Origin of the sequence: Uliginosibacterium sp. H1, assembly GCF_036017065.1 — a bacterium.
In the GTDB taxonomy this organism is placed as follows: domain Bacteria; phylum Pseudomonadota; class Gammaproteobacteria; order Burkholderiales; family Rhodocyclaceae; genus Uliginosibacterium.
Window position 1 is genome coordinate 1,478,286 of record NZ_JAYXHR010000002.1, and the last position, 57,671, is coordinate 1,535,956.

At 65.6% G+C, this 57,671-nt stretch carries 48 protein-coding genes (1 of these 48 only partly in view); 37 read left to right on the top strand and 11 right to left on the bottom strand.

Translation table 11 applies throughout. The features are described from left to right. Window positions 1–38 precede the first annotated feature (38 nt). The 31 genes from rpsG to rplQ all read left to right on the top strand — a co-directional run bounded on the left by rpsG (window position 39) and on the right by rplQ (window position 17,519). Window positions 39–509 carry a 30S ribosomal protein S7 gene (gene rpsG / locus VVD47_RS16385; protein ID WP_327604558.1) on the top strand — a complete coding sequence of 157 codons (471 nt, stop codon included), beginning with the start codon at window positions 39–41 and terminating at the stop codon, window positions 507–509. 131 nt (window positions 510–640) lie between these two features. Next, the gene (fusA, locus tag VVD47_RS16390) at window positions 641–2,737 is read left to right on the top strand and encodes an elongation factor G (RefSeq protein ID WP_327604559.1); all 2,097 of its coding nucleotides are present in this window, start codon (window positions 641–643) and stop codon (window positions 2,735–2,737) included. A 26-nt stretch (window positions 2,738–2,763) separates the two neighbouring features. Further along, on the top strand, window positions 2,764–3,954 hold the full coding sequence (tuf, locus tag VVD47_RS16395; RefSeq protein WP_327604549.1) for an elongation factor Tu: 1,191 nt from the start codon (window positions 2,764–2,766) through the stop codon (window positions 3,952–3,954). 77 nt (window positions 3,955–4,031) lie between these two features. Next, window positions 4,032–4,343, top strand: coding sequence for a 30S ribosomal protein S10 (gene rpsJ / locus VVD47_RS16400; RefSeq protein ID WP_327604560.1), 312 nt, complete (start codon window positions 4,032–4,034; stop codon window positions 4,341–4,343). A gap of 145 nt (window positions 4,344–4,488) precedes the next feature. Continuing rightward, window positions 4,489–5,127 carry a 50S ribosomal protein L3 gene (gene rplC / locus VVD47_RS16405; RefSeq protein WP_327604561.1) on the top strand — a complete coding sequence of 213 codons (639 nt, stop codon included), beginning with the start codon at window positions 4,489–4,491 and terminating at the stop codon, window positions 5,125–5,127. A 10-nt stretch (window positions 5,128–5,137) separates the two neighbouring features. Next, the gene (gene rplD, locus VVD47_RS16410; RefSeq protein ID WP_327604562.1) at window positions 5,138–5,758 is read left to right on the top strand and encodes a 50S ribosomal protein L4; all 621 of its coding nucleotides are present in this window, start codon (window positions 5,138–5,140) and stop codon (window positions 5,756–5,758) included. Beyond that, window positions 5,755–6,063 carry a 50S ribosomal protein L23 gene (gene rplW / locus VVD47_RS16415; protein WP_443080994.1) on the top strand — a complete coding sequence of 103 codons (309 nt, stop codon included), beginning with the start codon at window positions 5,755–5,757 and terminating at the stop codon, window positions 6,061–6,063. The genes rplD and rplW overlap by 4 nt, the downstream gene beginning before the upstream one ends. Then, window positions 6,064–6,888: a 50S ribosomal protein L2 gene (gene rplB, locus VVD47_RS16420; protein ID WP_327604563.1), complete on the top strand. Its 825-nt coding sequence runs from the start codon at window positions 6,064–6,066 to the stop codon at window positions 6,886–6,888. Between the two features lie 10 nt (window positions 6,889–6,898). Beyond that, window positions 6,899–7,174, top strand: a complete 276-nt coding sequence (rpsS, locus tag VVD47_RS16425) for a 30S ribosomal protein S19 (protein WP_327604564.1) — start codon at window positions 6,899–6,901, stop codon at window positions 7,172–7,174. Between the two features lie 9 nt (window positions 7,175–7,183). Next, entirely contained in the window at window positions 7,184–7,513 is a 330-nt protein-coding gene (gene rplV, locus VVD47_RS16430; protein ID WP_327604565.1) for a 50S ribosomal protein L22, read from the top strand. A gap of 8 nt (window positions 7,514–7,521) precedes the next feature. Then, on the top strand, window positions 7,522–8,307 hold the full coding sequence (rpsC, locus tag VVD47_RS16435) for a 30S ribosomal protein S3 (RefSeq protein ID WP_327604566.1): 786 nt from the start codon (window positions 7,522–7,524) through the stop codon (window positions 8,305–8,307). After that, a complete protein-coding gene (gene rplP / locus VVD47_RS16440; RefSeq protein WP_327604567.1) occupies window positions 8,291–8,704 on the top strand; it encodes a 50S ribosomal protein L16 in 414 nt (137 codons plus the stop codon). The genes rpsC and rplP overlap by 17 nt, the downstream gene beginning before the upstream one ends. A 5-nt stretch (window positions 8,705–8,709) precedes the next feature. After that, window positions 8,710–8,901 carry a 50S ribosomal protein L29 gene (rpmC, locus tag VVD47_RS16445; RefSeq protein ID WP_327604568.1) on the top strand — a complete coding sequence of 64 codons (192 nt, stop codon included), beginning with the start codon at window positions 8,710–8,712 and terminating at the stop codon, window positions 8,899–8,901. After that, complete coding sequence (gene rpsQ, locus VVD47_RS16450; protein ID WP_327604569.1) at window positions 8,901–9,170, top strand: 30S ribosomal protein S17; 270 nt, start codon at window positions 8,901–8,903, stop codon at window positions 9,168–9,170. The genes rpmC and rpsQ overlap by 1 nt, the downstream gene beginning before the upstream one ends. Before the next feature lie 156 nt (window positions 9,171–9,326). Further along, window positions 9,327–9,695, top strand: a complete 369-nt coding sequence (rplN, locus tag VVD47_RS16455; protein WP_327604570.1) for a 50S ribosomal protein L14 — start codon at window positions 9,327–9,329, stop codon at window positions 9,693–9,695. A gap of 9 nt (window positions 9,696–9,704) precedes the next feature. After that, window positions 9,705–10,022, top strand: a complete 318-nt coding sequence (gene rplX, locus VVD47_RS16460; RefSeq protein WP_327604571.1) for a 50S ribosomal protein L24 — start codon at window positions 9,705–9,707, stop codon at window positions 10,020–10,022. A gap of 9 nt (window positions 10,023–10,031) precedes the next feature. Next, entirely contained in the window at window positions 10,032–10,571 is a 540-nt protein-coding gene (rplE, locus tag VVD47_RS16465) for a 50S ribosomal protein L5 (protein WP_327604572.1), read from the top strand. 7 nt (window positions 10,572–10,578) lie between these two features. Further along, on the top strand, window positions 10,579–10,884 hold the full coding sequence (gene rpsN / locus VVD47_RS16470; protein ID WP_327604573.1) for a 30S ribosomal protein S14: 306 nt from the start codon (window positions 10,579–10,581) through the stop codon (window positions 10,882–10,884). 14 nt (window positions 10,885–10,898) lie between these two features. Then, a complete protein-coding gene (gene rpsH, locus VVD47_RS16475) occupies window positions 10,899–11,294 on the top strand; it encodes a 30S ribosomal protein S8 (RefSeq protein ID WP_327604574.1) in 396 nt (131 codons plus the stop codon). A gap of 12 nt (window positions 11,295–11,306) precedes the next feature. After that, window positions 11,307–11,840 (top strand): 50S ribosomal protein L6, encoded by a 534-nt coding sequence (rplF, locus tag VVD47_RS16480; RefSeq protein WP_327604575.1) that lies wholly within the window; start codon window positions 11,307–11,309, stop codon window positions 11,838–11,840. An 11-nt stretch (window positions 11,841–11,851) separates the two neighbouring features. Then, complete coding sequence (rplR, locus tag VVD47_RS16485; protein ID WP_327604576.1) at window positions 11,852–12,205, top strand: 50S ribosomal protein L18; 354 nt, start codon at window positions 11,852–11,854, stop codon at window positions 12,203–12,205. An 11-nt stretch (window positions 12,206–12,216) separates the two neighbouring features. Beyond that, entirely contained in the window at window positions 12,217–12,741 is a 525-nt protein-coding gene (gene rpsE / locus VVD47_RS16490) for a 30S ribosomal protein S5 (protein WP_327604577.1), read from the top strand. Window positions 12,742–12,743: 2 nt separating this feature from the next. Beyond that, complete coding sequence (gene rpmD, locus VVD47_RS16495; RefSeq protein WP_327604578.1) at window positions 12,744–12,926, top strand: 50S ribosomal protein L30; 183 nt, start codon at window positions 12,744–12,746, stop codon at window positions 12,924–12,926. A gap of 2 nt (window positions 12,927–12,928) precedes the next feature. Beyond that, the gene (gene rplO, locus VVD47_RS16500; RefSeq protein WP_327604579.1) at window positions 12,929–13,363 is read left to right on the top strand and encodes a 50S ribosomal protein L15; all 435 of its coding nucleotides are present in this window, start codon (window positions 12,929–12,931) and stop codon (window positions 13,361–13,363) included. Between the two features lie 26 nt (window positions 13,364–13,389). Next, entirely contained in the window at window positions 13,390–14,718 is a 1,329-nt protein-coding gene (gene secY, locus VVD47_RS16505; RefSeq protein ID WP_327604580.1) for a preprotein translocase subunit SecY, read from the top strand. A 9-nt stretch (window positions 14,719–14,727) separates the two neighbouring features. Continuing rightward, a complete protein-coding gene (gene infA, locus VVD47_RS16510) occupies window positions 14,728–14,949 on the top strand; it encodes a translation initiation factor IF-1 (RefSeq protein WP_327604581.1) in 222 nt (73 codons plus the stop codon). A 29-nt stretch (window positions 14,950–14,978) separates the two neighbouring features. Beyond that, window positions 14,979–15,092, top strand: a complete 114-nt coding sequence (rpmJ, locus tag VVD47_RS16515; RefSeq protein WP_095524554.1) for a 50S ribosomal protein L36 — start codon at window positions 14,979–14,981, stop codon at window positions 15,090–15,092. A gap of 72 nt (window positions 15,093–15,164) precedes the next feature. Continuing rightward, window positions 15,165–15,530, top strand: coding sequence for a 30S ribosomal protein S13 (rpsM, locus tag VVD47_RS16520; protein ID WP_327604582.1), 366 nt, complete (start codon window positions 15,165–15,167; stop codon window positions 15,528–15,530). A gap of 8 nt (window positions 15,531–15,538) precedes the next feature. Next, window positions 15,539–15,928, top strand: a complete 390-nt coding sequence (gene rpsK / locus VVD47_RS16525; RefSeq protein ID WP_327604583.1) for a 30S ribosomal protein S11 — start codon at window positions 15,539–15,541, stop codon at window positions 15,926–15,928. Window positions 15,929–16,128: 200 nt separating this feature from the next. Next, window positions 16,129–17,109 carry a DNA-directed RNA polymerase subunit alpha gene (locus VVD47_RS16530; protein ID WP_327604584.1) on the top strand — a complete coding sequence of 327 codons (981 nt, stop codon included), beginning with the start codon at window positions 16,129–16,131 and terminating at the stop codon, window positions 17,107–17,109. Between the two features lie 26 nt (window positions 17,110–17,135). Next, complete coding sequence (rplQ, locus tag VVD47_RS16535; RefSeq protein WP_327604585.1) at window positions 17,136–17,519, top strand: 50S ribosomal protein L17; 384 nt, start codon at window positions 17,136–17,138, stop codon at window positions 17,517–17,519. 128 nt (window positions 17,520–17,647) lie between these two features. Here rplQ and uvrA read toward each other — a convergent pair whose 3' ends face one another. Then, the gene (gene uvrA, locus VVD47_RS16540) at window positions 17,648–20,485 is read right to left on the bottom strand and encodes an excinuclease ABC subunit UvrA (RefSeq protein ID WP_327604586.1); all 2,838 of its coding nucleotides are present in this window, start codon (window positions 20,483–20,485) and stop codon (window positions 17,648–17,650) included. Between the two features lie 187 nt (window positions 20,486–20,672). Here uvrA and VVD47_RS16545 point away from each other — a divergent pair, with 187 nt between their 5' ends. From VVD47_RS16545 to VVD47_RS16555, 3 genes are read left to right on the top strand one after another with little or no spacing between them, the layout of a single operon-like run. Continuing rightward, window positions 20,673–22,016 (top strand): MFS transporter, encoded by a 1,344-nt coding sequence (locus tag VVD47_RS16545; protein WP_327604587.1) that lies wholly within the window; start codon window positions 20,673–20,675, stop codon window positions 22,014–22,016. Beyond that, the gene (gene ssb / locus VVD47_RS16550) at window positions 22,017–22,505 is read left to right on the top strand and encodes a single-stranded DNA-binding protein (RefSeq protein ID WP_327604588.1); all 489 of its coding nucleotides are present in this window, start codon (window positions 22,017–22,019) and stop codon (window positions 22,503–22,505) included. A 13-nt stretch (window positions 22,506–22,518) separates the two neighbouring features. Then, window positions 22,519–23,139 carry a response regulator gene (locus VVD47_RS16555; RefSeq protein WP_327604589.1) on the top strand — a complete coding sequence of 207 codons (621 nt, stop codon included), beginning with the start codon at window positions 22,519–22,521 and terminating at the stop codon, window positions 23,137–23,139. Between the two features lie 57 nt (window positions 23,140–23,196). Here the strand turns inward: VVD47_RS16555 and VVD47_RS16560 are convergent, their stop codons facing one another. The 5 genes from VVD47_RS16560 to fabA all read right to left on the bottom strand — a co-directional run bounded on the left by VVD47_RS16560 (window position 23,197) and on the right by fabA (window position 27,706). Beyond that, complete coding sequence (locus VVD47_RS16560) at window positions 23,197–24,360, bottom strand: MalY/PatB family protein (RefSeq protein ID WP_327604590.1); 1,164 nt, start codon at window positions 24,358–24,360, stop codon at window positions 23,197–23,199. After that, entirely contained in the window at window positions 24,357–25,289 is a 933-nt protein-coding gene (gene cysK / locus VVD47_RS16565) for a cysteine synthase A (protein WP_327604591.1), read from the bottom strand. Before cysK ends, VVD47_RS16560 begins: the two co-directional genes overlap by 4 nt. A gap of 166 nt (window positions 25,290–25,455) precedes the next feature. Next, window positions 25,456–25,944, bottom strand: a complete 489-nt coding sequence (locus VVD47_RS16570; protein ID WP_327604592.1) for an adenylyltransferase/cytidyltransferase family protein — start codon at window positions 25,942–25,944, stop codon at window positions 25,456–25,458. 15 nt (window positions 25,945–25,959) lie between these two features. Further along, the gene (fabB, locus tag VVD47_RS16575) at window positions 25,960–27,174 is read right to left on the bottom strand and encodes a beta-ketoacyl-ACP synthase I (RefSeq protein ID WP_327604593.1); all 1,215 of its coding nucleotides are present in this window, start codon (window positions 27,172–27,174) and stop codon (window positions 25,960–25,962) included. 16 nt (window positions 27,175–27,190) lie between these two features. Continuing rightward, entirely contained in the window at window positions 27,191–27,706 is a 516-nt protein-coding gene (fabA, locus tag VVD47_RS16580) for a 3-hydroxyacyl-[acyl-carrier-protein] dehydratase FabA (RefSeq protein ID WP_327604594.1), read from the bottom strand. A gap of 487 nt (window positions 27,707–28,193) precedes the next feature. Between fabA and VVD47_RS16585 the strand changes: the two genes are divergently transcribed. Together VVD47_RS16585 and VVD47_RS16590 are read left to right on the top strand one after the other, a co-directional pair. Beyond that, complete coding sequence (locus VVD47_RS16585; RefSeq protein WP_327604595.1) at window positions 28,194–28,838, top strand: response regulator transcription factor; 645 nt, start codon at window positions 28,194–28,196, stop codon at window positions 28,836–28,838. Window positions 28,839–28,847: 9 nt separating this feature from the next. Further along, entirely contained in the window at window positions 28,848–29,726 is an 879-nt protein-coding gene (locus VVD47_RS16590) for a sensor histidine kinase (protein ID WP_327604596.1), read from the top strand. A gap of 124 nt (window positions 29,727–29,850) precedes the next feature. Here the strand turns inward: VVD47_RS16590 and VVD47_RS16595 are convergent, their stop codons facing one another. The 4 genes from VVD47_RS16595 to VVD47_RS16610 all read right to left on the bottom strand — a co-directional run bounded on the left by VVD47_RS16595 (window position 29,851) and on the right by VVD47_RS16610 (window position 56,774). Next, on the bottom strand, window positions 29,851–30,537 hold the full coding sequence (locus VVD47_RS16595) for a BON domain-containing protein (RefSeq protein WP_327604597.1): 687 nt from the start codon (window positions 30,535–30,537) through the stop codon (window positions 29,851–29,853). Continuing rightward, entirely contained in the window at window positions 30,534–31,127 is a 594-nt protein-coding gene (locus VVD47_RS16600; protein ID WP_327604598.1) for an SIS domain-containing protein, read from the bottom strand. Before VVD47_RS16600 ends, VVD47_RS16595 begins: the two co-directional genes overlap by 4 nt. Window positions 31,128–31,215: 88 nt before the next feature. Further along, window positions 31,216–54,489, bottom strand: a complete 23,274-nt coding sequence (locus tag VVD47_RS16605; RefSeq protein WP_327604599.1) for an immunoglobulin-like domain-containing protein — start codon at window positions 54,487–54,489, stop codon at window positions 31,216–31,218. A 215-nt stretch (window positions 54,490–54,704) separates the two neighbouring features. Then, entirely contained in the window at window positions 54,705–56,774 is a 2,070-nt protein-coding gene (locus tag VVD47_RS16610; RefSeq protein ID WP_327604600.1) for a thioredoxin domain-containing protein, read from the bottom strand. Between the two features lie 242 nt (window positions 56,775–57,016). On the opposite strand from VVD47_RS16610, the gene VVD47_RS16615 reads away from it, so the two are divergent. After that, complete coding sequence (locus VVD47_RS16615; RefSeq protein ID WP_327604601.1) at window positions 57,017–57,466, top strand: BON domain-containing protein; 450 nt, start codon at window positions 57,017–57,019, stop codon at window positions 57,464–57,466. A gap of 120 nt (window positions 57,467–57,586) precedes the next feature. Here VVD47_RS16615 and VVD47_RS16620 read toward each other — a convergent pair whose 3' ends face one another. Then, window positions 57,587–57,671 carry the 3' portion of a methyl-accepting chemotaxis protein gene (locus VVD47_RS16620; protein WP_327604602.1) on the bottom strand. The gene runs 1,529 nt beyond the window's last position, so the window shows 85 of its 1,614 coding nt (coding positions 1,530–1,614); its start codon lies off the right edge, out of view — the gene reads right to left on this strand; its stop codon occupies window positions 57,587–57,589.

Here is a 57,671-nt window from a genome sequence, read left to right on the forward strand (position 1 = left end):
AAGTCCTGATCGTTGGCATTCACTGAGTAGAGGTCACCATGCCCCGTCGTCGCGAAGTACCCAAACGGGAAATCCTGCCCGATCCGAAGTTCGGTAGCCAGGATGTTTCCAAGTTCATCAATGTCCTCATGATCGGTGGCAAGAAGGCCGTCGCCGAGCGCATCATCTATGGCGCGCTGGAGGGTATCGCCACCAAGTCCGGCAAGGATCCGCTGGAAGTGTTCCAGCAAGCCATTGCCAACGTGAAGCCGGCGGTGGAAGTGAAGAGCCGCCGCGTCGGTGGTGCGAACTACCAGGTTCCGGTCGAGGTGCGCCCGTCCCGTCGTATGGCCCTGTCCATGCGCTGGATCCGCGAGGCTGCCCGCAAGCGTTCCGAGAAGTCGATGGCCCAGCGTCTGGCTGGTGAGCTGATCGAGGCTGCTGAAGGCCGCGGCTCTGCGATGAAGAAGCGCGAGGAAGTCCACCGTATGGCGGACGCCAACAAGGCGTTCTCGCACTTCAGGTTCTGATCGCGGTTGTGACAAGTCCACGTCGGGCCCTGCAAAGGGCTCGATTGCTTTTGACGAAGCCTTGTCTCACTGCCTGAGCGGTTTGCAGATTCTGTTCCGGCTGTATTCCATCCAGATAAAAGGCAATCCACGTGTCACGCAAGACCCCCATCGAGCGCTACCGTAATATTGGTATCTCGGCGCATATTGACGCCGGCAAGACCACTACGACCGAGCGCATCCTGTTCTACACCGGTGTGAACCACAAGATCGGTGAAGTGCACGATGGCGCGGCGACGATGGACTGGATGGAGCAGGAGCAGGAACGCGGCATCACGATTACCTCGGCGGCGACCACCTGCTTCTGGAAAGGCATGGCGGGCAATTTCGACGAGCATCGCATCAACATCATCGACACCCCGGGGCACGTCGACTTCACCATCGAGGTGGAGCGCTCCATGCGTGTGTTGGATGGCGCCTGCATGGTGTATTGCGCCGTGGGCGGCGTGCAGCCGCAGTCGGAAACGGTCTGGCGCCAGGCGAACAAGTATGGCGTGCCGCGCCTGGCCTTCGTGAACAAGATGGACCGCCAGGGTGCGGACTTCTTCAAGGTCTACAACCAGATGCGCACGCGTCTGAGTGCCAACCCGATCCCCATCCAGGTGCCGATCGGTGCTGAGGAAAACTTCGCCGGCGTCATCGATCTGGTGAAGATGAAGGCGGTGATCTGGGACGAGGCGTCCCAGGGCACCAAGTTCAACTACGAAGGCATTCCGGCCAACTTGGCGGCGACAGCCAAGGAATGGCGCGAGAAGATGGTCGAGGCGGCCGCCGAGGCGTCCGAAGACCTGATGAACAAGTATCTCGAAGAGGGTGACCTCTCCGAAGAAGACATCAAGAACGCCCTGCGTGATCGCACCATCAAGGGCGAAATCGTCCCCATGATGTGCGGCACTGCCTTCAAGAACAAAGGCGTGCAGGCCATGCTGGACGCCGTGGTCGAACTGCTGCCCTCGCCGGTGGACATCCCGCCGGTCAAGGGCGTCGATGAAGACGAGAAGGAAGTCGAGCGCGAGGCCGACGACAGCGCGCCGTTCTCGGCGCTGGCCTTCAAGCTGATGACCGACAAGTACGTCGGCCAGCTGACCTTCATCCGCGTGTATTCCGGCGTGCTGAAGTCGGGCGATAGCGTCTACAACCCGATCAAGGGCAAGAAGGAGCGCATCGGCCGTCTGGTGCAGATGCACGCCAACAACCGCGAAGAGATCGACGAAGTGCGCGCCGGCGACATCGCCGCGTGTATCGGTCTGTCGTCGGTGACGACCGGTGAAACCCTGTGTCCGCCCGACAATGTCGTGACGCTGGAGCGCATGGAGTTTCCCGAGCCGGTGATCCACGTGGCTGTCGAGCCGAAGACTAAGGGTGATCAGGAGAAGATGGGCATCGCGCTGGGGCGTCTGGCCCAGGAAGACCCGTCCTTCCGCGTGCGTACCGATGAGGAGTCTGGTCAGACCATCATCTCCGGCATGGGCGAGTTGCACCTCGAGATCATCGTCGATCGCATGAAGCGCGAGTTCGGCGTGGAGGCCAATGTCGGTGCGCCGCAAGTGGCTTACCGCGAAACCATCCGCAAGGCTGTCGAGGATGCCGAAGGCAAGTTCGTGAAGCAGTCCGGTGGTCGTGGCCAGTATGGTCACGTCGTCATCAAGGTCGAGCCGAACGAGCCGGGCAAGGGCTACGAATTCGTCGATGCCATCAAGGGCGGTGTGGTGCCGCGCGAGTACATTCCGGCGGTCGACAAGGGTCTTCAGGACTCGCTGAGCAACGGCGTGCTCGCTGGTTTCCCGGTGGTGGATATCAAGTGCACGCTGCACTTCGGCTCCTACCACGACGTGGATTCGAACGAAAACGCGTTCAAGATGGCCGCTTCGATGGCTTTCAAGGAAGGCTGCCGTCGCGCCAATCCGGTGATCCTCGAGCCGATGATGTCGGTCGAGGTCGAAACGCCGGAAGATTTCATGGGCAATATCATGGGTGACCTGTCTGGTCGTCGTGGTGTAGTGCTGGGCATGGAAGATCTGCCCGGCCAGATCAAGGCGATCAAGGCAGAGGTGCCGCTGGCCGAGATGTTCGGCTACTCGACGACGATGCGCTCGTTGTCTCAGGGCCGCGCCACCTATTCGATGGAGTTCAAGCATTACGCCGAGGCGCCGAAGAACGTCGCCGACGCCATCATCAACAAGAAGTAATCGACTTCAAAATCAGGAACTGAGAAATGGCCAAGGAAAAGTTTGAGCGGACGAAACCGCACGTGAATGTGGGCACGATTGGTCACGTTGACCACGGCAAGACGACGCTGACGGCTGCGATCACCACGGTGCTGGCCTCCAAGTTCGGTGGCTCGGCCAAGGCGTACGACCAGATCGACGCAGCGCCGGAAGAAAAGGCCCGCGGCATCACCATCAACACCGCGCACGTCGAATACGAGACGGCCAACCGCCACTACGCGCACGTTGACTGCCCGGGCCACGCCGACTACGTCAAGAACATGATCACCGGTGCCGCCCAGATGGACGGCGCCATTCTGGTGTGCTCGGCCGCCGACGGCCCCATGCCCCAGACCCGCGAGCACATCCTGCTCGCCCGCCAGGTCGGCGTGCCCTACATCATCGTCTTCCTGAACAAGTGCGACATGGTCGACGACGCCGAACTGCTCGAGCTCGTCGAAATGGAAGTGCGCGAACTGCTCAGCAAGTACGACTTCCCGGGTGACGACGTCCCCATCGTCAAGGGCTCCGCCCTCAAGGCGCTGGAAGGCGACAAGGGTGAGCTTGGCGAAGGCGCCATCATGGCCCTGGCCGACGCCCTGGACAGCTACATCCCCACCCCGGAGCGCGCCATCGACCAGCCGTTCCTGATGCCCATCGAAGACGTCTTCTCCATCTCCGGTCGCGGCACCGTCGTGACCGGTCGCGTCGAGCGCGGCATCGTCAAGGTTGGCGAAGAAATCGAAATCGTCGGCATCAAGCCCACCGTCAAGACCATCTGCACCGGCGTCGAAATGTTCCGCAAGCTGCTCGACCAAGGTCAGGCAGGCGACAACGTCGGCGTGCTGCTGCGCGGCACCAAGCGTGAAGAAGTTGAGCGTGGTCAAGTGCTGGCCAAGCCCGGCTCCATCACCCCGCACACCCACTTCTCCGGTGAAGTGTACGTACTGAGCAAGGACGAAGGTGGTCGTCACACCCCGTTCTTCAACAACTACCGTCCGCAGTTCTACTTCCGCACCACCGACGTCACCGGCTCGATCACGCTGCCGGAAGGCACCGAGATGGTGATGCCGGGCGACAACGTGTCGATCGTCGTCAAGCTGATCGCCCCGATCGCCATGGAAGAAGGTCTGCGTTTCGCCATCCGTGAAGGCGGTCGTACCGTCGGCGCCGGCGTCGTCGCAAAGATCATCGAGTAATTGATGTGCCCGGGAACGCAGCGTATGCTGCGCTCCCTTTGTTCTTTCCGCTCTTTGTCGCTCTTTAAGGAACTGACATGCAGAACCAGAAGATCCGTATCCGCCTGAAGGCTTTCGACTATCGCCTGATCGACCAGTCCGCCCTGGAAATCGTCGATACGGCCAAGCGCACCGGCGCCGTTGTCCGTGGCCCCGTGCCGCTGCCCACCAAGATCGAGCGTTTCAACGTGCTGCGTTCGCCGCACGTGAACAAGACCTCGCGCGACCAGTTCGAGATCCGCACCCATCAACGCCTGATGGACATCATCGACCCGACCGACAAGACGGTCGATGCGCTGATGAAGCTGGATCTGCCTGCCGGCGTGGATGTCGAGATCAAGCTGCAGTAAGACTGAAGAAGAGGGGTTGTTGTCAGCCTCTTGCAATCAGTGAAAATTCCGGTATAGAATGCCGGGCTTCGCGCACCGGGTGTCCGGTGCGTAGGTTTTTTTTGGCTGACCCGGTCAATCGTAACCAGGTCGTTGGAGAACAAACATGAGTCTAGGCCTTGTCGGTCGCAAGGTCGGCATGACTCGCGTCTTCGCTGAGGATGGTGCATCCATCCCGGTGACGGTGCTTGACGTGTCGAACAATCGCGTGACCCAGATCAAGACGCCTGAGGTGGATGGTTATTCCGCCGTTCAGGTGACCTATGGCGTTCGTCGCGCCTCTCGCGTTAACAAGCCGTTGGCCGGTCATCTGGCCAAGGCGGGTGTGGAAGCGGGCAGCGTGCTGCGCGAATTCCGCGTCGAGGGCGAGAAGCTCGGCGGCTACAAGCCGGGCGACGTCATCAGCGTCGAAATCTTTGCTGTCGGCCAGAAGGTCGATGTGACTGGTACCTCGATCGGTAAGGGTTTCGAGGGCACCATCAAGCGTCACAACTTCGGTTCGCAGCGTGCCTCCCACGGTAACTCCCGCAGTCACAACGTGCCGGGTTCGATCGGTATGGCGCAGGATCCGGGTCGCGTTTTCCCGGGCAAGCGCATGTCGGGTCACCTGGGTGACGTGAAGTCCACCGTGCAGAATCTGGAAGTGGTGCGCGTTGATTCCGCCCGCGGCCTGCTGCTGGTGAAGGGTGCTGTTCCGGGCTATGACGGCGGTGACGTCGTTGTGCGTCCGGCAGTGAAGGCTTGAGGGGAGCGCCATGGAACTGAAGCTGATTAACGATCAGGGTCAGGCGTCTGCCAGTCTGCAGGCCTCGGACACCGTTTTTGGTCGCGAGTACAACGAAGCGCTGGTGCACCAGCTGGTGGTGGCCTATCAGGCCAATGCCCGCTCGGCAAACAGCGCCCAGAAGGATCGCGGCGAAGTCAAGCACACCACGAAGAAGCCTTTCCGCCAGAAGGGCACGGGTAATGCGCGTGCTGGTATGAGCTCCTCGCCGCTGTGGCGTGGGGGTGGTCGCATCTTCCCGAACCGTCCCGATCAGAACTACACCCAGAAGCTGAACCGCAAGATGTATCGCGCCGGCATGGCGTCGATCCTGTCGCAGCTGGTGCGTGAAGATCGCCTGTCGGTCGTCGAGAGCCTCAGCCTGGAGGCGCCGAAGACCAAGCTGCTGGCGCAGAAGCTGAAGGGTTTCGGTGTGGAGTCCGTGCTGGTCATCACCGACGAGCTGGATGAAAACCTGTTCCTGTCGTCGCGCAACCTGCCGAACGTGCTGGTGCTCGAAGCCCACGAAGCCGATCCGGTTTCGCTGGTCCGCTTCCAGCGCGTGCTCGTGACGCGTGCCGCGATCGCCAAGATCGAGGAGATGTGGCAATGAGCGTGAGCCAAGAACGTCTGCTGCAGGTGCTGCTCGCACCGCAGATCTCGGAAAAGGCAACCGCGGTTGCCGAGAAGAACGAGCAAGTGATCTTCCGCGTGGCGTCTGACGCTACCAAGCCGGAGATCAAGGCGGCCGTCGAACTGCTGTTCAAGGTGCAGGTCGAGTCCGTGCAAGTGCTGAACGTGAAGGGCAAGACCAAGCGTTTCGGTCGCACCACCGGTCAGCGCAAGGGTTGGAAGAAGGCTTTCGTGTGCCTGAAGCCCGGCCAGGAAATCAACTTCGTCGAAGGGGGGGCTGCCTAAATGCTGGTCAAGGTCAAACCGACTTCCCCTGGTCGTCGCGGGGTTGTAAAGGTCGTCAATCCGAACCTGTACAAGGGTCGTCCGGAAGCGTCGCTGGTTGAAAAGCAGTCGAGCACTGCTGGCCGTAACAACAACGGCCGCATCACCACCCGTCACAAGGGTGGTGGCCACAAGCAGCACTACCGCGTGGTCGACTTCAAGCGCAACAAGGACGGCATTCCGGCCAAGGTCGAGCGTATCGAGTACGACCCGAACCGTACCGCCAACATTGCACTGCTGTGCTACGCCGATGGCGAGCGTCGCTACATCATCGCCCCCAAGGGCGTGACCCCGGGCCAGGAGCTGATCTCCGGTTCCGAGGCGCCGATCAAGCCGGGTAACGCACTGCCGATCCGCAACATCCCGGTCGGTAGCGTGATCCACTGCATCGAGATGCTGCCGGGCAAGGGCGCGCAACTGGCGCGTTCGGCCGGCGCCTCCGTGCAACTGCTGGCTCGTGACGGTGCATATGCCCAGCTGCGTCTGCGCTCCGGCGAAATCCGCCGTGTGCATATCGAGTGCCGCGCCACCATCGGTGAAGTCAGTAACGAAGAGCACAACCTGCGCAAAATCGGCAAGGCCGGTGCCCAGCGCTGGCGCGGCATCCGTCCGACGGTTCGTGGTACGGCCATGAACCCGGTGGATCACCCGCACGGTGGTGGTGAAGGTCGTACGGGCGAAGGCCGCGTGCCGGTCAGCCCGTGGGGCCAGCCGACCAAGGGTTACCGTACCCGCAACAACAAGCGCACGGACGTGATGATCGTCCAGCGCCGTCACAAGCGTTAAGGGGTAGTCAATGGCTCGTTCTGTCAAAAAGGGTCCGTTTGTCGACGCCCACTTGATCAAGAAGGTCGACGCTGCGGTGGGCGGTTCGGACAAGCGCCCGATCAAGACCTGGTCGCGTCGCTCCACGATCCTGCCGGAGTTCGTCGGTCTGACGATCGCCGTGCATAACGGTCGCCAGCACATCCCGGTGTATGTCACCGAGAACATGGTTGGCCACAAGCTCGGCGAATTCGCGCTGACGCGTACCTTCAAGGGTCACGCTGCCAGCAAGAAGGCGAAGAAGTAAGGAATGAACATGGAAACCAATGCCATTCTGCGCGGTGTTCGCCTGTCGGCCCAGAAGGGTCGCCTGGTGGCCGATCTGGTTCGCGGCAAGTCCGTCGAGCAGGCACTCAACATCCTGACGTTCAGCCCCAAGAAGGGGGCTGGCATCGTCAAGAAGGTGATCGAGTCCGCCATCGCCAACGCCGAGCATAACGACGGTGCCGATATCGACAGCCTGAAGGTGAAGACCATCTACGTCGAAAAGGGTGTCGTGCTGAAGCGTTTCACGGCACGTGCGAAGGGTCGCGGCAATCGCATCACCAAGCCGACCTGCCACATTTTTGTGACTGTTGGGGAGTAAGGGAGCGTATGGGACAGAAAATCCATCCGACCGGTTTCCGCCTCGCGGTAACCCGGAACTGGGGCTCTCGCTGGTTCGCCAACAGCCAGGGCTTTTCGAAGATGCTGCTCGAGGACATCAAGGTCCGTGAGCACCTGAAGAAGAAGCTGGCGCACGCCTCCGTGGGCCGTGTGCTGATCGAGCGTCCTGCCAAGAACGCCCGTATCACCGTCTACTCGGCTCGTCCGGGCGTGGTGATCGGCAAAAAGGGTGAGGACATCGAACTGCTCAAGGCCGATCTGCAGAAGATCATGGGCGTGCCGGTGCATGTGAACATCGAAGAAATCCGCAAGCCGGAAGTCGATGCGCAACTGATTGCCGACTCCATCGCCCAGCAGCTCGAAAAGCGCATCATGTTCCGCCGCGCGATGAAGCGCGCGATGCAGAACGCGATGCGTCTGGGCGCCCAGGGCATCAAGATCATGAGTTCGGGTCGTCTGAACGGTGCCGAAATCGCGCGTACCGAGTGGTACCGCGAAGGCCGTGTGCCGCTGCACACGCTGCGCGCCGACATCGACTACGGCTTCTCCGAGGCGAGCACTACCTACGGTCAGATCGGCATCAAGGTCTGGGTGTACAAGGGCGAGATGCTCGGCAAGGGTGAACAGCCCGCCGTCGTCGAAACCCCCGAAGACAACAAGCGTCCCCGTCGTGCCCCCCGTGGTCCCGAAGGTGACAAGCCGGCCGGTCGTCGTACCGTGCGTCGTGGTGCCGGCGTGAAGACAGCAGGAGCGAGCGATGCTGCAGCCGAATAGAAGGAAGTATCGCAAGGAGCAGAAGGGCCGCAACAAGGGTCTCGCGACCCGCGGCGCCAAGGTCAGCTTCGGCGAGTACGGCCTGAAGGCCGTTGCACGTGGCCGTCTGACGGCCCGCCAGATCGAATCGGCACGTCGTGCCATGACCCGCCACATTAAGCGGGGCGGTCGTATCTGGATCCGTATCTTCCCGGACAAGCCGATCTCCAAGAAGCCTGCCGAAGTCCGTATGGGTAACGGTAAGGGCAATCCGGAGTACTGGGTCGCCGAGATCCAGCCGGGCAAGGTGCTGTATGAAATGGACGGTGTGGACGAAGCCCTGGCGCGTGAAGCATTCCGCCTGGCTGCGGCCAAGCTGCCCTTGGAAACCGTGTTCGTGACACGGCAAGTGGGGTAATAGACATGAAGGCTACTGAACTCCGGTCCAAGAGCAACGAGGACCTGCAGAAGGAGCTGATCGAACTGCTCAAAGAGCAGTTCTCTCTGCGCATGCAGCACGCGACCCAGCAGCTGAGCAGCAATGCCCAGCTCGGTCGTGTGCGCCGCGACATCGCGCGCGTGCGCACCATCCTGCGTGAGAAGGCGGTTGCATAATGAGTGAACAGGTCCAACAAAGCGTCAAGCGCACCGTGGTCGGTCGTGTCGTCAGCGACAAGATGGACAAGACGGTGACCGTGCTGGTCGAGCGTCGCGTGAAGCACCCGCTGTATGGCAAGGTGATCGTGCGTTCGAACAAGTACCACGCTCACGTCGACAACGGCGTGGCCGGTGCTGGTGATCTGGTGGAAATCGAAGAGTGCCGCCCGATCTCTAAGACCAAGACCTGGCGCGTGACGCGCGTGGTCGAAAAGGCTCAGGCTTAATTTCTTAAGCCAGGGCTTGCCAAGATTGGAAAGTTCGCGCATAATGCGCGGCTTTCCGTTCTGCCGGATTCTTCTCTGGCAGATCACTTTTCCCGGACGGGATCCAAGACTGGGCGTTGCTACGGTAGCGACCAAGTTGGATGGAGTTGAAAAAACATGATCCAAATGCAGACGATCCTCGACGTCGCCGACAACACTGGCGCGCGCTCGGTCATGTGCATCAAGGTGCTGGGTGGTTCCAAGCGTCGCTATGCCGGCGTGGGTGACATCATCAAGGTCAGCATCAAGGATGCCGCGCCGCGTGGCCGCGTTAAGAAGGGTGACGTTTACAGCGCCGTGGTGGTGCGTACCGCCAAAGGCGTGCGCCGCCCCGACGGTTCCCTGGTCAAGTTCGACAGCAATGCCGCTGTGTTGCTGAACAACAAGCTCGAGCCCATTGGCACTCGTATCTTCGGACCGGTCACGCGCGAGTTGCGTACCGAGCGCTTCATGAAGATCGTGTCGCTGGCCCCGGAAGTGCTGTAAGGAGCCGTCATGGATAAGATCAAAAAAGGGGACGAAGTCATCGTCCTGACCGGCAAGGACAAGGGCAAGCGCGGTACCGTCGCGCGCCGTGTCGATGCCGAGCGTGTGGTCGTGGAAGGTGTCAATCGCGTCAAGAAGCACGTCAAGCCGAACCCCATGAAGGGTGAGGTTGGCGGCATCGTCGAGCGTGAAGCGTCCATCCACATTTCCAACGTCGCGCTGTTCAATCCGGCGACGCAAAAAGCTGACCGCGTCGGTGTCAAGACGCTTGAAGACGGCAAGAAGGTCCGTTTCTTCAAGTCGAACGGCGAACTGGTGAAAGCGTAAGGAATCGCGATGGCTCGTCTTCAAGAAATCTACAAGTCGACCGTGGTGCCGGGTCTGCGCGAGCAGTTCGGTTACAAGTCGGTCATGGAAGTGCCGCGCATCACCAAGATCACCCTGAACATGGGTGTGGGTGAGGCCGTGGGTGACAAGAAAGTGCTGGAACATGCGCTGGGCGACCTGGTGAAGATTGCTGGCCAGAAGCCGGTTACCACCAAGGCCAAGAAGTCCATCGCCGGTTTCAAGATCCGCGAGGGTTACCCGATCGGTTGCATGGTTACCCTGCGTGGTCCGCGCATGTTCGAGTTCCTGGATCGCCTGGTGACCATCGCCATGCCGCGTATCCGCGACTTCCGCGGTATCGCTGCCAAGGGCTTTGACGGTCGCGGCAACTACAACCTCGGTGTGAAAGAGCAGATCATTTTCCCCGAGATCGAGTACGACAAGATCGATGCGCTGCGTGGGCTGAACATCAGCATCACCACCACCGCCAAGACGGACGAAGAGTGCCGCGCGCTGTTGGCCGCATTCAAGTTCCCGTTCAAGAACTGAGGCTGACATGGCAAAACTGGCTTTGATCAATCGCGAAGATAAGCGTGCCAAGACGGTGGCGAAGTTCGCCGCCAAGCGTGCTCAGCTGAGGGCGATCTTTGAAGACGTGAACAAGTCCGACGAAGAGCGTGCGGAAGCGCGTCAGAAGTTCAATGCGCTGCCGCGCAACTCCAGCCCGTCGCGCCAGCGTAACCGCTGCGAGCTGACCGGTCGGCCGCGTGGCGTGTTCCGCAAGTTCGGTCTGTGCCGCAACAAGCTGCGTGAAGTTGCTTTCCGCGGCGAAGTGCCTGGCATGACCAAGGCGAGCTGGTAAGGGGGTATAGAAATATGAGTATGTCCGATCCGATCGCCGACATGCTGACGCGCATCCGCAATGCGCAAGCATCGCAGAAGAGCTCGGTAGTGATGCCGGCGTCCAAGCTGAAGGCTGCCATTGCAGCCGTGCTGAAGGACGAAGGTTATGTGGAAGATTTCGTGGTGCGTGGTGATGGTGCCGAGCGCGTGCTCGACATCGCACTGAAGTACTACGCCGGCCGCCCGGTCATTGACCGCATCGAGCGTGTGAGCACGCCTGGTCTGCGTGTGTACAAGGGCAGCAACGACCTGCCGCGCGTCATGAACGGCCTGGGTGTGGCCATCGTGTCGACGCCGCGTGGCGTGATGACCGATCGTCGTGCGCGTTCGCAGAACGTGGGCGGCGAAGTGCTGTGCATCGTGGCGTAAGGAGAAATCGATATGTCACGCGTAGCTAAAAACCCCGTAGTGCTGCCGGCTGGCGTGGATGCGAACATCGCGTCCGGCGAGCTGACCGTGAAGGGGCCGCTCGGTTCGCTGAAGCAGCGTCTGCACCCGTCCGTGAGCGTCGAGAAGGAAGGCACGAGCCTGGTCTTCAAGGCAGTCGCAGGCGGCGTCAACGGTAACGCGCTGTCGGGCACGACCCGCGCGCTGGTGAACAACATGGTCATCGGCGTCAGCAAGGGTTTCGAGCGCAAATTGAACCTGGTGGGTGTGGGCTATCGTGCCCAGGCCCAAGGCGACAAACTGAATCTCACGCTGGGCTTCTCGCACCCTGTGGTGCACCAGATGCCTGCTGGCGTGAAGGTCGAGACGCCTAGCCAGACCGAGATCATCATCAAGGGCGTGGACAAGCAGCAGGTTGGCCAGGTGGCCGCCGAAGTGCGTGCCTACCGCGCTCCCGAACCCTACAAGGGCAAGGGCGTCCGCTACGCGGATGAGGTGGTGGTCATCAAGGAAACCAAGAAGAAGTAAGGCGGACGGCTATGAACAAGAAGGAATCTCGTCTGCGCCGTGCGCGCAAAACCCGCGCCCGTATCGCGGAGATGAAGACGGTTCGTCTAACCGTGTTCCGTTCGAACCTGCACATCTACGCCCAGGTCATCTCGGCCGACGGTGGCAAGGTGCTGGCGACGGCCTCGACGGTCGAAGCGGATGTCAAGTCGCAAGTCAGCAACGGCGGCAACGTCGGTGCGGCCCAGGTCGTCGGCAAGCTGATTGCCGAACGCGCCAAGGCGGCAGGTGTCGAGACGGTCGCATTCGATCGTGCCGGCTTCCAGTACCACGGTCGCGTGAAGGCGCTGGCGGAAGCCGCGCGTGAAGGCGGGCTCAAGTTCTAAGCGAGTGAGTGATGGCTAAACAGCAAACCAAGAAGGTGCAGGCGTCGGAAGAACGTGACGACGGCTTGCGCGAAAAGATGGTGTCGGTCAACCGCGTCACCAAGGTGGTGAAGGGCGGCCGGATCCTGGGTTTTGCCGCGCTCACCGTGGTCGGTGATGGCGATGGCGCCGTCGGCATGGGCAAGGGCAAGTCCCGTGAAGTGCCGGTGGCGGTGCAGAAGGCGATGGACGAAGCCCGTCGCAAGATGACGAAGGTCGCTCTGCGCAATGGCACCCTGCAGCACACCGTGATCGGCAAGCACGGCGCCGCCGTGGTGCTGATGCAGCCGGCCCCGACTGGTACCGGCATCATCGCCGGTGGTGCGATGCGTGCCGTGTTCGAAGTGATGGGCGTGACCGACGTGATCGCCAAGTGCATCGGATCGACCAACCCGTACAACGTGGTGCGCGCCACGCTGAATGGCCTGTATGCCACCAGCACGCCTGCGCAGATCGCGGCCAAGCGCGGCAAGTCCGTCGAAGAAATCCGGGGTTAATCATGGCTGACAAGAAGATTCGCGTCACGCTCGTCAAGGGCCTGATCGGCACCAAGCAGGACCACCGTGCCACCGTGCGCGGCCTGGGTCTGCGTCGTGTTAACCACACCGTTGAACTGGAAGACACCCCGGCCGTGCGTGGCATGGTCAACAAGGTGGCCTACCTGGTGAAGTGGGAGTCCTGAGCATGGAACTGAACACCATCAAGCCCGGTGAGGGCTCCAAGAAGTCTCGTCGTCGCGTTGGCCGTGGTATCGGCAGCGGCCTGGGGAAGACCTGCGGCCGCGGCCACAAGGGTCAGAAGTCCCGCGCCGGTGGCTTCCACAAGGTTGGTTTCGAAGGCGGTCAGATGCCGCTGCAGCGTCGCCTGCCGAAGCGTGGTTTCGTGTCGCTGACGGCTGCCCGCAACGTGGAAGTTCGCCTGTCGGAAATCCAGCAACTGCCGATCGAGGACATCGATCTGCTGGCGCTGAAGCAGGCCGGTGTCGTTGCCATCGATGCGCTGTCCGCCAAGGTGATCCTGTCGGGTGAGATTTCCCGCAAGGTCGTGCTGCGCGGCATCGGCGCAACCAAGGGCGCTCGCGCTGCCATCGAGGCAGCCGGCGGCTCCGTGGCTGAATAAGCAGTACTGACTGGGGCTGACGCTAAGTGGCGACGCAACCTGGAGTCCTCGGCAAGACCGGGCGATACGATGATCTGAAGCGCCGGCTGTGGTTCCTGCTGGGGGCCTTGATCGTCTATCGCATCGGCGCGCACATTCCTGTGCCGGGTATCGATCCGAACGAGCTGGCCCGTCTCTTCGATTCACAGAAGGGCGGCATCCTCGGCGTGTTCAACCTGTTCTCGGGCGGTGCGCTGTCGCGATTCACGATCTTCGCGCTGGGGATCATGCCGTACATCTCGGCATCGATCATCATGCAGCTGCTGGCGATTGCTTCGCCGCAACTCGAAGCGCTGAAGAAGGAAGGTGAAGCCGGGCGTCGCAAGATCACGCAGTACACGCGTTACGGTACGGTCGTACTGGCCTTGTTCCAGGCGGTGGGTATTTCGATTGCCCTCGAGCAGCAGCCTGGTCTGGTGCTTGATCCGGGCATCATGTTCCGCGCAACGGCTGTCACGACGCTGGTTACCGGGACGATGTTCCTGATGTGGCTGGGTGAACAGATCACCGAGCGCGGTCTGGGCAACGGAATCTCGATCATCATCTTCGCGGGTATTGCTGCTGGTTTGCCGAGTGCGATCGGTGGTCTGCTGGAGCTGGTGCGTACGGGGGCCATCCACCCGCTGTGGGCACTGTTCATCGTGGCGCTGGTATCGCTCGTGACTGCCTTCGTGGTGTTCGTGGAACGTGGCCAGCGCAAGATCCTGGTGAACTATGCGAAGCGTCAGGTCGGCAACAAGGTATATGGTGGGCAGAGCTCGCACCTGCCGCTGAAGCTGAACATGGCAGGCGTGATTCCGCCGATCTTCGCGTCGTCGATCATCCTGTTCCCGGCTACGGCTGCCCAGTGGTTCGGTTCGTCGGAAAGCATGCGTTGGCTGCGGGATATCTCCGCCACGCTGTCGCCGGGGCAACCGATCTACATCCTGCTGTATTCGGCCGCGATCGTGTTCTTCTGCTTCTTCTACACCGCGCTGGTCTTCAACTCGAAGGAAACCGCGGACAACCTGAAGAAGAGCGGGGCGTTCGTGCCGGGTATCCGTCCTGGTGACCAGACGGCGAAGTACATCGACAAGATTTTGATGCGTCTCACCCTGATCGGTGCGGCTTACATCACGGCGGTGTGTCTGATCCCCGAGTTCCTGATCCTGAAGTGGCAGGTGCCCTTCTACTTCGGCGGAACTTCGCTGTTGATCATCGTGGTTGTAACCATGGATTTCATGACGCAGGTGCAGGCCTACATCATGTCCCACCAGTACGAAAGTTTGCTTAAGAAAGCCAACTTCAAAGGCGGCTTCGGGTTACCTGCGAAATAAAGTAAGTCGATGAGCAAGGAAGATGTCATCGAAATGCAGGGCGAAGTGACCGAAAACCTGCCGAACGCGACCTTCAAGGTCAAGCTTGAAAACGGTCACATAGTGTTGGGCCATATTTCCGGGAAGATGCGTATGCACTACATCCGCATCCTTCCGGGCGACAAGGTGACCGTTCAGCTGACACCTTACGATCTCACCAAGGGTCGTATCGTGTTCCGTTCGAAGAACTGAGGTCAGCCAGGTTTTTGAGGAGTGATGAAATGAGAGTGCAAGCTTCCGTGAAGCGGATCTGCCGCAAGTGCAAGGTGATCCGTCGTAAGGGTGTGGTGCGTGTGATCTGTGAAGATCCGCGCCACAAGCAGCGCCAGGGTTGAGGCGCAGTTGCTGTTGTCGTATAATCTAACGTTTCGCTTTTTGCGGCGTTCGTGTAATTAAAGGTTGAGCTCATGGCCCGGATTGCTGGTGTCAACATCCCGAATCACAAGCACGCGGAAGTCGCGCTGACTTCCATCTACGGCATTGGCCGTACCCGTGCCCAGAAGATCTGCGACGCAGCCTCCGTGCCGCGCAGCGCAAAGGTGAAAGACCTGACCGAAGACCAGATGGAACGTCTGCGTGATGAGGTGGGCAAGTTCACGGTCGAGGGTGATCTGCGTCGTGAGATCACCATGAACATCAAGCGTCTGATGGACCTCGGTTGCTACCGCGGTGTCCGTCACCGCCGTGGCCTGCCGGTGCGCGGTCAGCGTACCCGCACCAATGCCCGTACTCGCAAGGGTCCGCGCAAGACTATGGCTGGCAAGAAGGGTTAATTTAGAACATGGCTAAGACTGCTGCGAAGGTCCGCAAAAAGGTCAAGAAGAACGTTGCCGAGGGCATCGCCCACGTGCACGCTTCCTTCAACAACACGATCATCACGATCACCGATCGTCAGGGCAACGCCCTGTCGTGGGCAACCTCGGGTGGCGCAGGCTTCAAGGGCTCGCGCAAGAGCACTCCGTTTGCCGCGCAGGTCGCTGCTGAAGCTGCCGGCAAGGTGGCTCAGGAGTGTGGCGTGAAGAACCTGGAAGTGCGCATCAAGGGCCCGGGCCCGGGTCGTGAGTCGGCTGTGCGCGCGCTGAACGCGCTGGGTCTGAAGATCACTTCGATCACGGACATCACGCCGGTTCCGCACAACGGTTGCCGCCCGCCGAAGCGTCGTCGTATCTGACGCCAGGCAAGAGTCAGGCTCGCGACCTGCATTGCTGGATCGCGAGCCGTGCTTGTTTCCGGAGTCCGGAAACGATGCCTTGGATGGCAAAAGCACACATAGGATTTAACGCATCTAGTTGTCGGCGGCTGCCAAGAAGTTCAAGGTCGAACGACACTGGCGCTAACCTGCGAATCTCGTGCTGAAGAGAGGGATCGTCAATGGCGAGTAGTAATTTGCTGAAACCCCGCATCATCGATGTCCAGAGCATTTCCCCGGTTCACGCCGTGGTGGTGATGGAGCCGTTCGAACGCGGTTTTGGCCATACCCTGGGCAATGCCCTCCGTCGCATCCTGCTGTCGTCGCTGCCCGGCTACGCGCCGACGGAAGTGACGATTGACGGCGTGCTGCACGAGTACTCCACGCTGGATGGCGTGCGGGAAGACGTGGTCGACATCCTGTTGAACCTGAAGGGTGTCGTGCTGAAGCTGCATAACCGCGGCGAGACAGTGCTGCGTCTGTCTAAGAGTGGTGAAGGTGTCGTCCGTGCGGGTGACATCGAAGGCACTCACGATGTCGAGATCATCAACCCGGAACATGTGATCGCTCACCTGGCACCGGGCGGCAAGATCGACATGCAGATCAAGGTCGAGCAAGGCCGTGGCTACGTGCCGGGAAATGTCCGTCCGTTGAACGGTGACAACAAGGTCATCGGCCGCATCGTGCTGGACGCATCGTTCAGCCCGGTTCGCCGTGTGAGCTACCAGGTTGAAAGCGCTCGCGTCGAGCAGCGTACCGACCTGGATCGTCTGGTCATCGATCTGGAAACCAACGGTGCTGTCGATCCGGAAGAAGCGATCCGCTATGCGGCACGCGTGCTGATGGATCAGCTGTCGGTGTTTGCCGACCTGGAAGGCACGCCGGTGGCTCAGGAAGTGCAACGTGCGCCCAGCATCGATCCGATCCTGCTGCGCCCGGTGGACGACCTGGAACTGACGGTGCGCTCGGCCAACTGCCTCAAGGCCGAGAACATCTATTACATCGGTGACCTGATCCAGCGCACCGAGACCGAGCTGCTGAAGACGCCGAACCTCGGCCGCAAGTCGCTCAATGAAATCAAGGACGTTCTCGCTTCGCGTGGCCTGACGCTGGGCATGAAGCTCGAGAACTGGCCGCCGGCTGGCCTGGAAAAAGTCAGCTAAAGCTTGCAAAGAGATAGGAAAGAAAAATGCGTCACGGTAACGGTCTGCGGAAACTGAACCGCACTAGCGCACATCGCTCGGCGATGCTGCGCAACATGGCGAACTCCCTGCTGAAGCACGAGGTCATCAAGACCACGCTGCCGAAGGCCAAGGAGCTGCGTCGTGTCGTCGAACCCCTGATCACGCTGGGCAAGAAGCCCAGCCTGGCGAACCGCCGTCTGGCTTTCGACCGCACCCGCGATCGTGAGATCGTCGGCAAGGTGTTCGAAGTGCTGGGTCCGCGTTACGCCGGTCGTAACGGTGGCTATCTGCGCATCCTGAAGTGCGGCTTCCGCGTCGGTGACAATGCACCGATGGCGTATGTCGAACTGCTGGATCGTCCGGATGCGGACGTTGCCGACGCAGCGTAAGCACGGTCGGGTTGCTGCCGCCAGGCGGTAACCCTGAGAAGTGCGAGTGCCAACAAAAAGCCCGCGGATCGCGGGCTTTTTGTGTTTGTAGTCGGCGCTCGAGCGGCGCAACCTCTTGCGGTGGGAGGTCAGCCGGAAACGGCGGCTCTGGCCGCCAGCATTCGCGCGAGGTAGTGACCGGTGTGGCTGGCCGGGTTCGCCGCCACGGTCTCGGGCGTGCCGGACACGAGGATCTGGCCTCCGCCGGCTCCACCCTGAGGGCCGAGATCGACGATCCAGTCGGCGGTCTTGATGACATCGAGGTTGTGCTCGATGACCACGATGGTGTTGCCGTGATCGCGCAGGCGATGGAGCACGGTCAGCAGCAGTTCGATGTCGTGGAAATGGAGGCCGGTGGTGGGTTCGTCGAGGATGAACAGCGTGCGGCCGGTGTCGCGCTTGGACAGTTCCAGTGCAAGCTTCACCCGCTGGGCTTCGCCGCCTGACAAGGTGGTGGCGCTCTGACCCAGGCGGATGTAGCCGAGGCCGACTTCCATCAGTGTGTCGAGCTTGCGTGCGACTGTCGGCACCGCGTCGAAGAAGCGCTGGGCCTCTTCCACCGTCATGTCCAGCACATCGGCAATCGTCTTGCCCTTGTAGCGGATCTCCAGCGTTTCGCGGTTGTAGCGACGGCCATGGCAGACGTCGCAGGGAACGAACACGTCCGGCAGGAAGTGCATTTCCACCTTGATCATGCCATCGCCCTGGCAGGCCTCGCAGCGGCCACCCTTGACGTTGAAGGAGAAGCGACCGGGGCCGTAACCGCGGCCGCGTGCCTCGGGCACGCCGGCGAACAGTTCACGGATCGGCGTCAGCAGGCCGGTGTAGGTGGCGGGATTCGAGCGCGGCGTGCGGCCGATCGGCGACTGGTCGACGTTGATGACCTTGTCGAAGAACTCCAGGCCGGCGATCTCGTCGTGCGGCGCGGGATCGGTGGCGGAGCCGTACAGATTTCGCGCCGCCATCGCGTACAGCGTGTCATTGACCAGGGTCGACTTGCCGGAGCCCGAAACACCGGTCACGCAGGTGAAAAGCCCCACCGGGATTTCCAGTGTGACGTTCTTGAGGTTGTTGCCGCGCGCACCGGTGATGCGTAGCAGGCGCTCCGGATCCGGCTTGCCGCGCTTGTCCGGGGCCTTGATGGCCTTCCGTCCGGACAGGTAGGCGCCGGTCACGGAGTCGGGGTGATCGATGACCTCCTGCGGTTTCCCGCTGGCGACGACCTGACCGCCATGCTCGCCCGCTGCAGGGCCCATGTCGATGACGTGGTCGGCCATGCGGATGGCATCCTCGTCGTGCTCGACGACGATCACGGTGTTGCCGAGGTCACGCAGGCGCCGGAGCGTGTCGAGGAGGCGGTCGTTGTCGCGCTGGTGCAGGCCGATGGAGGGCTCGTCCAGCACGTACATCACGCCGGTGAGGCCGGAGCCGATCTGCGAGGCCAGGCGGATGCGCTGCGCTTCGCCACCGGACAGTGTGTCAGCGGAACGGTGCAGGCTGAGGTAATCGAGCCCGACGTCGACGAGGAACTGCAGGCGCACCGCGATCTCGCGCACGATCTTGTCGGCGATCTGCGCACGATGGCCGCTCAATTGCAGGCCGCTGAAGAATTGCTGGCAGTCTGCAATGGACAGCGTGCTGATCTCGGGCAGCGAGCGCTCGCCGATGAGCACGAAGCGCGCCTCGCGGCGCAGCCGGCTGCCGACGCAGATCGGGCACGGGCGGGTCGAACGATACTTGGCCAGCTCTTCCCTCACGACGACGGAGTCCGTCTCGCGGTAGCGGCGTTCGAGGTTGGGAATGATGCCCTCGAAGCTGTGTTCCTTCGTGACGGTGCGTCCGGATTCCGACAGGTACTTGAACGCGAGCTTGCGGGCACCGGAACCATGCAGGATGACTTCGCGCGCGTTCTCGTCGAGCGCCTCGAAGGACTGGTCGATGTCGAAGCCGTAGCCGCTCGCCAGGCTCTGCAACATCTGGAAATAGAACTGGTTGCGACGGTCCCAGCCGCGGATGGCGCCGGCGGACAGCGACAGTTCGGGGTGGGCGACGACGCGGGTGGGGTCGAAGAATTCCTGGGTGCCCAGGCCGTCACAGCTCGGACAGGCGCCGACGGGGTTGTTGAACGAGAACAGGCGGGGTTCCAGTTCCTGCACGGCGAAGCCGCAGATCGGGCAGGCATAGCGGGCGGAGAAGACGTGCTCTTTGCCGCCGTCCATCTCCATCGCGATGGCCCGGCCTTCCGCGTGTGCCAGCGCCGTCTCGAAACTCTCCGCCAGACGCTGGCGAGAATCCGGCCGCAGCTTGATGCGGTCCACCACCACGTCGATGCTGTGCTTGCTGTTCTTGGCGAGCGCGGGCAGCGAATCGATCTCGGCGATCTCGCCATTCACGCGCAGACGCACGAAACCCTGTGCGCGCAGTTCGGCAATCAGTTCCTCGTGCGTTCCCTTTCGGTCCGCCACTACCGGCGCGAGGATCATCAGCGCCGTGCCCTCCGGCAAGGCCAGCACATGGTCGACCATCTGCGAAACGGTCTGGGCTTCCAGCGGCAGGCGGTGATCGGGGCAGTGCGGGGTGCCGGCGCGGGCATACAGCAGGCGCAGGTAGTCGTGGATCTCGGTCACCGTGCCCACCGTGGAGCGCGGATTGTGGCTGGTGGCCTTCTGCTCGATGGAGATCGCCGGTGACAGGCCCTCGATCAGGTCGACGTCCGGCTTTTCCATCAGCTGCAGGAACTGGCGGGCGTAGGCCGACAGGCTTTCCACGTAGCGGCGCTGCCCTTCCGCGTACAGCGTGTCGAAGGCCAGCGAACTCTTGCCGGAACCGGACAGGCCGGTGATGACCGTCAGCTGGTTGCGCGGCAGATCGACGCTGATGTTCTTGAGGTTGTGGGTACGAGCCCCGCGAATCCTGATCCAGTCCATGCTAGCGCGCGAGTGTGAGCAACCCGGTACTGTAGCAAGCGCCTGCAACGCGACCAAGCCTGATGTTGCACCGCGTCCGCGGGATTGGCGGATGGTCGGTGGGTGGCTCTGCTAAAATCCGCCGATTGCCCGCCCGTCACGACCCAGTTCCTCCTACATGGCCGATGCCTTTCCTTCGCAAGACCGCATGACCCGCAGCGAATTGCGGGCCGGGGCCGCGCTGGCGTCGGTGTTCGGTTTGCGGATGCTGGGTCTGTTCATGGTGCTGCCGGTGCTGTCGCTGTATGTGCGCGAACTGCCCGGTGGGGACAGCCTGAGCTGGGCCGGTGTCGCGCTGGGCGCCTTCGCGCTGACCCAGGCGCTGTTCCAGATTCCCTACGGCTTGGCGTCGGATCGCTGGGGGCGCAAGCCGGTCATCGTCGCGGGCCTGTTGTTGTTTGCCTTCGGTAGCGGCCTGGCGGCCTGGGCGCCGACCATCGAATGGTTGATCGCCGCCCGCGTACTGCAGGGCGCTGGCGCCATTTCCGCAGCGGTCTCCGCGCTGGCCGCCGACCTGACGCGCGAGCAACATCGCACCAAGGTCATGGCGATGATTGGCGCGTCCATCGGCGTCGTCTTTGCGGTGTCGCTGGTGGCTGCCCCGGCGCTGTATGCATCGGTCGGCATGCCGCTGATGTTCGCGGGCATCGCGGGGCTGGCCCTGCTTGCGATCCTGGTGGTGTGGCGGGTGGTGCCGGATCCGGTCGCTCCCCCCAATGACAGCGGCCCCCTGCCGCTGTGGCCGGTGCTGAGCGATGGACAGCTATGGCGCCTGAATTTCGGCATCTTCGTCAAACACCTGACCCAGATCGCACTGTTCCTCGTCGTCCCCCGCCTGCTGGTCGACCTGCATGGCATGCCGGCCGGTCGGCACTGGCAGCTCTATCTACCCGTCGTACTGGTGAGCTTCGTGCTGATGGCGCCGGTGATCGTCGTGGCGGAAAAGCGCGGCTGGATCCGCCAGGTGCTGCTGTGCTGCATCTGCCTGCTCGCGGTGTCGCAACTCCTGCTCATCGTTGGCTACACCGACTTCTGGCTGCTTGCGGCGGCCTTGCTGGTATTCTTCGTCGCGTTCAACATCCTGGAGGCCAGCCTTCCGGCGCTGGTCTCACGCATGGCGCCTGCAGGCACCCGCGGATTCGCGCTGGGGGCGTTCAACACGGCGCAAGCGCTGGGGGCCGGTTGTGGTGGTGCGCTGGGTGGATGGCTGGCCATGCACCATGGCCCGCGGGCGGTGTTCATCGCGGCGCTGGTACTGATGCTGGTGTGGCTGGTGTGGGCACGCTCGATGCGGGTGCCGCCGCTGTCCGACCAGCGCGAATATGCGCTGCCGCCGGAGGTGGATGTCCGCACCGCCAGGGACGAAATCAGCCGCTTGCCCGGGGTGCGTGAAGTGGCCGTCGAGCCGGAGCGCCGCGTGGCAAGATTGAAGATCAACCCGGAGCGCTGGGACGAGCGTGTCATGCTCCGGTACATAGGAGGAGAAGCCTGAATGGCCTCGGTCAACAAAGTCATCCTGATCGGTAACCTGGGACGGGATCCGGAAACCCGGTACGCCCCGAGCGGCGACGCGATCTGCAACATCACGGTGGCCACCACCGACAGCTGGCGCGACAAATCCAGCGGCGAGAAGAAGGAACAGACCGAATGGCACCGCGTGGTGTTCTTCGGCAAGCTCGCCGAGATTGCCGGCCAGTACCTGAAGAAGGGGCGCCCGATTTACGTCGAGGGCAGCCTGCGCACCCGCAAGTGGCAGGACAAGGACGGCCAGGAGCGTTACACCACGGAAATCCGCGGCGACGTCATGCAGATGCTGGGCAGCCGTGAAGGTATGGGTGGCGGTGATTCCTCACGCGGGGGCGATGACTACGATGCGCCACCGTCGCGTCCTGCCAGCCGGCCGGCGCCCGAGCGTAGCAGCAGCAATTCCAGCCCGGCATCTTCGGGTTTCGGTGATTTCGAGGACGATATTCCTTTCTGAGGATTGAATGCCCATGGCTGACGTGTCGCAGGTCAATACCAAGCCCGAGCGCGAGTACTGCAGCACCAGCGAAGCAGCACAGATGCTGGGAGTCTCCCTCGGAACCGTGCAGCAAATGGTCGAGAACGGTCTGCTCGACGCCTGGAAGACGGCGGGCGGACATCGCCGCATCCGCATCACATCGGTCGAAGCTTTCCTGCGCAAACGCCAGGCCGGCCCGGTCCATGTGGGAGGCGCGGTATCGCTGCGCGTGCTGATCGCCGAGGACGACCGCATCATGCAGGCGCTCTACGAGCGCACGCTGGCGAACTGGGAGCTGCCGATCGAAGTGAAGATCGTGGCCAGCGGTTTCGAAGGCCTCATGGAAATCGGCCGCAATCCACCTGACCTGCTGGTGTCCGATCTGGTGATGCCGGGACTCGACGGTTTCGCGATGATCCGCAAGCTGCGTTCGGAACCCGCGCTGGCGCAGATGGACGTGGTGGTGGTGACCGGCCTGACCCCGGAAGACATCGACGAACAGGGTGGCTTGCCGGACGACGTCATCATCTACGGCAAGCCGATTCCGTTCAAGGAACTGAAGGGTTACGTGCAGGCCAAGCTGGTGTCGCTGCAGAAGCGCTCGCGCGCCTGAGTTTCGCGCCGCGTAGCTGGAACAAGGGCCGCATCGCGGCCCTTGTTGTTTGCAGGCTCAACGCAGCGTGTCGAGCGCGCTGCGCATCCGCTGGAGTGCTTGCGCCAGCAGTTCGGGCGAGCAGCCGAAATTCAGCCGCAGGAAGCCCGGCGCACCGAAATCCCGGCCTTCGGACAGGCCTACGCCATGTTGCTCGAAAAACGCGGCAGGATCGCCGATGCCACGCCCGGCCAGCCCACGGCAGTCCAGCCAGGCAAGGTAGGTGGCCTCCACCGGTGTCGTTGCCAGCAGGGGCATGTCCACGATGGCGTCGTGCACGACACCTGCGTTGTCGCGCAGTTGCGTGATCAGTGCGTCCAGCCAGGCATCGCCTTCGCGATAGGCGGCCTCCATGGCCACCAGGCCCAGCACGTTGAGATGCGGCACCAGGCCCTGCATCGCATGCTGGTAGCGGCGGCGCAGCGTTGCGTCGGGGATGATCGCGAATCCCGCGTACAGCGCCGGGATGTTCCAGGTCTTGGACGGCGCCATCAGCGTGATCGTGCGCCGTGCGATGTCCTCGTCCAGCAAAGCCAGTGGCGTGTAGGGGCGCTGTGGATCGAGGACCAGGCCACAATGGATGTCGTCACTCATCACCACCCAGTCATGCTGCTCGGCCAGGGCGGCGAAGTGCTGCAATTCCTGTCGCGTCCAGCTACGGCCCACCGGGTTATGCGGATTGCACAGCATCAGCATGCGCGCCTGCGGTGCCTGCGCGTGCAGATCCTCCCAGTCCGGGATCCATGACTCGCCGACCTGCAGCAGATCGCTGCGCAGCAGCTTGCGGTCGGCCAGCCCGGGTGAAGAAAGGAAGGGCGGGTAGACCGGTGTCATCGCGAGGATGCCGTCGCCCGGCTCGCCGGCCAGGTGGCTGGCCACGTTGAAGCCGGTCACCACGCCCGGCAGCCATATAAGCCAGTCCGGTTCGATCTGCCAGCCGTGGTGTCGCGCAATACCGTCGACCACGGCTTCCGTCAGCGAAGGCCAGGGATGGGCGTAGCCGAACACACCGTGCGCGATGCGTTGCTGCAGGGCGTCGAGCACCGGCTGCGGCGCAGCGAAATCCATGTCCGCCACCCACAGCGGCAGCACGTCGCGGCCGGCGTAACGCTGCCACTTGATGCTGTCGCTGCCGCGCCGCTCGGGGCTGCGCAGCAGCGAGGAGCCGTCGTCCCGGCTCACACCGACAGGTGTTCGAACAGCACGGTGGACAGGTAGCGCTCACCGAAGCTCGGAATGATCACCACCGTCGTCTTGCCCGCGTTTTCCGGCCGGCTCGCCACATGCAACGCGGCCCACACGGCGGCGCCCGACGAGATGCCGACGAGCAGGCCTTCCTCGGTCGCCAGGCGACGTGCCAGATCGAGTGCATCCGCGTTCTTCACGCGTACCACTTCGTCATACACCTTGGTGTTCAGGACGGAGGGGACGAAGCCTGCGCCGATGCCCTGGATGGGGTGCGGGCCGCGTTGTCCACCGGACAGCACCGGGCTGGCATCCGGTTCCACCGCGAAGACCTTCACGTCCGGCTTGCGGGCCTTCAGCACTTCACCCACGCCGGTGATGGTGCCGCCGGTGCCGATGCCGGCGACGAAGAGGTCGACATTGCCGTCGGTGTCGCGCCAGATCTCCTCCGCGGTCGTGTTGCGATGGACTTCAGGGTTGGCCGGGTTGTCGAACTGCTGCGGGATGAAGTAGCGCGCATCGCTGGCCGCCATGTCCTCCGCGCGCTTGATCGCACCCGGCATGCCTTCCGGTCCGGGCGTCAACACCAGCTCGGCGCCGTAGGCCTTCAGCAGCAGGCGACGCTCGCGGCTCATGGTCTCCGGCATCACGAAGCAGCACTTGTAGCCGCGTGCCGCACAGACCATTGCAAGGCCGATGCCGGTGTTGCCGGAAGTGGGTTCAAGGATGATCGTGTCCGCCGTGATCTTGCCGGCCTTCTCGGCCGCATCGATCATCGCGGCGGCGATGCGGTCCTTCACGCTGTGTGCCGGGTTGTAGAACTCCAGCTTGGCGAGCACGGTGCCCTGCAGGCCGGCCGTGACGCGATTGAGGCGGACCAGCGGTGTATTGCCGATCAGTTCGGTGACGTTGTTGGCGACGCGCATGGCAGACCTCCGTGAATGGACTGGCACCGATTCTAGCGTCCGGCAATCCGGTGCTTCGACCGGCTTTCGACGTCATGCGGCAAGGCAAAGCTGATGCCAGTCAAACTCTGGCCGTTCTTTTGCCCGGGAGTTCAGTGCGTGGCTGCGCGGCGCGCTTGCCACACGATCACGACTGGCGGATGCGTTCGACCAGCGATGTCGTCGAGCGCTGGTGCTCGAAGGGAATGGAGTGCACGCTGCCGCCCCAGCCGCTGACTTCCCTGTAGCCGACGATCTTTTCGACCGCCCAGTCGCCACCCTTCACGAGGATATCCGCATGGCATTCCAGGATGCGCGGCAGCGGATTGCCGTCCTCGAACCAGGTCACGAGGTCGGCGCAGCGCAGCGCGGCGATGACGGCGGCGCGGTCGGTCAGCGTGTTGTAGGGGCGGTCCTCGCCTTTGCCCAGCCGGCGTACCGATTCATCGGTGTCCAGCGCCACGACGAGGCTGGCGCCCAGCGCGCGGGCCTGGGCCAGGTAGGTGACATGGCCGCGGTGCAGGATGTCGAAGCAGCCGTTGGTGAACACCAGCGGTCGCGGCAGCCGGGCGATGGCCTCGGCCAGGGACTCGGGCGCGACGATGCGGGACTCGAATTCCGGCCGGGCGTAGCTCATCGGATGCAGGCGGGCTTAGCCCAGGCGGCGGAAGACCAGCGAGGCGTTGGTGCCGCCGAAGCCGAAGCTGTTGGACATGACGGTATCCAGCTTCACGTTGTCGCGGCGCTCGCGCAGGATCGGCAGGCCTTCGGCCAGCGGGTCCAGCGTGTCGATGTTGATCGACTGGCAGGCGAAGCCGTGGGTCATCATCAGGATGGAGTAGATGGCCTCGTTCACGCCGGCGGCGCCGAGTGCGTGACCCGTCATCGATTTGGTGGAGCTGATCAGCGGTGCCTTGTCGCCGAACACACCACGCACGGCTTCCAGTTCCTTGGTGTCGCCCACCGGGGTGCTGGTGCCATGGGTGTTCAGGTAGTCGATGGGCGTGTCGACGGTGGCGAGTGCCTGCTTCATGCAGCGCACGGCGCCTTCGCCGGACGGTTGCACCATGTCGTAGCCGTCGGAGGTGGCGCCGTAGCCCACCAGTTCGGCATAGATGCGCGCGCCACGTGCCTTGGCGTGTTCCAGTTCTTCCAGCACCAGCACACCGCCACCACCGGAAATCACGAAGCCGTCACGCGCGGCGTCGTAGGCGCGCGAGGCATGCTGCGGGCGGTCGTTGTAGGTGGAGGACAGCGCGCCCATGGCGTCGAACAGCACCGTCATCCACGGATGCACTTCTTCGCCGCCGCCAGCGAACATCACGTCCTGCTTGCCCCACTGGATCATCTCTGCCGCGTTGCCGATGCAGTGCGCGCTGGTCGCGCAGGCGGAGCTGATCGAGTAGTTGACGCCACGGATGCCGAAGGGCGTCGCAAGGCAGGCGGAGGTGGTCGACGACATCGTCTTCGGCACCATGAAGGCGCCAACGCGGCGGATGCCCTTGGCCTTCAGCAGGTCGACGGCGTCGACCTGGTTTTCCGGCGAGCCGCCGCCCGAGCCCATGATGAGACCGGTGCGTTCATGCGAGACCAGCTCCGGCGGCAGGCCGGCATCGGCGATGGCCTGCTGCATCGCGATGTAGTTGAACGCGGCGGCATCGCCCATGAAGCGCAATGCCTTGCGGTCGATCAGCGCTTCCTTGTCGACCTTCACCGGGCCGTGCACATGGCTGCGGAAACCGAGTTCGGCCTGTAGCGGGTTGAACTCGATGCCGCTGCGCCCTTCGCGCAGCGATGCCAGTACTTCGGCCTGGTTGTTGCCGATGCTGGAGACGATGCCCAGACCGGTGACGACGACACGACGCATGATGTTCCGGTATTCCTCAGAAATTGTCGGTGGAGGTGAACAGACCCACCCGCAGGTCGTTGCCTGCATAGATTTCGCGGCCGTCGACTTCCATGACGGCGTCTGCAATGCCCATCACCAGCTTGCGCAGGATCACGCGCTTCAGGTGGATGCGGTACGTAATCTTCTTCGCGGTCGGCAGCACCTGGCCGGTGAACTTCACCTCACCGCAGCCTAGTGCACGACCGCGGCCGGGGCCACCCATCCAGCCCAGGTAGAAGCCGATCAACTGCCACATGGCGTCCAGCCCCAGGCAGCCTGGCATGACGGGGTCGCCTTCGAAGTGGCAGCCGAAGAACCACAGGTCGGGCCGCACATCCAGTTCGGCGATCAGTTCGCCCTTGCCGTAGCGGCCGCCTTCTTCGCTGATGTGGGTGACGCGGTCGATCATCAGCATCGGGGGCAGCGGCAGCTGCGCGTTGCCGGGGCCGAACATCTCGCCACGCCCACAGGCGAGCAGGTCTTCGTAGGAGAAGCTGGAGGGTTTGCTCACGATCGGAATGCCTTCTGGAGGAGGGAGCAGCGCGGGCGGGCAAGCAAGGCCGGCCTGCTGCAGGGGTGGGCGAGTATATCGCAGCTCCCGTTCCTGCCCTTGCTCCAGCGCAGCAATGTCGGCATTCGCAACCGTATGGAACCCCCGTCTGGCACGACGTTTCGTGGATACACCTGGACCTGGCCCAGCCTAACCCTGCTGTGTGACGTCTTTGCAGCGGCGTTGTTCCGGCGTGGTGCTTGCCATCACGCCGGCGGAAGTCCGGAACCGCGCGATGCCGCCCGCGGAATGCCGGGCGAGCCCCGGCCTGCCAAATAGCTAAACGTGCACCTGTGCATGCCGCGCCCCGCCATGAGGGGCTTGCAGCTTGCCGGCCGCCTGCATGAAAACGTTTTTCACACACTTCCGGCGCAGCATCGCTTTGCGGTAACCTTCGCCATCCAGTTTGCCGGGCCATGCGCAGCCCGGCCGCCCCAGGGGGAGTTCAGTGAATCCATTCGCCCGCAACATCCTGTTGGTTGACGACCATGCCCTGCTGCAGCACGCCTTGTCGGCGATGCTGGAGTCGCAGTTGAACGGCGGCGAGATCGTCTGTGCGGCAACCGGACAGGAAGCGGTAAGCGCCTTGCGCAGCGGCCGCAGTTTCCACCTCGTCCTGCTCGATCTCAAATTGCCCGACAGCGACGGCCTGCGTCTGCTGACGCTGCTGCGGCGCGAGGCGCCCGGCGTGCCGGTCGCGGTGTTCTCCGGCCAGGATGCGCCGATCTATCGCCAGCTTGCCCGCGAGGCGGATGTCGATGGCTTCCTCAGCAAGTCGATGGCACCGGCGGCCCTGGTGGAAGGGGTCAAGACCCTTCTTGGCGGCCGGCGCTTCTTCGATGACGCGGGCCAGCGCAATGCCGCCGGCGACAACCGCGTCCGTCCCAAGCTCAGCCCCAAGCAGGAGCGCGTGCTGTGCTGCCTGATGGAAGGCCTGTCGAACAAGGAGATCGCGCAGAAGCTCGATCTCTCCGAACGCACGGTCAAGATGCACCTCACCTCGGTCTACCAGGTGCTGGGCGTGAACACCCGCTCGCAGGCCATCCTGGTTGGCCAGACCCTGAATCTCTCGATGCCGGACGAAGACAGCTAGGACAAGGCCATGCCCATCGAGGCCGCCCGCGCGCGCGTGCTGAACTGGCTGCTCCTGCTGGGCGTGGCCGGCATCGTGGTGGTGGTGGCCGGTCTGGTGGCAGACCTGGACATCCTGGTGTGGCTGGGCCTGATCGGCGCGGCATGCGGCATCGGCCTCGCCTGGTCGGGGCTGCAGACCGACGGCGAGGACGAGACCCCGTCTCCCGCGGTCACGCTGCAGGAGGCCGCCGCCAGCGAGGACGTACGCTTCATCTCCACCGCCGGCCACGACCTGCGCCAGCCCATCCAGGCCATTTCCCTGTTCGCAGCCACGCTGGCGGCGCACCCGCTGCCGGAAAACACCCGCAAGCTGGTCGGCCAGCTCGACGAAGCGGCGGTCGCCTTGTCCGAGCTTTTCGAAGCCGTCATCGCGTATGCCAAGGCCGAGTCCGGCCGCCTGGAACTCGCCGTGCAGTCGATGCCGGTCGGCGACGTGCTGGCCGCCGCGGTGGCCGCGAACCTCGAGGATGCCCATGAGCGCGACCTGCATCTGCGCCAGGTGGCGTCCGGCATGTTGCTGCGCGCCGATCCGGTCCAGCTGCAGCACGCGCTGACGGCGCTCGTTCAGCATGCCCTGCGCACGACTGTGCGCGGCGGCGCGGTGCTCGGTTGCCGTCGTCGTGGCGCATGGGTGGCCATCGAACTGTGGGACAGCGGTAACGGCCTGCAGCCCGAGCAGGTCGGCAAGGCGCTGACGCCCTTTGCCGCATGCTGGCAGTCCCTGGCGGATCGGGGGCTGGGGCTGGCGCGGACTGCGAGGGTGGCGGGCCTGATGGGTGGGGAGATGCAGGTGGCCAGCCGGCCGGGGCGTGGCACCGTGTACCGCATCCTGTTGCCGCGGGCCTGAATGCTTGCGGCTCACGTGCCGCTGGCCCGCTGGCGTGGCGCCCATGCAGTTCGAGACAGCAACGAAAAAGCCCGCATCGATGCGGGCTTTTTCATGGGGGCAGCGGCCAGGCCAGCCGCGGCGACTACATCGTGCCGCCACCATCCTTGCGGCCACCGTCGGTGCCGCTCGCGTCCGGTTTCGGTGGTGGCGGATCGAGCCGCTTCGCCTGCTCCGGCGTGATGACCTCGAAGGCATGCACCACCTTGCTGACCGCGCGGGTGTTGCGGGCGATCTCCACGGCCGAGTCGGCTTCCTTCTGGGTGACCAGGCCCATCAGATACACCACGTTGGATTCGGTCACCACCTTGATGTTGTTGGCGCTGACGTCCTTGCTGTCGATCAGGCGTCCCTTCACCAGCGTGGTGATGGCGGTGTCATTGCCGTACTTCTGCATGGAGCTGTTGACCGGCGGTGCCACCACCACCAGGTCGTTCACCACGTTGCGCACATTGGGAATGCCGCGGATCGCCTGCTCGATGCCACTGCGGGCTTCGTCGCTGTCCACCCGACCGGTCAGCAGCACCCAGCGGTTGAACGAGGTCACCGAGGCACTGGCGCGTGCGCCGTACTTCGACTTGATCTCGCTGGCGCCCTTCACCTCGATCTCGCTGTCCTCCAGCTGTACGCCGTAGCTGCGGCGATCGAGGGATGCCGTCACGCCGGTCGCCGCGCCAGCCACCACGACGGGGAAACATCCTTGCAGCAAGGGCAACACGCACAGCCCGGCCAGCAGGCCGAAGCGTTGCAACGGACTCAGAATTCGACTCAAGACTCTTCTCCCATCAGCAAACAATCGATGCCATCGCACAGGCAGTGCAGTGCGAGGGTCTGCAGTTCCACCGCGCGCGCAAGACGCGTCGCCGGCACCTGTATGTGGACGTCCTGATCCCCGAGGAGTTCGCGGGCGCTTTCGAAGGCCAGGGCGTCGAGCAACACGACGGTGATCTCGCGCTGGTGCGCCGCGTCGATCACCGTGGCGAGTGCGCCGATGTCGCCGGCGCCGCCGATGGCCAGCAGCACGTCGCCGGCGTGCCCCAGCGCGCGCAGCGGCTTGGCGAAGACCTCGTCCGGCGTATAGCGCGCCATGCCGGTAGATAGGGTCGTGGCGTCGCCGGCCAGCAGCAGGGCGGCGAGTTCAGGGCGTTCGCGTTCGAGGTGGCCGGTGAGCAGGGCGCAGCCATACTGCGCCAGCGCCAGGCTGGTGCCCTGGCCGCAGACCAGCAGTTTGCCGTTGCCGAGCAGGCTGCTGACGATCAGTTCTATGGCTGCGGCAATCGGTGCCGCAAGGGGTTCGACGGCAGTCTCGATGCTGCGGGCGCTGGCCTCGAACTGCTGCGCGACGCGTGCGATGAGGTCCATGCGCGATCCGACGTGACACTTCAGATGGCGCGCATGGTAGCACGCGACCCGGATCGCTCCGGGCCGCGTGCACTCAGGCAGCGCTGCATCAATCCGTCTGCAGTTTGTTGTTGTTCAGCAGGTTCTGGATGATGGTGTTGTCGTTCAGCGTACCGCCGCCGGTGAGATCCACGCCCTGCAGCACGATGGTCTGGTCGACCGCGCCAGTGTTGTAGCCGCTGGAGAAGCCGCCACTGCTGCTGATCTGGACGGTGGTGTTGCCGCCACTGGTCTCGAAGTGCAGGTAGTTGCTCAGCGTGCCCGGGTTGGTGCCGGTGTGCTGTTCGCCCTGCAGCAGGTCACGCAGGTCGAGGACATCACCGCCGGCAGCCGGGCTGGCGTTGTTGAAGTCGGTGATCGTGTCGATCGCCGGCGTGCCGGGCGCGCCGCGGTCGGCCAGGGTCCACACGAAGACATCCGATCCGGTGCCACCGGTCAGCGTGTCGTTGCCGGCTCCCCCCACCAGGCGGTCGTTGCCGGCGCCACCGTCCAGCACGTCGTTGCCGGCGCCGCCGAACAGGAAGTCGTTGCCGTCGCCACCGTACAGGGTGTCATTGCCCAGGCCGCCGTCGAGCAGGTCATGGCCGGCCAGTCCGCTCAGCGTGTCGTTGCCGTCCAGGCCGAACAACTGGTCGTTGATCGCCGACCCGGTCAGCGTGTTGCCGGCATCGTCGCCCGCCGTCGCGTTGTTGTAGCTGCGCAGCGTCAGCGTGGAGCTGGAGGTGTCGCCGTCGCTGTCGGTCAGCGTGTAGCCGATCTCGGTCGGCGCGATGACCGTGGTCGAGGCGTCGTCGTTGATGTGCTGGAAGCGCAGGTCGGTGATGCGCGCCTCCGCATCGCTGGACGCCTGCACCTCGATGCGACCGACGTTGCTGTACTGCGAAGGCAGCGTCACCAGCCCTTCCGACTGGCTGACGAAGGTGCCCAGCAGGTGGCCGTCGATGTGGTAGATCGCGTAGGACAGCGAGGTGCTGCCGCCCACGCTGGCCGTGTCGCCGAGGTTGCTGTTGTCGACGTTGACCGTGAAGCTGATGCCTTCCACACCGTGCATGTGGATCGCCGTGCTGAAGGTGAAGATCATCGTCTCCAGCCCGTCGATGCTGCGGTTGTTGGTGTCGCTGTTGCTGCTGGTGGCGGAGCTCGCCACGCCGCGGCCGGTCACGCCGGCGCCGTCGTTGCTGGTGCCGGAGGGGTTGTAGTAGGTGATCGTGGCGGCGTTGCCGTTCTCGTCGCGGCCGCTCACGCTGACCCCGGTGGTGGATACCGGCGCGCTGTTCAGGTTCACCGTGGTGGTGGTGTCGACGCCCGGGTTCGGGCGGCTGGCCGTCGGCGGCGCGTAGTTGTAGTAGCCGTCACGGTTGAACACCAGGCTGCTGCCGTTGCTGGCGTGCGTCCAGGTGAGCTGGCCGTTGCTGACGGTATAGGTGCCACCCAGTGCGCTGGTCGATCCGGCGTTGGTGGTGAGGTTGAAGGTCTGGCCCTGGAACACGATGGAGCTGACGCGCGCGCCATCCACCGCCGTGTCGGCGCCGGGGCCCCTGGACGTGAAGTCCGTGGTCAGCGTGCCTTCGTTCAGGCCGCTGTCAGTGCCCAGGCCGCTGACGACGTTGCCGGAGTACGAAGTGCTGTTCGGCGTCAGGGTGTCGAAGTCCGGACGCGCCACCGGCTTGCCGTCGACGATGCTGAAGTTCAGGTTGGTCGCCGGCGTCACGTCACCGTCACCGTCGCGCGCCACGAAGGACAGCGAGAAGCGGTCGCCTTCGGATGCCGCGCTGCCGGTGTAGTAGGTGTAGTTGCCGGTCGCGAAGTTGAAGTTCAGCGTGCCGTAGGTGAAGCCGCGGGCCGAGGTCAGCGACAGCGTGTCGCCGGTGATCGGCGATCCGCTCGGGTAGCCACCGGTCCAGCTGATCTGGTTGGTGCTGGCGTTGTACGTGAAGGTGACGTTGGCATTCGGCACGCCGTCCGCGTTGGTGTCCAGCTGCAGCGTGACGGACTGGATATAGCCACCGTCCGCGCCCAGCGCGCTGCCTACGCCGCTGCTGGCACTGCCCACCACGTTGCCGCCGTAGGCGACCGGCACCGAGTTGGTCAGCGTCGCCGACAGGTCGTTGAGGTCCGGCACGATGATGGCCGAATCGCGGCTGCCGCTGTTGTCCGCATCCACGTTGTGGATGGTGTTGAGCGCAGCCGAGCTGGCGATGCCGGTACCCACGCCGATGGCATAGGACTTCACGCCGTTCGCACTGGTGAAGCTGTCCCAGCTGCTCACCGCGGTGTTGGTGTTGCCGCTGGTGGGCGCACCGTCGGAGATGAAGTACGAGATGTTCGTCGTGCTGCTGCCCGGCGTACCGAAGGCGGTGCGCGCGGACGCCAGGCCGGCCTCGTAGTTGGTGCCGCCGGTGGAGGACACGTTGATGGCGTTGATGGCGGCGATCAGCGTGGCCTTGTCGGTGTAGGCGCTGCCACCGTTGAGGATGGTGCCGGTCGGGCCGAAGGTGACGATCTTCACCGCCACGCTGGATGCCTGGTCGAAGTACTCCGTTACCAGGTCGATCATGGCCTGCTTGGCGAGGTCCAGGCGCGTGCTGACGCTCGTGCTGCCGTCGGCGTTCTCGTCCTGGATCTGGCCGCCGGCTTCCGCCAGCGTCATGCTGCGGGAGATGTCCAGCACCAGCACCAGGTTGTAGGACGGCATGTTCGACTCGGTGACTTCCACCTCGCGCGTGAAGGCCTGCGGACGGTCATCGACGATGGTGACCTGCAGGCTGGCCGTGCCGAGGTTCGAGGTGTAGCTGATGGCACTGGTCAGGCTGTTGTTGTTGGCCACCGCGCTGTGGTTGGCCGGGTTCAGCAGGGTGTAGGTGTAGTCGCCCACGCCGGCACCGGTCACGTCGACCACCACGTTGCCGACGGTCACACCGCCCACCACATGGTTGTAGCCGACATAGCCGGCGCGCGCGTCGGTGTCGTTGGCCGAGCCATCGGTCACGCCGCCCACGCTGGAGATGGACACGCCACCCACGCCGTCGTTGGACAGCAGGTTGCCGCTGATGACGCGGTTGCCGCCACCGGTGCCGCCGGACAGCGCGCTCTCATGCACCGTGATCAGGTCGTTGTTGGCCTGGTAGGTGGTGATGCTGGCCGTCGCGGTGCTGGTCTGGCCGTTGCTGTCGGTGATGGTGTAGGTGAAGTTGCCGGTGCCGGTGCTGCTCGGCGTGTAGGTCCAGGTGCCGTTGCCATTGTTCACCAGCGTGCCGCCGGAAGCGGTGCTCACGCCGGTGATGGTGGCGCCGTCGTACAGCGTGTCGTTGGCGAGCAACTGGCCGCTGGTGATGGTGATCGGCGTTCCCATCTGGGTGTTGAAGTTGTCGTTGGCGGCCACCGGCGTGCCGGCGCTGTAGACCGTCAGGTTCACCGTGGTGGTGGCCGAGCCGCCGAGGGCCTCGGTGCTGGTCACGCTGGCGGTCAGCGTCATCGATGCGGTGCCGGTCGGCACGTTCATCGTCAGGCCTGCCAGTTGGGCCGGGGTCAGCACCCAGGTGCCGGCGCTGGGCGAGGAGCCGGCGCTGAAGGTCACGCCACTGGCCAGGCCGGTGATGGTGATGCTCGACAGCGTTTCGCTGCCGTCCACGTCGGTCAGCGCCGTAGCCAGGTTGACCGGCCAGGTGTCGTAGACCGTCGTCGTGACCGAGGTGCTGCCGCTGAAGCTCGTGCCGTCACCGAAGATGATGTCCTCGATGTTGTTGGCCACGCCCCAGCTCTTGCCGGTGGCGTTGTCGGTGATCACCACGTTGTCGTAGCCGTTGTAGGCGCCGTTGTGGTCGGTCGCGTAGGTGATGGTGTAGGCGCTGCGTGGCTTCTCCAGCACGATGTAGTCGCGCGCATCGGTCGCCAGCGCGCCGTTGCCGTTCACGCCGTTCACGTTCGACGACTGGGTGAACACGAAGATGTCGCCCAGTGCCGTCGTGCCGTTGGCATTGCCGCCGGAGGATGCGAAATCCGCCGTCTGCCACAGGCGCTGGCCGCTGCTGATCTGCACCACGCCGTCGATGATGGTGAAGCCACCGCTGGTGCCGGAACCGCCGGCGACGGTGATCTGCGTGTGCGTCACCGGTACGCCGGAGGTCATGCTCAGCGTCGGGGCGTCCGCCACCGGCGTGATGTCCACCCGCATGGTCGCGGTGTTGCCGGTGGCGTTGGCGGCGGAGCCGTCGACCGGCGTGTAGGTGAAGCTGGCGTAGTCGGCCTGGCGGTTGCCGGTGCTGCTGCCGCCATAGCCGTCGGCGCCGGATTCGTTGCTGTCCGGCACGAAGCGCAGTCGGCCCGCGGCGATGTCCGCCTGCGAGACGAGCTGGTTCAGCGTGGCGCTGACCCAGGTGCTGCCGTTGTAGTACTGCAGCACGCCGTCGGCCGGCAGGCTGCCGATGCGGATGGCCGGTGCCGGGCCGCTGTCCACGTCGGTGACGTTGAACTGCGCCCACGAGAACACCAGCGGCGAATCCTCGGTGCCGCTCACCGCGCCGCCGGTGGTGGTGGGGGCGTCGTTCACCGCAGTGACCGTGATGTTCAGCGTCGAGGTGTCGCCGCTGGAACCATCGGTCATCGTGTAGGTGATGGTCGGCACCGTGCCGTTGTAGTTCGTGACCGGCGTGAAGGTGTAGTTGCCGTTGGCCGCGATGTTGATCGTGCCCACGCCGCTGATGGTCGCCGTCTGGCCCGCGTTGAACGTGCCGGACACGCCGGCTACCACGAAGCTGGTCACCGTGACCGGGCCATCCACGCTGCTGGTGCCCGTCAGCACGCTGCCGGTGGCAACCGAGTCCTCGGCGATGGTGACGGTCTCGTTGGCGTCGGTGAAGGCGTCGTCCACCGGGGTGACGGTGATGTTCAGCGTGTTGGTGGCGCTGCTGGTGCCATCGGTAGCCGTGTAGGTCACCGTCGGCACGCTGCCGTTGTAGTTGGCCGCCGGGGTGAAGGTGTAGCTGCCGTTGCTGTTCATCACCAGCACGCCCACACCGGCCAGCGTGGCGGTGCCGGAGCCGCCTGCGGCGACCGTGTAGGTCGTGCCATTGACGACGAACTGCGACACACGCAGCGGGCCGTCCGGATCGCTGTCGTTGGTGAGCACGTTGCCGCCACTGGCGCCGGAGTCTTCCGCGATGCTCAGCGTGTCCGCTGCCGTCACGGTGGGGTCGGCCACCGGCGTCACGTTCAGCGTCAGCGTGCTGGTGGTCGTCACCGTGCCATCGGACACGGTGTAGGTTACGACCGGCACGGCGCCGTTGTAGTTGGCGGCCGGCACGAAGCTGTAGCTGCCGTTGCCGTTGAGGGTCAGCGCGCCGACGCCGGAGATGGTCGCCGTCTGGCCTGCGGTGAAAGTGCCTGTCACACCGGCCACGGTGAATTGCGTGACGGTCAGCGTGTTGCCATCGACATCGCTGTCGTTGGCCAGCACGCCGTTGGCGGCGGTCACCGTCAGCGTGGTGTCCTCGGCCGTGGTGTTCGTGTCGGCCTGGGCCACCGGTGCGTCATTCACCGCGGTGACGGTGATGTTCAGCGTGCTGGTGGCGGAGCTGGTGCCATCGGTAGCCGTGTAGGTCACCGTCGGCACGGAGCCGTTGTAGTTCGCGGCCGGCGTGAAGGTGTAGGTGCCGTTGCTGTTCATCACCAGCACGCCGACACCGGCGAGCGTCGCGGTGTTGGAACTGCCCGATGCGACTGCGTAGGTCGTGCCATTGACGACGAACTGCGACACACGCAGCGGGCCATCCGGGTCGCTGTCGTTGCCCAGTACGTTGCCGCTGGTGGTGCCGGAGTCTTCGGCGACGGTCAGCGTGTCCGGTGCCGTCACGGTGGGGTCGGCCACCGGCGTCACGTTCAGCGTCAGCGTGCTGGTGGTGGTGACCGTACCGTCGGACACTGTGTAGGTCACGACCGGTACCGCACCGTTGTAGTTGGCGGCCGGCACGAAGCTGTAGCTGCCGTTGCTGTTGAGGGTCAGGGTGCCGACGCCGGTGATGGTCGCCGTCTGGCCCGCGGTGAAAGTGCCTGCCACGCCGGCCACGGTGAATTGCGTGACGGTCAGCGTGTTGCCATCGACATCGCTGTCGTTGGCCAGCACGCCGTTGGCAGCCGTCACCGTGAGCGTGGTGTCTTCGGCCGTGGTGTTGGTATCGGCCTGGGCCACCGGTGCGTCATTCACCGGTGTCACGGTGATGTTCAGCGTGTTGGTGGCGCTGCTGGTGCCGTCGGTGGCGGTGTAGGTCACCGTCGGCACGCTGCCGTTGTAGTTGGCGACCGGCGTGAAGGTGTAGCTGCCGTCGCTGTTCATCACCAGGGTGCCGACACCTGCGAGAGTGGCGGTGTTGGCGCCGCCCGCGGCGACCGCGTAGGTCGTGCCATTGACGACGAACTGGGACACGCGGATCGGGCCGTCGGCGTCGCTGTCGTTGCCCAGCACGTTGCCGGAACCGGTGCCGGAGTCTTCCGCGATGGTCAGCGTGTCCGGTGCCGTGACGGTGGGATCGGCGACTGCCGTGACGGTGATGCTCAGCGTGTTGGTCGCGGAGCTGGTGCCGTCGGTGGCGGTGTAGGTCACCACCGGCACGCTGCCGTTGTAGTTGGCCGCCGGGGTGAAGCTGTAGCTGCCGTTGCTGTTCATCACCAGTACGCCGACGCCAGCCAGCGTGGCGGTACTGGAGCCACCTGCCGCGACGGTGTAAGTCGTGCCATTGACGACGAACTGGCTCACGCGCAGCGGACCATCCGGGTCGCTGTCATTGCTCAGCACGTTGCCGTTGGTGGTGCCGGAATCTTCGGCAACGGTGAGCGTGTCGGGTGCCGTCACGGTCGGGTCGGCCACCGGCGTCACGTTGATGGTCAGCGTCGAGGTGTCACCGCTGGAACCGTCGGTCATCGTGTAGGTGATGACCGGCACGGCGCCGTTGTAGTTGGCGACCGGCGTGAAGGTGTAGCTGCCGTTGGCGGCGATGTTGATCGTACCCACGCCGGTGATCGTCGCGGTCTGGCCCGCGTTGAACGTGCCGGCGACACCGGCGACGCTGAAGGTGGTGACCGTCACCGGGCCATCGACGCTGCTGGTGCCGGTCAGCACGCTGCCGGTCAGCGTGGCGTCCTCGTTCACGCTGACGCTCTCATCCGCGTCGGTGAAGGCGTCATCCACCGCGGTGACGGTGATGTTCAGCGTGTTGGTCGCCGAGCTGGTGCCATCGGTGGCGGTGTAGGTCACCGTCGGCACGCTGCCGTTGTAGTTGGCCGCCGGGGTGAAGCTGTAGCTGCCGTTGCTGTTCATCACCAGTACGCCGACACCCGCCAGGGTGGCCGTGCTGGAGCCACCGGCGGCGATGGTGTAGGTGCTGCCGTTGACCACGAACTGCGACACCGACAGCGGGCCGTCCGGATCGCTGTCGTTGGTCAGCACGTTGCCGCTGGTGGTGCCGGAGTCTTCCGCCACGGTCAGCGTGTCCGGTGCCGTCACGGTCGGGTCGGCCACCGGCGTCACCGTGATGTTCAGCGTGCTGGTGGCACTGCTGGTGCCATCGGTGGCGGTGTAGGTCACCGTCGGCACGGATCCGTTGTAGTTGGCGGCCGGGGTGAAGGTGTAGGTGCCGTTGCTGTTCATCACCAGCACGCCCACGCCGGCCAGCGTAGCGGTGCTGGCGCCGCCTGCCGCCACCGTGTAGGTGGTGCCATTGACGACGAACTGGCTCACGCGCAGCGGGCCGTCGGCATCGCTGTCGTTGCTCAGCACGTTGCCGGAGCCGGTGCCCGAGTCCTCGGCGATGCTCAGCGTGTCGGCGGCGGTCACGGTCGGATCGGCCACCGGGGTCACGCTGATGTTCAGCGTGCTGGTGGCACTGCTGGTGCCGTCGGTGGCGGTGTAGGTCACCGTCGGCACGGAGCCGTTGTAGTTGGCGGCCGGGGTGAAGGTGTAACTGCCGTTGCTGTTCATCACCAGCACGCCGACGCCGGCCAGCGTGGCCGTTGCCGAGCCACCGGCGGCGACCGTGTAGGTCGTGCCGGAAACCACGAACTGCGACACCGACAGCGGGCCGTCCGGATCCGTGTCGTTGGCCAGCACGTTGCCCGCGGTGGTGCCGGAATCCTCGGCGACCGTCAGCGTGTCGGCGGTGGCGACGGTCGGGTCGGCCACCGGCGTGATGTTCACCACCACGCTGTCGGTGTCGGTCAGCGAGCCGTCGGAGCTGACGATGGAGATCGTCGCGCTGCCGTTGTAGTTGGCGGCCGGCGTGAAGCTCAGGCCGTTCAGCGCGGCGTTGATGGCGGCCTGGCTGCCGCTCACCGTGACCGTGCCGCTACCGTTGCCGGTCACCGTCACGCCCGCGGTGGAGCCCAGGGTCAGCACGCCGTTGGCGACCGACAGGGTGGTGGTCAGGTTCGGGCTGTCGATGTCGGAGACGGTGATCGCATTGCCGTTGGCATTGCTGAACACGCGCGACGTATCTTCGTTGATGGTCTGCGCGCCCGGCACCGCGTTGATCGGCGCGTCGTTCACCGCGGCGACGTTCACCGTGACGGTGGCCGTCTCGGTGGTGCCGCCGGCGGTGACGGTGTAGGTGAAGTTGGTTGCGCCGTTGTAGTTCGCCGTCGGCGTGAAGACGAGCTGGCCGGACGCGTTGAGCGTCACGCTGCCGTTGTCCACCGCCACGGCCGGGCCGCCGGCAGTGATGGCGTTGCCGTTGATGGCGGTGATGCTGCGGCCGCTGTCCTCGAAGCTGTCGTTGGCCAGCGCGTTGATGGTGACCGGGCTGTCCTCGGTGGCCGCCACGGTGTCGTTGGCGATGTCCGCCACCGGCGTGATGGTCAGGTTGATGACGTCGGTGTCGCTGAGGCTGCCGTCGGAGGTCACCACGGTGACCGTGGCCGGGCCGTTGTAGTCCGGGGTCGGTGCCAGCACCGCGCCGTTCAGCGCGTTGTTGATGGCGCTCGGGCTGCCGGTGATCACCACCGTGCCGGTGCCGTTGCCGGTCACCGTGACACCGGCGGTGGAGCCCAGGGTGATGGTGCCGTGCGAGGCGGTCAGCGTGGTGGTCAGCGAGCTGCTGTCCACGTCGGACACGCCGCCCATGGTGGTGTTGAAGACGTAGCTCACGTCCTCGGTCAGGGTGGCATCCGGCGGCAGGAGGTTCACCGGGGCGTCGTTCACCGCCACCACGTTGATGCTGGCGACGGCGGGCGTCGCGTCGGTGGCGCTGTCGTTGTCGCGCGCGGCGTACTGGAAGCTGGTGTTGCCGTTCCAGTTGGTGCTGGGGCGGAAGTACACCGGACCGCTCACCACGTCGCCCGCCGCGATGGCCTGCGTACCGGCGGCGTCACGGTACAGCGTGCCATTGGCCGGGGTGGTGGAGATGACGTAGCCGGTCACCGTGCCATCCACGTCGCTGCCGGACAGGGTCACGGTGATCAGCGTGTCCTCGTTGCCGCTGGCGTTCGCCGCATTGGTTTCCGGCGCATCGTTCACCGGCGTGACGTTGATGGTGGTGGTGGCGGTGTTGCTGTTGTTGAAGCCGTCGGTCAGCGTCACCGTGATGTTGCGCGGCGTGGTGCTGGGCGTGTCGCTGCCGTTGGCGAAGGTGATCGCGCGCAGCGCCGTCTGGTAGTCGGCGGCGGTGGCCGAACCGGACAGCGTGATGGTGATCTGGCCGGCCGTGGTGTTGACGTTGGCGGTGATGCCGCTGGGCAGGCTGCCCAGGTTCAGCACGTCGCCCGCCTGGCGGTTGGTCAGCACGACGGTGGCACCGGCGACGTTGCCGCCGTCCGGATCGGTGATCGCCACGTCGGCATCGGTGATGGACACGCCGGCGGCCTGCTCGGTGTAGCCCACCGTGTAGTTCGCGCCGGTGGCACCGCTGGAGTTGTTGGCGTCCAGGTCGAGCGCGGGCGGGGCGTCGTTGTCGACGATGCTGCCTACGCCGCTGCCGTCGGCGATGGTGGCGTTGCTCGGGTTGCTCAGCGTGACGTTCAGCGTCTCCGTGGCCTCGGTCACCGTGTCGTTGGTGATGGGCACGGTGATGGTCAGCGTGGTCTGGCCGGGCGCGAAGCTCAGCGTGCCGCTGGTGGCGGTGTAGTCGCTGCCGGCCGTGGCGGTGCCGTTGCCGGTGGCGTAGTTCACCGTCACCGTCTGGCCGGACGCGGCCGACAGCGTGACCGTGAAGGTCATGGTGCCGGCGGACTCGTTCACGCTCACGTCGTTGATCGACAGGCTGGGCGTGGCGTCGTCGTCGACGATGGTGCCGGTGCCGGTCTGTCCGCCCACGGTGAGCGGCACGGTCTCGTTGATTTCGTCCAGCGTGTCCTGCGTGGTCGGCAGGGTGACGGTGAAGCTGGTCACGCCGGCCGGCACGGTCAGCACGCCGCCCGCGAGCGTCACGCCGTTGCTGAAGGTCGGCGTGCCGTAGTCGGCGGCCGACGCGCTGCCGCCACCCAGCGAGAAGCTGTGGGTGGTGGCGGTGGACGACGCGTTGCTCAGCGTCACGTTGTAGACGAGGCTGCTGCCCTCGTTGGCGCTCGGGCTGCTCACGCCGCTGATGGTCGGCGCGGCGTCGTTGTCCACGATGGTGGTGGTGACGCTGTTGTTGCTGGGGTGCGCGGCGATGGCTTCGAAGCCGCCGCCGGTGATGCCGCCCAGCGACACGACGATGGTTTCATCCGGTTCGTCGGTGGTGTCGTTGGTGGTCGGCAGCGTGAAGGTGGCGCTGCTGGAACCGGCCGGGATTGTCACAGTGACCACGCCGGTGTAGTCGCTGCCACCGCCGGTGGCGGTGCCGCCGTAGTTCAGCGTCACGGTGACGGCGGTGACCGCGGGCTGGCTCAGCGACACGGTGTAGTTGCCGGTGGTCGCGCCTTCGGTGACCGAGCCCGGGCCGGCGATGCTGACCAGCACCGTGTCCGGCGTCGCTTCGTCGACGATGCTGGTGGTGATGCTGCCGCTGCTGCCGACGGCCAGGTTCTCGAAACCGCCGCCGCTGGTGCCGCCGATGCTGACGGTGAAGCTCTCGCCGCTTTCGGCGAATGCGTCGTCGAGGGTGGCGATGTCGAAGGTCGCGCTGCTGGCGCCGGCCGGGATCGTCACCGTGGCGACACCGGTGTAGTCCGTGCCGTTGGCCGCCGTGCCGCTGTAGGTCAGCGTCACGGTGACGGCGGTCTGCGCGGCGCTCGACAGGGTGAGCGTGTAGGTGCCGCTGTTGCCTTCGGTGATGCTGGCCGGGCCGGCGCTGAGGTTGATCGTCGAGGTGTCGCTGTCGTCGCTCACCACGGTGCTGGGCGAGCCACTGGTGGCGACCGCCTCGTAGTTGCCGCCGGTGGTGCCGGTGATGGTCGTCGTGACCGTCTGGTTGCCCTGGGCATACACGTCGTCCGCGCGCACCGCGAAGGCGGCGCTGTTGGCGGAGCTGGCGCCCACCGGGATGGTGATGGTCTGTCCGTTGGACAGCGTGACCACCAGCGGATTGCCGGCCACCACGTTGTTCACCGTAGCGGTGTAGACGATGCTGCCGCCCTCGGTGACGTTGGCGGAGGAGGCGGTCAGCGTCACGGTGGTGACATCCGCGTCGTCGGTCACCGTGGTGCTGGCCGTGCTGCTGGTGGTCAGCGCTTCGTAGTTGCCACCGCTGGTGCCGGTGATGCTGGTGGTGAGGGTCTGGTTGCCCTGCACCTGGGCGTCATCCGCGCGCACGGCGAAGGCCGCGCTCTGTGCGCTGCTGCTGCCGACCGGGATGGTGATGGTCTGGCCATTGCTCAGTGTGATGACCAGCGGCGTGCCGGTGACGGCGTTGTTCACCGCGGCGGTGTAGATGATGCTGCCGCCTTCCACCACGCTGGCGCTGGACGCGGTCAGCGTGACGGTGGTGGCGTCTGCGTCGTCGGTCACTGTCGTGCTGGCGGTGCTGCTCGTCGTCAGGGCTTCGTAGTTGCCACCGGTGGTGCCGGTGATGCTGGCGGTGACGGTCTGGTTGCCCTGCACGTAGGCGTCGTCACCCCGCACGGCGACGGCGGCGCTCTGCGCGCTGGTCTGGCCGACGGGGATGGTGATGACCTGGCCGTTGTTCAGCGTGATGACCAGCGGCGTGCCGGCCACCGCGTTGCTGACCGTGGCGGTGTAGATGATGCTGCCGCCCTCGGTGACGCTGGCGGCCGAAGCGGTCAGCGTGACGACGGTGGCATCCGCGTCGTCGGTGACGGTGGTGCTGGTCGTGCTGCTGGTGTTCAGCGCTTCGTAGTTGCCACCCGTGGTGCCGGTGATGCTGGCGGTGACGGTCTGGTTGCCCTGCACCTGTGCGTCATCCGCACGTACCGGGTAGGCCGCACTCTGCCCGCTGCTGCTGCCGACGGGGATGGTGATGGTCTGGCCGTTGTTCAGCGTGATGACCAGCGGCGAGCCGGTCACCGCGTTGTTCACCGTGGCGGTGTAGACGATGCTGCTGCCCTCGGTGACGCTGCTGGCGGAAGACGTCAGCGTCACGGTGGTGACATCCGCGTCGTCGCTCACCGTCGTGCTGGCGGTGCTGCTGGTGGTCAGCGCTTCGTAGTTGCCGCCGCTGGTGCTGCCGATGCTCACTGTCAGCGTCTGGTTGCCCTGCACGTAGGCGTCGTCGCCACGCACCGCGAACGGTGTGCTCTGCGCACTGGTGGCGCCCACCGGGATGGTGATGGTCTGGCCGTTGGAGAGCGTCACGACCAGCGGCGTGCCGGCCACCGCATTGCTGACCGTCGCGGTGTAGATGATGCTGCCGCCTTCCGTGACACTGGCGGCCGAGGCGCTCAGGGTCACCGTGGTGGCATCCGCGTCGTCGCTGACGGTGGTCGTGGCGGTGCTGGTGGTGGTCAGGGCTTCGTAGTTGCCACCGCTGGTGTTGCTGATGCTGACAGTCAGCGTCTGGTTGCCCTGGGCCTGGGCATCGTCCGGGCGTACCGCGAACGGCGTGCTCTGTGCGCTGCTGCTGCCCACCGGGATGGTGATCGTCTGGCCGTTGTCCAGGGTGATGACCAGCGGTGTGCCGGTCACCGCGTTGTTGACCGTCGCGGTGTAGACGATGCTGCCGCCTTCCGTGACGTTGCTGGCGGATGCCGTGAGCGTGACGGTGGTGGCGTCGCTGTCGTCGGTCACCGTCGTGCTGGCGGTGCTGCTGGTGGTCAGTGCCTCGTAGTTGCCATCGGTGGTGCCGGTGATGCTGGCGGTGACGGTCTGGTTGCCCTGTACGTAGGCATCGTCGCCGCGCACGGCGACGGCGGCGCTCTGTGCGCTGCTGCTGCCGACCGGAATGGTGATGGTCTGGCCGTTGTTCAGGGTGATGACCAGGGGCGAGCCGGTGACGGCGTTGTTCACCGTCGCGGTGTAGACGATGCTGCCGCCTTCGCCGACGCTGCTGGTGGAGGCGGTCAGCGTGACGGTGGTGGCATCGGCGTCGTCGGTCACCGTGGTGCTGGTGGTGCTCGTCGTGGTCAGCGCTTCGTAGTTGCCACCCGTGGTGCCGGTGATGCTGGCAGTGACGGTCTGGTTGCCCTGCACGTAGGCGTCGTCACCCCGCACGGCGAAGGGCGTGCTCTGCGCGCTGCTGCTGCCGACCGGGATGGTGATGGTCTGGCCATTGGACAGGGTGATGACCAGCGGCGAGCCGGCCACCGGGTTGTCCACGCTGGCGGTGTAGATGATGCTGCCGCCCTCGGTGACGCTGGCGGCCGAGGAGGTCAGCGTCACCGTGGTGGCATCCGCGTCGTCGGTCACCGTGGTGCTGGCGGTGCTGCTGGTGTTGAGCGCTTCGTAGTTGCCGCCCGTGGTGCCGGTGATGCTGGCGCTGACGGTCTGGCTGCCTTGCACCTGCGCGTCATCCGCACGCACTGCGAAAGGCGTGCTCTGCGCACTGCTGCTGCCCACCGGGATGGTGATGGTCTGGCCGTTGCTCAGGGTGATGACCAGCGGGGCGCCGGTGACGGCGTTGTTCACCGCGGCGGTGTAGACGATGCTGCCGCCTTCCACCACGCTGGGTGCGGCGGACAGCGTCACGGTGGTGACGTCGCCATCGTCGGTGACGGTGGTGCTGGCGGTGCTGCTGCTGTTCAGCGCCTCGTAGTTGCCGCCGGTGGTGCCATTGATGCTGACCGTGAGGGTCTGGTTGCCCTGCACGTAGGGATCGTCCGCACGCACTGCGTACGGTGCGCTGTCGGCGCTGGTGGCACCGACCGGGATGGTGATGGTCTGGCCGTTGCTCAGCGTGACGACCAGCGGGCTGCCGGTCACCGCGTTGCTCACCGTCGCGGTGTAGATGACGCTGCCGCCTTCACCGACGCTGCCGGCGGCGCTGAGCGTCACGCTGGTGGTGTCGGTGCTGTCGGTCACCGTAGTGGTGGCCGGCGTGTTGTTGACCGCGAGGTTCTCGTAGTTGCCGCCGCTGGCACCGGTGATGCTGGCGGACAGGCTGCCGCCGCCGGCATACGGGTTGTTGGCCACCGGCAGGCTGATGCTGCCGCTGCTCTGGCCGACGGCGATGATGATGCTGCTGCCGTTGGACAGGGTCACCGTCACCGGGCTGCCGGTGACCGGCGCATTCACGCTGGCGGTGTAGGTGACGGTGCTGCCTTCCACCACGCTGCCGCTGGCGCTGAGGCTCACGGTGGTGGTGTCGAGGGTGTCGGTCACGCTGGTCACGGCCGGCGTGCTGTTGACCTGCAGCGACTCCAGGCCGCCGCCGCTCGCGCTGGCGATGCTGCGCGACACGTTGCCGGCGTCAAGGTAGGGGTCGTCCGCCGGTGCGGCGATGCTCAGCGTGCCGGTGAGCGCACCCGCCGCGATGGTGATGACCTGGCCGGTGGACAGCGTGACGCTGACCGGGCTGGCCGCCGCGTTGTTCAGCGTGGCGGTGTACAGGATGGCGCCGCCTTCGGCGACCGTCGGCGTGGCGCTGAGCGACACGGTGGTGACGTCCGGCGTGGCCTCGTCGCTGATCGTGGTGGTGACGCTGTTGCTGGTCGGGTGCGCGGCGATGGCCTCGAAGCCGCCGCCGCTGATGTTGCCCAGCGATACGACGATGGTCTCGCCGGAATCGGCCAGTGCGTCGTCGATGGTGGCCAGGTTGAAGGTGATGCTGGTGGCGCCGGCCGGGATCGTCACGCTGACGACGCCGGTGTAGTCGCTGCCGTTGGTGGCGGTGCCGCTGTAGTTCAGCGTGACCGTCACCGGCGTGACGGCGGCCTGGCCCAGGCTCACCGTGTAGTTGCCGGTGCTGTCGCCTTCGGTGACGGCGCCCGGACCGGCGATGCTGACCAGCACCGTGTCCGGCGTGGCTTCGTCGCTGATGGTGGCGGTGCCGGTGGCACTGGTGTTGGCGGTGGTGCCGGCGCTGACGTTGGCGGTCAGCGTGAAGGTCTCGCTGCCTTCGGCCAGCGCGTCATCGGTGGTGGCGACACGCACCTGCACGGCGCTCTCGCCGGCGGGGATGGTGATGCCGGCCGGGGTGACGGCCACCCAGGAGGTGCCGTTGAAGTACTCGAGCGCGGTGGCCGTGTCGGTGCCGACGATGGCGGTGCCGCTGGCCAGCACCGGGTTGAAGGTGACCGGCGTGGCGCTGAGGTTGGACAGGCCGACGGTGAACACCGCCAGGCCGCCTTCGCTGACGCTGATGTCGGACACGGTGATGCTGGGCGTGCCGTCGTTGTCCACCAGCGTGGTGGTGACGCTGCCGGCGCTGCCGGAGATCACCAGGTTCTCGAAGTTGCCGCCGGAGGCCGAGCCCAGGCTCAGTACGATGCTTTCGCTGCCTTCGGCGAAGGCGTCGTCGATGGTGGCGATGCTGAAGCTGGCGCTGCTGCTGCCCGCCGGGATGGTCACGGTGGCGACGCCGGTGTAGTCGGAGCCGTCGGCGGCGGTGCCGCTGTAGCTGATGCTGACGGTGACGTCGGTCTGCGCGGCGCTGGTGAGCGACACGGTGTAGCTGGCGCTGCCACCTTCGACGACGCTGCCGGATCCGGTGAGGCTGACGGTGGTGGTGTTGACGGTGTCGGTGACGCTGGTGGTCGCGGCCGCGCCGTTCACCACCAGGTTCTCGAAGTTGCCGCCGGTGGCGCTGCTGATGGTGGCGGACACGTTGCCGGCATCCACGTACACATCGTCGGTCGGGGCCGGCACGGACACGGTGCCGGTGGACTGGCCGGCGGCGATGTTGATGACGGCGCCGTTGCTCAGCGTGACGGTGACGGCCGATTGTGCGGCACTGGTCAGCGAGGCGGTGTAGATGATGTTGCCGCCCTCGGCGACGCTGGGCGTGGCGGACAGCGACACGGTGGTGTTGTCCGGCGTGTCGGTGACGGTCGTGCTGGCTGCGGCCGGGTTGATCGACAGGTTTTCGAAGTTGCCGCCGGTAGCGGTGGAGATGGTCGCCGACACACTGCCGGCATCGACGTACACGTCGTCGGTGGGGGCCGCATGCGTCGTGCTGCCGGTGGTGTCACCGGCGGCGATGGTGATGACCGCACCGTTGGACAGGGTCACGGTGACCGTCGACTGCGCCGCGCTGGTCAGGCTGGCGGTGTAGGTGATCTGGCCGCCTTCGGCGACGCTGTTCGACGCGGTGAGCGACACCGTGGTGGTGTCGGGCGTGTCGGTGACCGTGGTGCTGGCCGGCGTGCTGTCGACCACCAGGTTCTCGAAGTTGCCACCGGTGGCTGTGCTGATGGTGGCGGACACATTGCCGGCGTCGACATACACGTCGTCCGTCGGCGCCGGGAAGGTCACGCTGCCACTGGAAGCACCAGCGGCGATGTTGATGACGGCACCGTTGGACAGCGTGACGGTGACCGCCGACTGCGCGGCGCTGGTGAGGTTGGCGGTGTAGGTGATCTGGCCACCTTCGGCGACGCTGTTCGACGCCGTCAGCGACACGGTGGTGTTGTCCGGTGTGTCGGCGATGCTGGTCGTGGCGGCGGCCGGGTTGATCGCCAGGTTCTCGAAGTTGCCGCCAGTCGCGCTGCTGATGGTGGCGGACACACTGCCGGCATCGACATACACGTCGTCGGTGGGCGCGGCGAAGCTCACGCTGCCGGTGGCGCTACCTGCGGCGATGTTGATGACGGCGCCATTGGACAGGGTGACCGTCACCGGCGATTGCGCCGCGCTGGTCAACGAGGCGGTGTAGGTGATGTTGCCGCCCTCGGCGACGCTGCCGGATGCGGTGAGCGACACCGTGGTGGTGTCCGGCGTGTCGGTGATGGTGGTGACGGCCGGCGCGGTGTTGACCGCGAGGTTCTCGAAGTTGCCGCCGGTGGCGTTGCTGATGGTGGCGGAGACGCTGCCGGCATCGACATACACGTCGTCGGTGGGCGCGGCGAAATTCACGCTGCCGCTGGAGGCACCGGCGGCGATGTTGATGACCGCGCCGTTGGACAGGGTGATCGTCACCGCCGTGCCCGCGGCGCTGGTCAGCGACGCGGTGTAGGTGATCTGTCCGCCTTCGGCGACGCTGCCGGACGCGGTGAGCGACACCGTGGTGGTGTCGGGCGTGTCGGTGATCGTGGTGGTCGCGGCGGCCGGATTGACCACCAGGTTCTCGAAATTCCCACCGGTGGCGCTGCTGATGGTGGCGGACACGCTGCCGGCATCCACATAAACGTCGTCGGTCGGGGCGGCGAAGCTCACGCTGCCGGTGGACGCACCGGCGGCGATGTTGATGACCGCACCGTTGGACAGGGTGATGGTGACTGGCGTGTCCGCGGCACTGGTCAGCGACGCGGTGTAGGTGATGTTGCCGCCTTCGGCGACGCTGTTCGATGCGGTGAGCGTCACCGTGGTGGTGGTGAGCGTATCGGTGACCGTGGTGGTCGCCGGTATGCTGCTCACCAGCAGGTTCTCGAAGTTGCCGCCGGTGGCACCGGTGATGGTGGCGGATACGTTGCCGGCATCGACGATGGCGTCGTCGGCGGGCGCGGCCACGCTCACCGTGCCGGTGGACTGGCCGGCGGCGATGATGATAGTGGCACCGTTGGACAGCGTGACGGTGACCGCCGTCTGTGCGGCGCTGGTCAGGCTGGCGGTGTAGATGATGCTGCCGCCTTCGGCGACGCTGGGCGTGGCGGTGAGCGATACGGTGGTGTCGTCGAGGGTGTCGCTCACCGTGGTGACGGCGGGCGTGTTGTCGATGACGAGGCTCTCGAAGTTGCCGCCCACGGCGGTGGCGATGCGGTCCGACACGCTGCCGGCATCCAGGTGCACATCGTCGGCGGGTGCGGCCACCGTCGCGCTGCCTTGCGAGGCACCGGCGGCGATGAGGATCACCAGCCCGCTCTGCAGCGTGACGGTGACGGCGGTCTGGGCCGGGTTGTTCAGCGAGGCGGTGTAGGTGATCTGGCCGCCTTCGGCGACGCCGGACGTGGCGGTCAGCGACACGGTGGTGGTGTCGATGGTGTCGGTCACGCTGGTGCTGGCCGGCGTGCTGTCGACCACCAGGTTCTCGAAGGCGCCGCCGCTGGTGCTGGTGATCGTCGCGCTGACGTTGCCGGCATCGACGTGCACGTCGTCGGTCGGGGCGGCGACGGCGGTCGAGCCGGTCGTGCTGCCGGCGGCGATGTTGATGACGGTGCCGTTGGACAGGGTGACCGTCAGCGGTGCATTGGCCGGGTTGGTCAGCGTGGCGGTGTAGGTGATCTGGCCACCTTCGGCAACGCTGGACGTGGCGGACAGCGACACCGTGGTGGTGTCCTCCGGGCCGGCGGTGGCTTCGTCGGTGATGGTCGCGGTGCCGGTGGCGCTGCTGTTGCCGGTGACGCCGGCGGTGACCGTGGCGGTCAGCGTGAAGGTCTCGCCGCTGTCGGCAATCGGGTCGTCGGTGGTGGCGACACGCACCTGCACCGAGGTCTCGCCGGCCGCCAGGGTGATGCCGGCGCCGCCGACGGCGACCCAGCTGGTGCCGTTGAAGTATTCCAGCGTCGTGCCGGTGTCGGTGCCGACAGTGGCGGTGCCGCTGGCCAGGCTGGGGTTGAAGCTGATCGCCGTCGCGCTGGGGTTGGACAGGCTGACGGTGAACACCGCGTAGCCGCCTTCCACCACGCTGGTGTCGGAGACGGCCAGGGTCGGCGTGTCGTTGTCGACGATGCCGGTGGTGACGCTGCCGGCCGTGCCGGAGATCGCGAGGTTCTCGAAGTTTCCGCCGGTGGCGGTGGCGATGCTGACGGTGAAGCTCTCGGCGCCTTCGGCGAGCACGTCGTCGATGGCGGCGATGCTGAAGTTCGCGCTGCTGCTGCCGGCCGGGATGGTGATGGTCGCCACGCCGGTGAAGTCGCTGCCGTCGGCCGCGGTGCCGCTGTAGGTGAGCGTCACGGTGACGTCGGTCTGCGCATTGCTGGTCAGCGACACGGTGTACTGGCCGCTGGCGCCTTCGGCGATGCTGCCGGCGCCGGTGATGCTTACCGTCGTGGTGTTGAGCGTGTCGGTCACCGCGGTGGTGGCCGGCGTGGTGTCACGCACCAGGTTCTCGAAGTTGCCGCCGGTGGCCGTGGCGATGGTGGCCGACACGTTGCCGGCATCCACGTACACATCGTCGGTGGGCGCGGCGAAGGACACGCTGCCACTGGTGTCGCCGGCAGCGATGGTGATCACCGCGCCGTTGGACAACGTGACCGTGACCGGCGACTGCGCGGCGCTGGTCAGCGACGCGGTGTAGACGATGCTGCCGCCTTCCGCGACGCTGGGCGAGGCGGTGAGCGACACGGTGGTGGTGTCCGGCGTGTCGGTGATCGTGGTGCTGGCCGCAGTGCCATTCACCACCAGGTTCTCGAAATTGCCGCCGCTGGCGTTCGCGATGGTCGCGGACACACTGCCGGCATCGACGTACACGTCATCGGCCGGGGCTGCGACGGATACGCTGCCACTGCTGGCGTTGGCGGCGATGATGATGACCGCGCCGTTGGACAGGGTGACGGTGACCGCCGACTGCGCCGGCGCGGTGAGCGAGGCGGTGTAGGTGATGTTGCCGCCTTCGGCCACGCTGGGCGAGGCGGTGAGCGACACGGTGGTGTTGTCCGGCGTATCGCTGACGGCGGTGGTGGCCGGCGTGGTGTCGCGCACCAGGTTCTCGAAGCCGCCGCCGGTGGCGGTGGCGATGGTGGCCGACACGTTGCCGGCATCCACGTACGCGTCGTCGGCCGGTGCCGCGACGGACACGCTGCCGCTGCTGCTGTTGGCCGGGATGGTGATGGTGGCACCGTTGGACAGGGTGACGGTGACGGCGGAAGTCGCCGGGCTGGTCAGCGAGGCGGTGTAGGTGATGTTGCCGCCTTCGGACACGCTGGGCGAGGCGGTGAGCGATACGGTGGTGTCGGTGGGGACGTCGGTCACCGTGGTGGTGGCCGGCGTGGTGTCGCGTACCAGGCTCTCGAAGTTGCCGCCGCTGGCGGTGGCGATGGTCGCGCTGACGCTGCGGCTGCCGGCATACACGTCGTCCGCCGGGGCCGGTACCGACACGCTGCCGCTGCTGGCGTTGGCGGCGATGGTGATGACCGCGCCGTTGGACAGGGTGATGGTGACCGCCGACTGCGCCGGTGCGGTCAGCGAGGCGGTGTAGGTGATGTTGCCGCCTTCGGACACGCTGGACGAAGCGGTGAGCGACACCGTGGTGGTGTCGGGCGTGTCGCTGACGCTGGTGCTGGCCGGCGTGGCGTCGACCACCAGGTTTTCGAAGTTGCCACCGGTGGCGCTGGCGATGTTGCGCGCCACGCTGCCGGCATTGAGGTACACGTCGTCGGTGGGGGCGGGCACGGTCACGCTGCCGGTGCTGCTGTTGGCGGCGATGGTGATGACGACGCCATTGTCGAGCGTCACCGTCACCGCGGTCTGCGCGACGCTGGTCAGCGAGGCGGTGTAGGTGATGTTGCCACCTTCGGCGACGCTGGGCGTGGCGGTCAGCGACACCGTGGTGGTGTCGATGGTATCGCTGACGTTGGTGGTGGCGGGCGTGTTGTCGACGGCCAGGCTCTCGAAGTTGCCACCGGCGGCGCTGGTGATGCTGCGGCTGACGGTGCCGGCGTCCACCGTGGTGGTGTTGGCCGGTGCCGGCACGGTGACGCTGCCGGTCGATGCGCCGGCCGCGATGGTGATCTGGATGCCGCCGGTCAGGGTGACGGTGACCGGCGATTGCGCGGCACTGGTCAGCGAGGCGGTGTAAATGATGTTGCCGCCTTCGGCGACCGCGGGCGTGGCGCTGAGCGACACGGTGGTGGTGTCGACGGTATCACTCACGGCGGTGACCGCCGGCGTGCCGTTGACGGCCAGGTTCTCGAAGTTGCCACCGGTCGCACCGGTGATCGTGGCCGACACATTGCCGGCATCCAGGTACACGTCGTCCGTCGGTGCCGCGAAGGCCACCGAGCCACTGGAAGCGCCGGCCGCGATGGTGATGGTGGCGCCGTTGGACAGGGTGACCGTGACCGCCGTCTGTGCGGGCGCAGTCAGCGTGGCGGTGTAGGTGATGCTGCCGCCTTCCGCCACCGCGGGCGTGGCGGTGAGGGACACGGTGGTGGTGTCGGGCGTGTCGGTGATGCTGGTGGCGGCCGGCGTGCCATTGACCACCAGGTTCTCGAAGTTGCCGCCGCTGGCGGTGCTGATGCGCGCAGACACGCTGCCGGCGTCGAGGTAGACGTCGTCGGTCGGTGCGGCGACGCTGGCATTGCCACTGGTGGCGCCGGCGACGATGGTGATGACCAGACCATTGTCGAGCGTGACCGTCACCGGGGTCTGCGCGGGGCTGGTGAGGGTGGCGGTGTAGACGATGCTGCCGCCTTCGGCGACGCTGGGCGAGGCGCTGAGCGACACCGTGGTGGCGTCCACCGTGTCGCTGACCGTGGTGGTCACCGGCGTGTTGCTGAAGGTGACGCTGGAGAAACCGCCGCCGCTGGCCGCGCTGATGTTGCGCGAGACGTTGCCGGCATCGACATACACGTCGTCCGACGGGGCGGCCAGGACGACGGAGCCGGTGGTCTGGCCGGCGGCGATGGTGATCGTCTCGCCGGTGTTCAGGGTGACGGTGACCGGCGTGACCGCCGCGCTGCTCAGCGTGGCGGTGTAGGTGATGTTGCTGCCTTCGGCGACGGCGGGGGTGGCGCTGAGGCTGACGCTGGCGGTCACCGCGGCGGCCACGCCGACGGCGACGGTGGACGTGCTGGTGGCGCCGCTGGGGTCCGCCACGGTGTAGCTGAAACCGGTGTTGCCGGTGAAACCGGGGGTGGGCTGGAAGCTCAGCGTGCCGTCCGGGTTGAGGCTCACCACGCCTTGCGGCAGGCTGACCGGCGAGCCGACGGCGATCGGCTGGCCGTCCACGGCGGTGACGCGCAGGGCATCGCCATCGAGGTCGCTGTCGTTGGCCAGTACGTCGATGGTCACCGGCGTGCCGGCCGTGGTGTTCGCGGTGTCGGCGGTGGCCACCGGCGCGTCGTTCACCGGCTGGACGCTCACCGTGACCTGCGCGCTGCTGCTGGTCGTGCCGTCGCTGACGGTGTAGTTGAAGTTGGCCGGGCCGTTGTAGTTCGGCGTCGGCACGAAGGTGACGCTGCCGTCCGCATTGAGGGTCACGGTGCCGGTGGGAATGCTCACCGTGCTGCCGGCCGTGACCGGCGTGCCGTTGATGCTGGTGACGACCAGCGGAGCGCCGCTGCCGCTGACGTCGTTGCCGGTCAGCAGGAAGGTGACCGGCTGGTCTTCGTTGACGACCGTGGTGTCGGCCGTGGCCTGGGTGACGGGGTCGTCGTCCTCGGGCACGCGTTCGTCGTCGCGCTGGCCGGCGACGCCGTCGCGTTGCTGGAAGTCTTCCTGGGCCGCCGCGGCCGGGCGGGTGAAGTTGTAGCCGTCGAAGCCTTCGGCGATCCGCAGCAGGCGCACGAAGCCGTGGCCCTGCTGGTCGCCGCCCACGCCGGTCACACCGGCAGCGGTCGGGTCGAGTGCGGCGAAGGGGTCGGCGCCGCTGGCCAGGGCGGCGGCCACGCGGGCGGCGTCGGCATTCGCGGCGGAGAGTGCGGCTTCGTTGCGGCCGACGAGGGCCTGCAGCAGCATTTCTTCATCGGCCAGCACGCTGCGGCCACCGCCGATGTCCAGCGTCTGCCCGCCGTCCAGGCCGAGTACCAGCAGGCCTTTCTCGTCCACCACCAGTTGCTGGCCGATCTTCACGAGATCGCCCGGCTTCAGGGCCATCAGCTGGCCCTCGGCGATCTGTATGTAGGCTTTGCCGTCGATGCGGACCACGCGCGCGCTGGCGGGAATGGCGGTCAGGGTGGCGGGAGCATTGACGGGCGTATTGGTGGTGGCCATGAATTTGTCTTCCGGAAATGACACTTTTGACATTTACGAAAGCAATTTACGGCTGCCCCACGGCGCGGCGCATTGTACTCGGGTACAACACGTAAACCCTGTCAGACGGCCGTTTCTGGCGGGAAATCCTTTGTATAACAGGTGCTTATGCGGATTTCGGTCGATGGTGGCGGCCGCGGCGACTGTGGCGCTTTGTGTCGGCTGACGGAACGGTCTCAAACCGCCCGCGCAGCGCTCCCTATGGCACGCAGGATTCCTTCGAGGCTGTCGACCGGCGGCAGGCAGGCGTCGCCGTGGCAGACCCAGGCCTGCGGACTGGCTGGCACGGGCTTGGCGAGGGCGTCGGGCAGGGCGCCCGCGTCGTCCGGCAGCAGCACGACCAGCGTGTCCGGCCGGCATTGCGCCTGCAGGCCTTGCTGCCATGCCCGCGCCGGACCACGCAGGACGACCACGGTCGGTGGCCGCAGCTGGTCTTCCTGCGCCAGCAACAGGCTGGAGAAGCCGCCCGGGTGGGTGACGATGGCCGGTGAAAAGTACGCCAGCGTGCGCCGCGCGGCGTCGAGGTAACGCGGCTCGCCGACCAGATGGCCGAGGCGTGTCAGTGCCTGCGCGGCCACGCCGTTGCCGGACGGCATCGCGCCGTCGTGGCCGCTGCGGCTCAGCACGATGAGTTGCTCGTGGTCGTCGCGGGTGAACCAGAAGCCGCCATCCTCGGCCTGGAAATGTTCCAGCAGGGCTTCCGCCAGCCTGCAGGCGAATGCCAGGTCGCGCGGCCGCCACTGCGTCTGCAGCAACTGCAGGCAGGCCTCGATCAGGAAGGCATGGTCGTCCAGGTAGGCGTTGAGGTGGGCGCGGCCGTCGCGGCTGGTCGCCAGCAGGCGGTCGGCCGGCCACAGCGTGTCCTGCACGCAGTCCATCGCGCGCTGGGCGGACTGCAGCCAGTCATCGCGCCGGCATATCACGGCTGCCCGCGCCATGCCGGCGATCGCCAGGGCGTTCCAGCTGGCCAGCAGCTTGTCGTCGCGCCCCGGCCGCGTGCGCGTGTCGCGCTGACCGAGCAGGCGGGCACGGGCACTGTCGAGGTGCTGGCGCGCGGTGGCCACGGGCAGGGCCTGGGCATGTGCCACGTCTTCCAGGTCGCGGGCGATGCGCAGATGCCAGTGACGGCCCTCGAAGTTGGGCGCCTCGTCCAGGCCATAGTGGGGGGCGACCACCGCGAACTGTCCGGGCGGCAGCAGGTGCTCCACTTCTTGGCGGCTCCACACGTAGAAGCGGCCTTCCTCGCCGTCCGAATCCGCGTCGAGGGAGGCGTAGTAGCCACCTTGCGGCGACTGCATCTCGCGCATCAGCCAGCCGGCGGTGTCTTCGACGACCTGGCGGAACAATGGCTCGCATGGCTCGCCGCCGGTGAGTGCGAGCGCCTCGGCATACAGGCCGAGCAGCAGGCCGTTGTCATGGAGCATCTTCTCGAAGTGCGGGATCTCCCAGCGCTCGTCGGTGCTGTAGCGGGCGAAGCCGCCGCCGAGGTGGTCGAAGAGACCGCCGCGCGCCATCTGCCGCAGCGTGTGCAGCAGCGCGTGGCGCGCGCTGTCGCGGCTGCGGTCCGCCGTTTCGGGGCGTTGCGAGGCGGCCTCGCGCAGCAGCAGCTGCAGGTCCGGCGGGTGCGGAAACTTGGGAGCCTTGCCGAAGCCGCCATGCCGCGCGTCGAAGCTGCGCTCCAGCAGGAACAGCGCTTCCTCCACCGCCTTGCTGGTGAGGGCGGCGGGTTTCTGCGCGCTGGCGGCGAGGCTGCGTTGCAGGGCGTCCACCACGGCCGCGCTCTGCTGCACGACGCCCTCGCGCTGCGTGCGCCAGGTTTCGGCAACCCGCTCGCAGACATCGGCAAAACCCGGCATGCCGAAGCGTGGCGCCTTCGCGAAGTAGGTGCCGCCATAGAAGGGCACGCCCTCCGGGGTGAGGAACATGGTCAGCGGCCAGCCGCCACCGCGGCGCGACAGCATCTGCTGCGCAAGCTGGTAGATCTGGTCGATGTCCGGCCGCTCCTCGCGGTCCACCTTGATGTTGATGAACAGCCGGTTCATCACCGCGGCCACCTGCGCATCCTCGAAGGACTCATGCGCCATCACGTGGCACCAGTGGCAGGCGGAATAGCCCACCGACAGCAGGATGGGCCTGTCCTGGCTGCGCGCCTGCGCGAGCGCGGCCTCGCTCCACGGCCACCAGTCCACCGGGTTGTCGGCATGCTGAAGCAGGTAGGGCGAGGTTTCGCCAGACAGTCGGTTCATGGCGCGTCCCGAGTGAATGCGTGGGCGGGGATGCCGGCATTGTGAAGCGTCGCTGCCGTCCTGTGTGCCCGTGCTCCATCAATCCCCAGGCAAATGCCAGGCGCGTGAGCCACAGCCAGTCCGACGGAGGAGGACTACATGCTTTCGCGCGCCGGGCCGACATTCATGCACCGGTGGCGTCAGTACATTGCAATCAAACGGTCCCGATGATCGTTTTCACCATGCCTTGAAAGGAGAACGACATGGACAAGCAACGCCATACGCAACGTACTCTGACCGGACTGGCTGCAGCCCTGCTGCTGGGCGTCACGCTCACCGCCTGTGACCGCGACCCGAGCGACAACCTGAGCGAAGCACCGGCCAACCCGCCGTCGGTGGGCACCATCGATTCGGCGAACCCGGGCGTGGCTGCCAACGAGAACAAGAGTCTCGAACAGCAGACCACGGAACTGAAGGTGGAAGCCGAGCAGATGATGGCTGACGCCAAGATCACCGCCGCCGTGCGCGAGGAAATCGTCAAGGATCCCGATCTCAGCAACCTGGGCGTGTCGGTCGACACCAAGGCCGGCGTCGTGACGCTGGAAGGCAACCTGAAGACCGAGAACGAGCGCAGCAAGATCGTGCAGATCGCGCGTGCGCAGCCCGGTGTGACGGACGTGCAGAACCGCCTGGTGGTGGATCCGCAGGGCTGATCCGGTCGGTCGACCGCCAGCAAAAAGGGGCGCCAGATGGCGCCCCTTTTTTTGCGTTCTGTTTGCGTCAGCGACGGCCGCGAGGCGGGTGCCACGCAGGCGTGGAAGGGAAGTGGAAGACTAGACCTCGAAGCGCGCGGCCGCCGAGTTGAGGTCGGCGGCGAGACCGGCGAGCGTGCGCGCGGTCTCGCTGGCTGCGCGGACC

Coding starts and splice junctions, on each gene's coding strand:
- rpsQ (WP_327604569.1), top strand. CDS start 8,901: ATGAGTGAACAGGTCCAACAAAGCGTCAAGCGCACCGTGGTCGGTCGT.
- rpsC (WP_327604566.1), top strand. CDS start 7,522: ATGGGACAGAAAATCCATCCGACCGGTTTCCGCCTCGCGGTAACCCGG.
- rpsH (WP_327604574.1), top strand. CDS start 10,899: ATGAGTATGTCCGATCCGATCGCCGACATGCTGACGCGCATCCGCAAT.
- rplD (WP_327604562.1), top strand. CDS start 5,138: ATGGAACTGAAGCTGATTAACGATCAGGGTCAGGCGTCTGCCAGTCTG.
- rplB (WP_327604563.1), top strand. CDS start 6,064: ATGCTGGTCAAGGTCAAACCGACTTCCCCTGGTCGTCGCGGGGTTGTA.
- rpsN (WP_327604573.1), top strand. CDS start 10,579: ATGGCAAAACTGGCTTTGATCAATCGCGAAGATAAGCGTGCCAAGACG.
- cysK (WP_327604591.1), bottom strand. CDS start 25,289: ATGCGCGTCGCCAACAACGTCACCGAACTGATCGGCAATACACCGCTG.
- VVD47_RS16600 (WP_327604598.1), bottom strand. CDS start 31,127: ATGGACCTCATCGCACGCGTCGCGCAGCAGTTCGAGGCCAGCGCCCGC.
- rpsG (WP_327604558.1), top strand. CDS start 39: ATGCCCCGTCGTCGCGAAGTACCCAAACGGGAAATCCTGCCCGATCCG.
- rplW (WP_443080994.1), top strand. CDS start 5,755: ATGAGCGTGAGCCAAGAACGTCTGCTGCAGGTGCTGCTCGCACCGCAG.
- rplQ (WP_327604585.1), top strand. CDS start 17,136: ATGCGTCACGGTAACGGTCTGCGGAAACTGAACCGCACTAGCGCACAT.
- rplN (WP_327604570.1), top strand. CDS start 9,327: ATGATCCAAATGCAGACGATCCTCGACGTCGCCGACAACACTGGCGCG.
- infA (WP_327604581.1), top strand. CDS start 14,728: ATGAGCAAGGAAGATGTCATCGAAATGCAGGGCGAAGTGACCGAAAAC.
- rpsE (WP_327604577.1), top strand. CDS start 12,217: ATGGCTAAACAGCAAACCAAGAAGGTGCAGGCGTCGGAAGAACGTGAC.
- uvrA (WP_327604586.1), bottom strand. CDS start 20,485: ATGGACTGGATCAGGATTCGCGGGGCTCGTACCCACAACCTCAAGAAC.
- rplR (WP_327604576.1), top strand. CDS start 11,852: ATGAACAAGAAGGAATCTCGTCTGCGCCGTGCGCGCAAAACCCGCGCC.
- VVD47_RS16530 (WP_327604584.1), top strand. CDS start 16,129: ATGGCGAGTAGTAATTTGCTGAAACCCCGCATCATCGATGTCCAGAGC.
- VVD47_RS16570 (WP_327604592.1), bottom strand. CDS start 25,944: ATGAGCTACGCCCGGCCGGAATTCGAGTCCCGCATCGTCGCGCCCGAG.
- rplX (WP_327604571.1), top strand. CDS start 9,705: ATGGATAAGATCAAAAAAGGGGACGAAGTCATCGTCCTGACCGGCAAG.
- rpsM (WP_327604582.1), top strand. CDS start 15,165: ATGGCCCGGATTGCTGGTGTCAACATCCCGAATCACAAGCACGCGGAA.
- fabB (WP_327604593.1), bottom strand. CDS start 27,174: ATGCGTCGTGTCGTCGTCACCGGTCTGGGCATCGTCTCCAGCATCGGC.
- rplP (WP_327604567.1), top strand. CDS start 8,291: ATGCTGCAGCCGAATAGAAGGAAGTATCGCAAGGAGCAGAAGGGCCGC.
- rplF (WP_327604575.1), top strand. CDS start 11,307: ATGTCACGCGTAGCTAAAAACCCCGTAGTGCTGCCGGCTGGCGTGGAT.
- rplC (WP_327604561.1), top strand. CDS start 4,489: ATGAGTCTAGGCCTTGTCGGTCGCAAGGTCGGCATGACTCGCGTCTTC.
- VVD47_RS16605 (WP_327604599.1), bottom strand. CDS start 54,489: ATGGCCACCACCAATACGCCCGTCAATGCTCCCGCCACCCTGACCGCC.
- rpmC (WP_327604568.1), top strand. CDS start 8,710: ATGAAGGCTACTGAACTCCGGTCCAAGAGCAACGAGGACCTGCAGAAG.
- VVD47_RS16610 (WP_327604600.1), bottom strand. CDS start 56,774: ATGAACCGACTGTCTGGCGAAACCTCGCCCTACCTGCTTCAGCATGCC.
- rpsK (WP_327604583.1), top strand. CDS start 15,539: ATGGCTAAGACTGCTGCGAAGGTCCGCAAAAAGGTCAAGAAGAACGTT.
- VVD47_RS16590 (WP_327604596.1), top strand. CDS start 28,848: ATGCCCATCGAGGCCGCCCGCGCGCGCGTGCTGAACTGGCTGCTCCTG.
- ssb (WP_327604588.1), top strand. CDS start 22,017: ATGGCCTCGGTCAACAAAGTCATCCTGATCGGTAACCTGGGACGGGAT.
- VVD47_RS16615 (WP_327604601.1), top strand. CDS start 57,017: ATGGACAAGCAACGCCATACGCAACGTACTCTGACCGGACTGGCTGCA.
- tuf (WP_327604549.1), top strand. CDS start 2,764: ATGGCCAAGGAAAAGTTTGAGCGGACGAAACCGCACGTGAATGTGGGC.
- rpmD (WP_327604578.1), top strand. CDS start 12,744: ATGGCTGACAAGAAGATTCGCGTCACGCTCGTCAAGGGCCTGATCGGC.
- rplV (WP_327604565.1), top strand. CDS start 7,184: ATGGAAACCAATGCCATTCTGCGCGGTGTTCGCCTGTCGGCCCAGAAG.
- rplO (WP_327604579.1), top strand. CDS start 12,929: ATGGAACTGAACACCATCAAGCCCGGTGAGGGCTCCAAGAAGTCTCGT.
- VVD47_RS16545 (WP_327604587.1), top strand. CDS start 20,673: ATGACCCGCAGCGAATTGCGGGCCGGGGCCGCGCTGGCGTCGGTGTTC.
- rpmJ (WP_095524554.1), top strand. CDS start 14,979: ATGAGAGTGCAAGCTTCCGTGAAGCGGATCTGCCGCAAGTGCAAGGTG.
- VVD47_RS16555 (WP_327604589.1), top strand. CDS start 22,519: ATGGCTGACGTGTCGCAGGTCAATACCAAGCCCGAGCGCGAGTACTGC.
- rplE (WP_327604572.1), top strand. CDS start 10,032: ATGGCTCGTCTTCAAGAAATCTACAAGTCGACCGTGGTGCCGGGTCTG.
- rpsS (WP_327604564.1), top strand. CDS start 6,899: ATGGCTCGTTCTGTCAAAAAGGGTCCGTTTGTCGACGCCCACTTGATC.
- rpsJ (WP_327604560.1), top strand. CDS start 4,032: ATGCAGAACCAGAAGATCCGTATCCGCCTGAAGGCTTTCGACTATCGC.